We start from the raw sequence: 54,026 nt of genomic DNA on the forward strand, positions 1-54,026 counted from the left end.
GGCCGGTCTCGGGCCGTCCCCCTCGACCGGCCGGTCGGGGATACCGCAGGAGTCAGGCTCCGGCGGCGATCTGCGCGAGGCGGCGGGCCTCGTCGCGGGTGACGCGGGCGATGGCGTCCTCGTCCACCGTGGTGAGGTGGCTGCCCTCGACGACCGGCTTGCCGTCGACGAGGGAGAGGGTCACCGGGGCGGCCGCGCCGAAGACCAGCGCGGTCACCGGGTCGGCGATCGAGGAGTGGGCCAGGGTGTCCAGCTTCCACAGGACGAGGTCGGCGAGCTTGCCGGCCTCCAGGGAGCCGATCTGGTCGGCGCGGCCCAGTACCTGGGCTCCGCCGAAGGTCCCGAGGCGCAGGGCCTGACGGGCGTTGAGGGCGGCCTCGCGGTGGGCGCCGAGGCGGTTGATGAGCAGAGCGTTGCGCAGCTCGGTGTGGAGCTCGCCGGACTCGTTGGAGGCGGTGCCGTCCACGCCGAGGCCGACCGGGACACCGGCGGCGAGCATGTCGGGGACCCGGGCGATCCCCGCGGCGAGGCGGGCGTTGGAGGACGGGCAGTGGGCGACGCCGGTTCCCGTACGGGCGAAGGCGGCGATGTCGGAGTCGTTCATGTGGACGCAGTGCGCCATCCACACGTCGTCGCCGAGCCAGCCGGTCGACTCGAAGTAGTCGGTCGGGCCCATCCCGAACAGTTCCTTGCAGAACTGCTCCTCCTCGACGGTCTCGGACCCGTGGGTGTGCAGCCGTACGCCTCTGCGACGAGCCAACCCGGCTCCCTGGCGCATCAGTTCGGTGGAGACGGAGAACGGCGAGCAGGGGGCGACGGCGACCTGGGTCATGGAGTCGAAGGAGGCGTCGTGGTGGGCGTCGATGGTGGCCTCGGTGGCGGCGAGCGCGCCTTCGAGAGTCTCGACGGCGAAGTCCGGGGGCAGGCCGCCGTCCTTCTCGCTGCGGTCCATGGACCCGCGGGCGAGGGTGAAGCGTACGCCCATCTCGCGGGCGGCCCCGATGATGGCACCGGACAGGTCGCCGGAGCCCTTCGGGAAGACGTAGTGGTGGTCCATGGCGGTGGTGACGCCGCCGCGGGCCATCATGGCGAGGGAGCCCTGCGCGGCGGCGCGGGCCATCGGCTCGTCGATGCGCGCCCAGGTCGGGTAGAGGGCGACCAGCCAGTTGAAGAGGTTGTGGTCGGTGGCCAGGCCCCGGGTGATCCACTGGTAGAAGTGGTGGTGGGTGTTGACCAGGCCGGGTGTCGCGAGGTGTCCGGTGGCGTCGATGCGCCGGACGACGCCGGTGAGGCCCTCCGGTGCCTGGCCGGCGCCGACGGACTCGATGCGGTTGTCCGCCACGACGATGTACCCGGAGGCGTACTCCGTGTCGTGGGCGTCGACGGTGGCGATCGAACAGTTCTCGATGATGATGCGCTGAGGGTCTGCCGAAGCTGCCATGGTGCTTCCTTCTTCTCTCTGTGGCGATGCGGGCACGGCAGGACCCTAGGAGGATTTGAGTGCCACAGCGGGGCGGCTGTGGGTGCCGAGATGGTGGAAGAACAGGTTGAGCACGACCGCGACCAGTGCTCCCGCACTGATCCCGGAGCCGAGGACGGTCTGCGCCCAGGCCGGGAATCCGGCGTAGAAGGTGGGCGCGGCGAGCGGGATGATGCCCGCGCCGAGCGCCACCGCGACCAGGATGATGTTGGAGCTGTCGTCCAGTCCGGCCTCGGAGAGCGTACGGATGCCGCTGACCGCGATGGAGCCGAAGAGGACGATGCCGGCACCGCCGAGGACGGGCATCGGGACGAGCGAGACGACCGCCCCCAGCACCGGGAAGGCGCCGAGGATCAGCAGGGCGCCGCCCGCCGCCGCGACGACGTACCGGCTGCGTACCCGGGTCAGGGAGACGACGCCGACGTTCTGCGCGAAGGCGCTGGTCGGGAAGGAGCCGAAGACCGGGCCGAGGAGGGTGGCGATGCCGTCCGTACGCAGGCCGCGGGTGATCGTACGGCCGTCGGTTCGGCGGTCGCAGATCTCGCCGAGGGCCAGCATGCCGGCCGAGGACTCCGTCATCAGGACGAGCATGACGATGCAGAGGGAGAGGATCGCGGCGGGGTGGAACTCCGGCGCACCGAAGGCGAAGGGGGTCGGCAGGGCGGCGAGCGGTGCGGCCTTCAGCGCGGAGAAGTCGGCGAGTCCGAACGGGATCGCCGCCAGCGTGCCGACGAACATGCCCATGAGCAGCGCGACTTGCTTGAGGAAGCCACGGCCGAAGCGCTGGATGAGCAGGATGACGACGAGGGTGAAGGCGGCCAGTGCCAGATATCTCATGGCGCCGAAGTCGGCGGCGGTGGTGTCGCCGCCCTGGGCCCAGGCGACCGGCACGGGCATGAGGGTGACGCCGATGAGGGTGATGACCACCCCGGTGACCAGCGGCGGGAAGAAGCGCAGGAGCCGGCCGAAGAACGGCCCGACCGTCAGACAGAAGACCCCGGCGACGAGCACCGCCCCGTAGATCGCGGGAAGTTGGTGTCCGGGCGCGCTGGTCTCGGCAATGGCGAGCATGGGCGCGATACCGGCGGAGGAGGCCGCGTTGACGAACGGCAGCCGGTTCCCGGCGAACGTGCCGATGCCCACGGTCTGGAGGATGGTGGCGAGCCCGGCGATCAGGAGGCCGGCGGCGATGAGCCGGGTCATGCCGGCGGTGTCCAGGCCGACGGCCTGGCCGATGATCAGCGGAGGGGTGACGACGCCCGCGTACATGGCGGCGATGTGCTGGAGCGCGGCGGGAACGAGCCGGGCGGGAGGAAGCTTCTCGTCGACCGGGTGAACTGCCGTGCCGGTAAGGGTTTTCGGGGCTTTGCACGGGCTTTCGGCCGGCCCCGTTGCAGGCTGTGCCATGGGTGTTTCCTCCGGGATGACCGGCCCCCGCCCGACTGCGGGCGGACGGGGGCGCGTTCAGTGCCGCGTCAGAGGTTGGTCATGTCGACCGGGATCTTCGGCTCGACGCCGTCCCGGAGCACGGTGGCCTCGATCAGGCCGTAGGGCCGGTCCGCCGCGAAGTAGACCTCGTTGTCGTTCTTGAGGCCGAACGGTTCGAGGTCCACCAGGAAGTGGTGGTTGTTCGGCAGCGAGAAGCGGATCTCGTCGATCTCGCTGCGGCTGTTGATGATGCGCGAACCCATCTGGTAAAGGGTCTGCTGGAGAGAGAGCGAGTACGTCTCGGCGAAGGCGTGGAGCATGTGCTTGCGCGCCTGCTCGTAGGACTTCTCCCAGTTCGGCATGCGCTGCTCGTCGCTGGTCCAGTTGTACCGCCAGCGGGCGGAGACGTCGGTCGCCAGGATGCGGTCGTACGCCTCCTTCAGCGTCGTGTACTTGTCCTTGACGTAACCCCAGAACTCGGAGTTGGTCGAGTTCATCACCGTCAGGTCCTTGAGGCCCGAGATGACCTCCCATCCCTCACCGTCGTAGGTGATCTGGGAGACGCGGGTCTCCTGGCCCTTGCGGACGAAGGAGTGCCTGACCTCGTCGGCGCCGATGAACCTGGAGTTGCCGTCGGAGGTCGCGATGCGCTCCCAGCTGTACTCCTCGATCCGGATCCGGGCGCGGTGGATCGGCTCCTGCGAGGAGACGAAGTGCCGGGCGAGGTGGATGCCGAACTGCTCGGCGGACTCGATCCCGTGCTCCTTGGCGAACGCGTACACCGTGTTCTTGGTGGTGTCGGTCGGCAGGACGTTGGCGTTGGAGCCGGAGTAGTGCACATCGTCCATGTCGCCGGAGAGGGCGACCGAGACGTTCAGGTCCTTGATGTGGTGGGTGTCGCCGTCCCGCGTGATCTTCACGACGCGGTTCTCTGCTTTGCCGTACTGGTTCTGGCCGAGAATCGTGGGCATGTCGGTGCTAGCTCCCTCGGTAAACGGAGTAGCCGAACGGGTTGAGCAGCAGCGGTACGTGATAGTGCTCGCCCGGGACGACCGCGAACGCGATGGTCACCTCCGGGAAGAACGCGCCGCTGTCCCTTACGCGGGGGGCGTCCTGCTGCGCCTCGGCTTGCTTCTTGGAAAAATACGTCTCGGTATCGAATGCGAGACGCACGTGGGTCGTGCCTTCCGGCAGCGCCGGCAGGTCCTTGCAGCGCCCGTCCGCATCGGTCGCGGAGGCTCCGAGCGTCACGTACGGCGAGTCGCCGCCGCTGCGGGCGGCGAGCGAGACGGCGACGGACGCTGCGGGGCGGCCTGTGCTGGTGTCCAGGATGTGCGTGGACACCGATGCGGTCGTGTCGGTACTCAAGACCGTCACCCTCCTAGATCTCAAGAGTCCTGCACGGGAGCTTCCTCTGCGAGGGTCTCCCGTACGAGACGGGTCAGCCGGATGCGGTTGATCTTGCCCAGTTCGGTGCGCACGATCTCCTGCTCCTGCTCGGGCGAGTTCCCGATCCGGGACTTCACCGCGTCGCGCATCTGCTCACCGGTGGCGCCGGTGGCACAGATCAGGAAGACATGTCCGAACCGCTCCTGGTAGGCCAGGTTCAGTTCGAGCATCTCGGTCTTGAGCTCCTCGGAGGCGCCGGCCATCCCCCGCTGCTCGCGGGAGGAGGTCGGGTCACCGGGGATCGGACGCCCGATCGGCGGGTGGCCCGCCATCGCCTCGGCCAGGTCCTCCGCGGTGAGCTCGGCCATGGCGGCGTCGCTCGCGGAGAGCAGGGCTTCCTCGGTGGCGTACGGACGGCCGGCGAGGACGGTCTCTCCCCAGGCCGCACTGGCACAGACCTCGTGCAGTGCGGGGGTGGCCTCGCCGTCCGCCAGGGTGTTGAACCGGGTGAGGCCCGGTGTGGAGCTCGAAGTCACGGGAGCCTCCGTGGCTGTTTTTCGCTGTGCGTTGTTCGGGCTGCGGATAGCTAACGCCCTCCGCAACACGACGTCAACACTTTGTTGAAATTTCGCGAACGGAGAAAGCCGCCGTCCCGGCATGCGGACAGCGGCTTCCCTGGGGGTTCGGCGGGTTCGGCGGGTTCGGTCAACTACTCACCTTTGGCCGCATGTTCCCTGTTCAGGTAGTTGTACACACACAACTACAGCAACTACCCTATAGCCATGACCGCAACGTTTGAAGACCTCTGGCCGGCGGACCTGCTAGACGAGATGGGTTGGTCCCCCGCGGAACGAAGGGAGTTGGCAGACCTACAGGAACGGATGGTTGCCCTGCCCCTGACTGCTACAAGGGTCCTGCTGTCCATCCGCCTGTCCATCCTGACCGAAGAGACCACCTCCCCCATCAGGCAGGAGCTGGACCTTGTACGGATGGCTGTAGAGAGGGAGTCACGGGTCGTGGGCATCGCACGAGACCTTGGAGTCTCGGCTACCAAGGTCCCGCCCTGGAAGAGGCCACAGCTTGGGGAGTGGATCACCAACAGAGCCCCAGAGTTCGACGAGATCCTGTTCTGGAAGCTTGACCGCTTCGTCCGAAGGATCTCAGATCTCCACTTGATGATCGAGTGGTGCAAGGAGTACTCGAAGACCCTTGCTGCGAAGAATGACCCGATTGACCTGAGTACAGAGTTCGGTCAGTTCATGGTCACGATCATTGCGGGTATGGCCCGCATCGAGGCCGCCAACACAGGCGTCCGGATTGAGTCCCTGTGGAAGTTCGCTCGTACCGCGGAAAAGCGATGGGTCATCGGGAAGCCTGTCTACGGCTACAAGTCGGTAGACAAGGGGGATGGGACCAAGGAACTGGTCATTGACCAGGAGAAGGCTCGTGCCCTTCGATGGGTCTACTCCATGGTAATCCGTGGGGTCTCTCTCTATCGTGCCTGCCGACTATTGACCCGAGCGGGCATTCTCCCTCCCAACAAGGGTAAGTGGGGTTCGGGCAACCTCAAAGTCATCCTCATCAACCCTGCCCTCATGGGCTACAGGGTTTACCGCCCCAAAGGGCTGAAGCAGGGCCTGCCCTCCCTCATCGCGTACAACACAAATGGGGAACCCCTCAAGATCTCGGAAGGCATCTTCACCAAGGAGGAGTTCGACAACCTACAGAGGATCCTTGCTGCCAGGGCCAACAAGGAGGTTCGACAGCTCAACAACAGGACACCCTTCCTGGGAATCATGAAGTGTGGCGTCTGTGGAAGTAACTGGTACGACACACAGAAGGTGTGGACAAGAGCTAGTGGTGAAATTATGAGGGCTACCCGGTTGCGGTGCTCCTCCTACGTCTCAGGGGGATCCTGTGGGATCAAAGCGTTTGACAACCCCCAGGAGGTCTATGACCTCCTCAAGAATACTGTCCTGGAGGAGATCGGGGAGTACGAGGTCGTACACAGGAGGTACACCCGCGGAGACGAAAGCTTGGCTCACAAGATCAGGCTGGAGGAGCAGATCAGTCACTACATGTCCGAGCTGGAGCCGGGAGGCTCCTACCGGGATGGGGGGTTCATCGAGACCAAGGCCAAGGAGACATTGGCATCTCTTGGCCGGCAACTAGCTGCCATCGCTCCTGAGGCTGTAGAAGACCGGTGGACCTATGAATCTCAGGGAGTCACCTACCGGGAGCATTGGGAGAAGCATGGTCTAGCCAAGATGGAGGAGGACTTGACCCGAAGCGGGATCACCTTCGTCATCTTCGATGACCATGCAGACCTCAACGTTCCTGAGGACGTCAAACAACGCCTGGTTGTCCGGAAGGACTTCTTCGGGGGTAAGAGGGTCTGAGAGCGCAATGAACCCCCTCTCCCTTTCGGGAGAGGGGGCTTTCTCTTGCCTACTTCACACGCAACAGAGTCTTAGTTCCATCAGCATCAACGCGGTATACGAAGACCTTCACTCATCCACCTCACTCAGTGGTCCCCATACCAGTTCCAGTGTCTCCCTATCAGGAGAACGTCCGCAGTCGATAAGGCTGTCAGAGTTGTGCTCCCAGCCTCCCTCTCCGTCTTCCTCCCAGATATCCCCGTCACAGTCTCGAAGCCTCATCGGTCACCCTCAATCAGCCATAGGGACGTGAAGATGATGGCAAAGATGAGTACAACAATGCCTGAGATGGCGAGAGTCCCCAGGACTCCTACTGAGTCGATGGCCAGGGCAATCCAGCCGATAGGAAGCAGAGACAGCAGAGCAACACCAGCAACCTTACGAAGCTTCATCAGTAGCGCTCCTCTTCTGTTCGCTCGGTCCACACGGTCCAGTTCATGTACTCGCTGTCCACGTCGAAAAGGTTGACCTCAACAGCTTCAAGCACCTTTCCATCCTGAACAAGGAAGTCTCCTGACTCAGACACAAGTACCATCAGACCTCCTCCGTCCCGTCCTCGTAGGCCGGCCGAACCGCGGAACACGGCTCACCGAACTCACCCTCATCGACGAGACCAGAGCCCTTAAAGGACTCCAGAGTCTCCACACGCTTCTCAGCGTCTTCCTTCTTGGTGTAGGGGCCCCAGACGGTCCCCTTGGGATACTTGAAAGCCTCTACGGTCTGAACAACTCGGTAGTTCATCAGTCGATCAACTCCATCAGAACAATTTCCTGGGCAGGAACAGCGAAATCAGAAGGCTTGAATCCCTCAAAGAAGACCATTCCGTCAGACCTGCGGACATCTGAAACGGTCTGACTCCAGGAGTTGAGCCTTTCTGTGGAGAAAGGATTTCCAGAAGAGGTAGCCTTCCTAATCCTGTCCCCATACCTGTAGTGCACTCGAAGCTTCATCGGACCTCTTCCCAGCCAGTAGCAGTGACCTCAGTCAGAGGTCCGTACGCGTCGTTTACCTCGGTAAAACCCAGGGCGAGACCTACGGAATAGTCCTCGCCATCTTCATATCCAGGCTCAATGAGGCAGTAAAGAACGTGATCAGAGGTCCCCGTGACCCAAATAGAGTTGTCCTGGTCTCGATATGCAGCCATCAGCCCTCTCCTGCCGTTTCCCAGCACCGGAGGAAGTAGTCAACTTCCTCCGGGTAGTGGTCCAGTCCGTCTTCCTCACCGTTCTCAATACCCTTGTGGATGTCGTAGTCCAGCTCGGCCACGTACATCCGGAGAGCCGACTCCAGCCGGCTCGGGTCAAGCTCAATAGCCTTGCTCAAGGCTTCCTGAAGAGGCGTGATGAGAGTCAGACCCATCTTGACTGCCTTCTTTAGCTTTTCAATCTCCTTCAGACGGGCATCGTCCAACTCAATGAAGGTCTTGATGCCGTCTTCGAGGTCTACGATCTGCTCAGCAAGCTCCCGGGCACTTTGGTGGTAGTACTCCTCAACTCGCTCTTCTCGATCACTCACACTCATAACCCAGGCTCCTCAGTACTCGGATGACTCTGTTGCCGAATTCCACGTAGTCTTCAGATTCCTGTTCAGCCTCGGAGATCTCTTCAATAGCCTTCTCGAAGGGCTTGAGCTTCAGCATCATCCGAATAGCTGTCAGCTCACGTTCCTTGGACTTCTTGGCCTCAGCGATAGCGGAGTCAGCTTTCCTGGCGGCATCACTGTATTGCTTGTGCCAGTAGCTAGCCCGGTCCTCGTAGTACTCAAAGCTTCCGTATCTCACAGTTCCTCCAGGGTTGCTCCGAGGATGTACGTGTTGATGAAATCCCGGCACTCTTCTTCAGTCTGAAAGTAAGTATCGAATTGCCCTAGGCTCACACCCCCGGAGTCAAAAAGGTAGGGATACCAGGGGTACTTGGGGTCTGCATCGTCGTCCTTCTCCGCAATGCTGTTGCAGACAACCCATTTGCTTGCCATCACTCAATCACCTTCACAGGGATACCAGCCTTCTTGCACTCGTTGACACAGTTCCAGGTGCCCCGGGACTCCCCGAGAGGGAAGGCCAAGCAGAGGTCTGCGCCGGCCTGAGCCATCTCTCGGTTCCGGATAGGTCCAGCAGCCTTACCGTGTAGATCCCAGTTAGCCCTATGAGCTTTCCTGTCTACGGCGGACCAGCCGTATTGGTAGAGGTACCATTCTTCCGCGTGGCGGTCTGCTCCTGTGGGACAACCCCCATGCCGGATAAGAAGAGAACCGTGCTCGAAGAGAAGGCTCTCTAACTCCTTCCAAACCTTTTCCCAGTCCTGGTAATCCCGACTTCCAGTCACGATGACTGTGAACATCAACCATCCCTCCAACGCTTCAGGCTGCTCATCCGGTCAAGCTTGAGAGAGTGGTTCATCACAAATACGCAGTAATCAAACGAACCGAAGGCCAGTGGCTTGGTGTCGAGAGGAGCGTAAAGCAGCCACTCTTCCGCCCCCTTTTTGATTCGGTACTTTACGTACATCAGAACAGTCCTTCCGGAGTTATAACGCAGCGGATTCCAGCAGCCTTGATGAGCTTGGCACAGTCCTTGCAGGGCTCTCGTGTCACAAAGAGTGTTGCACCCTGGCAGTCCTCCCAGGACGCGTATAGGAGAGCGTTCGCCTCGGCGTGGACTTCAATACAGTCCTCATAGCCCGTCCCTGACGGGACTTCCGACGCACACCGCCGGCATTCACCAGCGAGGCAAGACGGGCCTCCCGGATAAGAACCGTTGTAGCCCGTGGACCGAATACGCCTGTCCTGGCCAACGAGTACGGCTCCAACCCGGCAACGGAGACAATCACCTCGCGCTGCCACTGCGTCAGCGATGCCCAGGAAATAGAGGTTCCAGTCAGGCCTTCCATCAGACACTGATCTCCTCCGAGTCGTAGACAGTCTCTTCCTTGACAACTCGGATTCGGTATCGCCCTCCGTGCTTGAGGACATCCCGCTCCCCAACCTTGTGAGCGTTTCTCGCCATGGTCTCCTGATCAGAAACTCTTCGGAGAAGACGGGCCTTCTCATGCCAGAAGGTCTCATTGCCAAGGTCTACGTACTGCTCAACAATCCACCACTCGAAGTCGTCGTTCATCAGAGCCCTTCATCGTCAATTACGAGAACAGTGATCAGTGCCATTTCGGAAGTCCAGAAGGTCTGGGCAATCTGAAGGGAAAACTTCCGAGGAAGGCCGGCCTTGCGGGACTGCCGATAGATGCCTGCTGCGTGGAGGGTAATCATCCGGGTAGTCTCAGCTCGGTCTGCGATCTGACCAAGTGTGCGTTCCGCGGACAGATCCGCGGTCAGTTCATCGAACTGTTCGTTGTACTTCTCGTCATCCATCAGTGCTTTGACCCTTCTTGATCAATGACACTCCCCCAGCTCTGCTCACCGATTTCTCCGTCAGCAGGGATGAGGAGTCCCTTGTACTTGAACTGCATAATCTGAGCTGCCTGCTTGGTCAGCTCCTCCGCTCGCTGCTTCGGAAAGCTGAACACGATTTCATCGTGGACTGGAAGCCTCATGTACGGAGTGAATCCAGCCTTGTCCAGCTCAATCAGGGCCCGAGCCGTGATGTCTCGGCAGGTGCCTTGGATACGGTAGTTCATGCCTGCGTAAGGGCGCTTCTCGTCCGTGAGGATGCGCCGGCCAGTGGCCGTGTAGATGAAGCCGTTCTTACGAGCCTCATCACTAAACTTGTTAGACAGCACCTTTGTAGCCGGATAGGTCTCCCAGAACGCCTTTACAGCAGCCTTGGCATCGTCTTCAGCGATGTCCCACTGAGTAGAGACAGCGTTCCACCCCCCGCCAAAGCAGACCGTGTAATTGGTGCCCTTACCTGCCTTCCTCTTGGGGTGGTGTCCTCCGTCCTCGGGGCTCCAACCCATCGGGCCGAACGCACCAAGGGCCGTGATGTCATGAAGATCCTCGGCCTCGTTGTACGCCTTCAACATTCGTCGGTCTCCCGACTCTGCTGCAAGGAACATCAGCTCCATGGACTTGTAGTCCACTGTGGCGGTGACGTGACCTTCCTCCGCCAAGAAGCAGTGCCGGACGTACCCAGTACCAGCCGGCAGAGTTTGAGCCGGGATAGCCCCGGTAATGGACATCCGGGATGTCCTGGCATGGAGAGAATTGATGCTTACATGCACACGACCATTCTTGTCCCGGTAGTTCAAAGCCTTCTCGAACCAGTTGGACCGCTTCTTGGAAGCGGACTTGTAGTCCAGGACTGCTTGGGCCAGAGGGTGTTCAATGGATGAGAGAATCGCTTCATCCATCCGGTACTGACCTTCTGGGTGTCTCTCTGTGGGAGCCGTCTTCTCCTTCAGCTTGACTCCGAAGCCCTGAAGGGCTTCCACCAACTGCTCATTGGACCCTGGAGACTCGACGCCATACCCCTGGATAATCTCCAGGAGACGGACCTCTTCAGCCTCCAACTCCTTGATACGGCCCCTGGTGTACTTCTCATCCACCAGGTACCCAGTCCGCTCCATCTGGTAGGTAACCCAGTTGAGCCGGTGTTCCCAGCCGATGAGGCCGTAGTGCAGTGACCTCCGCGGAATGAGAGGGAAGAGAATCTTCGTCAGTCGGAAGGCGAAGATCGGATCCATACCCGCATAGAGGAGGTAGCCCTCATGATCTAGAGGGACCTTCTTCCACACGTTGTCCTTGTTGACCTTGCCGTGAATAGGCTCCTTGAACTCCCGGACATAAGAAAACCCCCGAGCCTTCAAGTCCTCGGGGGTGATACTGGGTTCGTCCTCAAGAAGAACTCTGTGTAGCTGCTTGTCCTTGTCTTTGTACGAGTAGCCGGCCACCTTCTTCTGCCGGTTCATGTCCTGGGCTATCTCGGTCATGGACTTCTTGACCTTGGCACCTGTGTCAGCGTCGATGTAGTGAGGAACCAGCTCTTCGAGCTTGAGCCCAACTCCTCCCTCCTTGACTGCCCTCCCATCCACAAGATGGGCAAGGATCTTGGTGTCCCAGGTCTTCTGGACCAGAGGGAAGGGATCGACTCCAAGGTCTTCCTCAACCGTGTGGATGTCGAACCCGCGGTTCTGTGCTGACAGCCTCTTAGCTGTCTCCAGTGCCCACTTGGTGGCCTTCTTGAAGACCTCTCCCCGCTCTACGGGGAGAACCCAAGCTGTGTCCCAGTTACCGAACTGAGCTAGCCGGCAGTGAAAGCCGTTTCCAGGGTTCCACCAGTCCAACCCAGTCGTCTCGGTATCGAACCCCATGTGAGGGTTAGCAAGGACGAAGTCCCGGAAGCCAAGGAGGTCTTCTTCGGACTCCACCACGTGGATAGTGATTGGGCCCTTCACATCTGCTCTCAGGATCTTCATCCGGAAGACCTCCTCTGTTGAATTTGGCTACGCCTTGATGACACTCGCCACGGTTACTTCCATGACCCGGACCACACGCCAGACGCCAGAGCCCTTACGGGATTCCAGCTCCAGGCGCTCCAGCGCCCACTTCTCCTCGTAGAACTCCACTAGGACTGTCACGAGCCCTGACTTTCCGATCTTACGAAGCTCGTACTTCTCGGTGTAGTTCACTAGAATCCAATCTCGGTCAGAAGACCCTCAACGAGATTGTTTACCAGCCTGTCTCCCTCAGGCTCTTCGAGCGTCCGAAGGAACTCTCCGATCGGAGAATCCCAGATGCGCTCTTCAAAGCGCTTCCTGACGTAATCCGAAACTCCGACCATTACAGCGCCTCCAGGAAGTTTTCAAGCTCCTGTGCAACAAACTCTTCAGAGTCCTGGTCATCGATCTGATTCAGGAACTCCTGGATCTCCTTCGAAGGGAACTTCATCGTTGCAGACCCCCATTCGCCCTTCAGGTAAAGAAGGGCAGAATCACCATCAAGTTCAACCCCAAAGTCCCCTGAGCCAAACCTTGTTCCAGGCGGAGACGCAAACGCGTCCAGCAAGAGATCCAGGGAGAGATTCCAAGTGACTTCGTGCTCAGTGAACCGGACTACTACAGCCCAAGGATCCTTAGGGTCATGGCTCCAGAGGGAAGTTGAGGGCTCGATGACAGCACCGTCTGTTGCTGTACCTCGGATAATCACTTCGTCTCCTCCCACTTCTCCCAGCCGGTTCCCTCTTCAAGAAGGTGGAATTCCCACGGGAACTCATCATCTGCTTCATGCTCCTGGAGTGCTCCGAAACATCCATCCTCTCCAGCGATGGCAGAAACACGAAGAATCTCTCCGGAGTCAACATCAGCGTCGTTGTGATCCTGCTCAAGAATCCGGATCTTGTCTCCGACCTTCAGCACTTCTACTCCTTGATCGTTGGGCAGTTGATGCACTTCAGAACGAACTTGCCTGCTATCCAGGTTGAGATCCAGCAGTGGCCGGGGCAGTTCATGCGATGCAAAGGCCTATTGCGAGACCAAGACAGAGGAAAGCTAGATTGATTCCGACATGAATCAACTGGTGGTCTGAAATCACTTCTTGCTCCCATAGGGCTCTTCGTATTCCGTGCACGTGGTAATCACTGTCGTCCCAGGAACTGCCTTGCCATTGACGTAAGTCATGGTGCTGACAACTTGGGTGTCGTGGTCCAGGCACTTCCTGTCATCCCCACATCCGACAGCGAGGCTTCCGAGGAGAATGACTCCAACTGCAAGTGCTGGGACTCGTCTCACTTGGGCTCACTCCCATAGGGCTCATCCGGAATATCCTGAACGGAATTCGGTGCGATGTCTCGAAGGTGACTGAGGACCAGGCCGGCGAGACGACAGATCTCTACGTCAGCAGCTACATGCCAACGCTTCCCGAGCACATCTCGCCAGGCCCTCAGGTTTCCGGTAACCACCATGTCCACAGGGGCAGCATTCGGGAGAACAGCCCTGGCAGCCTCACGAGCCTGCTTTCGAGTAAGCCCCTCCTCCAGGAGGACGTTTACGAGGGCTTCATATGCCTCAATGGCTTGGGTATACGTCATTCCAATTGTGAGTTCATAGCCCTCAAGCGCAGGAGGAATGACCGGCTCAGTCTTCGAGTAGTCCACGTACCGCTGAGAGACCACCGAGAAGGAGAGGTGGCGGTGTCGAGTCAGCTCAGCCAGAAGAGAGCGAGAGACACCGCGGACAAGGAACGTCACCGAGGAATGCTCTAGGACACTGAAGTGCCCCTGATCGATGATGTTCTTCAGATAGTCCTCGTTCCGAGCCGTATCGGGGTTAGGCCGGTTGAAGGACTTGTAGCAGAGTCGGCCGGCTGCCTCTGCAAGAGCATCTGCATCACCAGGCCAGTTCTCCCAGTGCACTTCCCCTTCGTTATAGGGGCTGTAGTCATAGGCAGACTCCAGCGTTCCCGGGTAGAGATAAGTTGCAGCCAGAACGTCAACGTTCACAGATTTACCGCCTTCTCAATCAGCTCTTCAGCGATCCACTCATAGTCAGCGGTTGTAAGGAAGTTGGCCTTGTTGTTCCACATCTCAGCTACGATCCAGCTTTTGAGATGATCGATGTCCATCTCCCTGAAAAGATCCTTCTGTTGCTCAGTCAGCAGCAGCATCAGAAATACAGCTCCGCAAGCTTGTCGGTGTAGGTCTGAAGCAGGTACTCCGAGACCTCCGGAGAGAAGACGGGCTTGTTCTTCATCTCCACCAGAATGGAAGTGCGCAAATCCTTCAGATCCATCTTGTCAATCCCTGGCTTCAGAACGTCGAGCTGTGTGATCCCCATTGAGACTCCAGTCAGTCAGGGGGCCGGCCGTGTTACCGGCCCCCATATCTCATATCAACCATTCAGGCAAAAAAAGAGATCAGGCGAAAGAGCCGTCCTTCTGACGCCATAGCGGCGGGCACTGCGCCTGCTTGTTTCGCTCGTTGCAGAACTTCGCAGCCCAGGGACCCTTGGCGTTAGTGCCGTCTCGATGGGTTCGGCCGTGAGTACAAGAGTCCCCGCCCCCACCAAACGGTGCCTGAGGAGCCTGCTGGTTCCACTGGACCTGACCATCCTGGAAGGAAGGCTGGGCAGCAGCCGGCGGAGCCTGCGTTGGAGTACCGGTAGGACGCTGATCCCGGAAGTACTTGGCAGCCTGAGAGGTAAACTCAATGAGCCCCTGAGCCTTCATTGCAAGGAGGAGATCCTTGCCTCGCTGAGCAGTCTCCTCTGCCGTAGAACCATAGACAGCGGGAGTCAGCCACTCGGAATCATGGCCAGTCGCAGACTTAAGGGTGAAGCCAATCTTGAAGGGGTTGGGAGAAGTAGCAACAGCGTTAGGCTGGTTGGTCACAGGCACCTCCGGTGCGGTCGGCTCAGGTTGGGCAATATCCCAGGGAGATCGCTCTCCCCACGGGGAGTTAGGGTCAAAGTCATTCATAAAGTCCTCCTAGAAGGAGGAGGGCCGTGAAGCCCTCCCCCTGCTTCCTAGTATCAGTGTGTCAGCTTCCGTATCTCATGTCAACCATGAAGGCAGCAAGAGAGTCACACGGGGCAGGCGCCTGAGGCGCAGACCTCATCGAACCCTGTGTCGGTCACCTCGATGCCCACCTCCGCGGCCCGAGCCGCGTACTCCTCCTTGGAGATGCGCTCGTAGGGACTCTGAGCCATGGACATCTCGGGGAAACAAGTCACTCCCTTGAGGTCAGGCAGGTCCTCGGCCAGGAGGCTGGCAAGCTCCTCCGCGGTGTACTTCCCTGCTTCCACGTTGGCCGTGTAGCTCACGGCCTGGTCAGCCCAGTACTCCTGGTACATCTTCTGGACGTTGAGCATGTCTCGGATCGTCAGATCCCCTGCATGCTGGAAGTACTCGGGATACTCCAGCTCATCAAGAAGGCTGTCCTTCGTAGGGATCTCCACCACAGAGGTGTTCGCTGCGGACTGGCAGGGCTCCACTCGATAGCCCTGCCGGCGGTACTCCTCCACCTGAGCAATCTCAGACGGCTCCAGATCAGAGAAGCGGATGCGACGGATGAAGTAGTCAGCGAAGGGGGCATGAACTGCCTCTCCACTGACCCCAGCCAACTTGGACGTCGTCCCAGTAGGGGCAATCACCCTCTTCTTGATCGGGACAGGGATGCGAAGCTGATTGGCATACTCGGCCGCTGCCTCGTCTACGGCGTCAGCCCAGTCAATGAGCATGGACCCTACGTAGCCGTTTGTAGAAGCATCCGTGTACTTGATTGCCTGCTTGTAGAGCCAGTCAGCAAACCCGAGGTGCCCAACACCGATACGACGGTAACGGTAGATGGCATCAGCCGACTTACCGTCAGCCACCTCAGCAAAGGTGGCTCGAATCAGGTATCGGGTGATCAGGCGATGGGCCTCCTCCAAACCTTCATAGTCTGCTGTTCCCTCTGAGTCAACGAAGGCACCAAGGTTGACCGAGCCAAGGTTGCAGGGCTCCCAGGGAGTCAGTGTTGCCTCACCACAGGGGTTCGTGGTGAAGGTCCCATCCACCTCCCCCTCCGCGGTCAGCGCGGAGTTCCAGACTCCAGGCTCTCCGTTCCGGAGCATCCCTTCAGCGATTGCCTGGAGGACTTCAGCAGCACGAGTGCTGTACTCGTATGCCTCATCTCCCATGTCCTTCGCATCCTGGAGAAAGTCAAAGAACTCCTGGTTCACCTCAACAGAGATGTTGGTGGTCCAATGACCACCATTCTTCTTGATATTGATGAACTCGAAGATCAGAGGATCATCCCAACGCATGATGGACATGCGAGCGGAACGACGAACACCGCCGGCCACGATCGCCTTAGCGATGGCGTGGTCAATATCCATAGCCGCAAGGCCACTAATGGAGGCCATGACATCATGCTCATTACCCCCATAGAAGACAAGGGTGAGAACAGCTCCAACCTCCTGCATCATCTCTGCGAAGGGCTCAGGCCCCGAAGCAGTTCCCCCAAAGGTCTTCAGAGGAGAGCCCTTACAGCGAACCCGGCTCACGTCGTAGACCCTCTGGGTATGACGAGTCTTCGGGTCATGAGCCGTACGAATCAGGTCACCAAGAGCCGCGGCCCAACCCTCTCGGCTGTCCTCTACCGGGTAGGCCCCGGCCCAAGTGTGGCTGTACTCCGTGGAGATGAGGCAGTTATCCACCATCTCTTCGTAGTCCGGATGAGCAGGATCACAGACGATGTGGACGTTCACAGGTACCTGGACAGGAGGGAAGTCCTCCAGGTACCGAGAGCTGTAGTTGGTACCCACCCCACCCCCCTCCGCAAGGCGGAGGAGAGTGAAGGTGAAGTGCTCTTCTGGCTTCGAGCTGTCCCAGCCGGCAGCCCAACAGTTGTTCAGGGCAAAGTCGTTGACCCCAGAGGACTTCAGATGCCGACCAGCAGGCAGGATCTTGAAGGACTCAATCATCTCGATCAGGGCCTCTCGCTCGCCCTCCTCGATGTACCGCGGGTCAACCAGACCCAGGTTCCCCTTCACCACACGCTCCACAGTCTCAGCCCAAACTTCAGATGTGCCATCTGCTTTAGTCCTAGAATACGTCCTTTCAAAGACAACCTTCGAAGTCTCGTTCTTAAAGTCTGTCATGCATTCTCCTCAATGTCTTCAACCTTCACAGTGCCGGGCACATACTGTGAGTCAAATGACCCCCCAGCGTCTCCGTGCTCCAGGGCCCAATACAGAACCTGCCCGGGATCTGACTCGTACTCGGACGAGAAATCGATCTCGTCAATCTCGATAACCAGTGTGGTTGTGATCCTCTTAAAAGCCACAGCTCTACCGTCCAGTCCGGATGTTGCGGTTCATGATCTGGGTAAGGGAATCAACGGCCCTGTAAGCCGCCCTGTGCTCGGTGTCGTCCTTCGGGGGAAGCCCGTAGATGAAAACCCTCTGTACGGCCTCCTGATAGCCCTGGGAGAGCTTAGGAATAGCCTTGGAGGCATCAGTCCTAGCAGTCACGATGTTGTCTGAGATCCGAGCACGGGTCAGGTCATCCTTCTTCCCGATGACCTGGCCAATCTCCTCGTCCGAGTAGATGAAGGACCGGAGAGCAGTCCGGACCTCCTCCGGAGTGTAGAAGTACTGGTCGTCCAACAGGTCGTAGTGGTTCCGCTCCTTCGAGGCATACCGCTTGCCGGCCACCATGCAGACCCGGTACATGAAGTTCTCATCGTGAACATGAGGAGCAATACTCTTCCGCTCCCGAAGCAGGTGTTCAAGGATCTCCTGCTTCACATCATCAACCTCTACGACGGACCAGTGCTCAGCGAGACGCACAGCCACATTGCCCGCAATCTCGATCAACGGTTCCCAGTCGAATTGCTCTTCAGTCACTGAACATCACTCCACTCCGTGTAGGCAACCTGAATCTGAACTTCCTTGTTCCAGGACTCCTTGGCGTACTTGGTTCGCTGACCTCGGGCAGCCCCAATGTCGTTGAAGGGCCCGTAGAAGAATGTGTCCTCTTCCTCGTTTGTCACCTTGAGCCTGTACACGTCCTGATGATCACCGACCATTCTTCGAGCCACTAGCCCTCCACTCGCTCATAGGTCAGTTCAAAGATTTCAGGCTTACAGGGATAAATTTCTCCCTGGACTCCCCGAATGATCCAGTCGTCGGGGGATGCATAGATGGGACCTTCAAGGGTCTCAATTCGCAGACGCCAGTAGTCCTCGCCTAGGAATTCCGGGGTAACGGTGCCGGCGATAAAGGCGTCCTTGAGCCACTGGGGGACTTCTTGCCGAAAGGGGATTACGGTATCGGCGTACTCGGCAAGTCCGAGCTGAACCGCTTCAATCTCAACGGGCTTCTTTCGGAAGACAGCCATCAGCTCTTCTCCTTCACGGGCTTCCAAGCAGTGGTGGTCACCTGAACCTCTTCAACCTCAACGCCCTCGATCCGGTCCTCCCAGTTCCAGAGATCCTGGTCCTGGTGCTCCGTGGCACCAGTCCGGTAGTGGACTCGATAGGCCTTACCGTCATCAGGAGCACGGAAGACGAACTCATGGACGTGAGCCCATCGAGTGAAGTCATATAGCTCGTTGGAAAGCTCTTCGGCGGTGCCTTCACTGTTGTCACATTCGAAGGGGACTCCGAAGCCCTCAAGCTCTTCTGCGGTAAAAATGCGATTAGGCATCAGAGACTTCCCTCCTCTTCGATGACGACGTGCTCAAGTCGCTCAATCAGTTCACGAGTAAAGGACATGTCTGCCACGTAGGCGTCCAGGGAAAGTACGAACTCAATGGCGTTGTCACAACCGGCAAGGTGCTGTGCCAGGGCCTCAAGGTTGATCTGTGTTTCCATCCAAATGTCCTGCATCTACTTCACTCCCTGAATCTCGACACTGGAGAGCCGCTTGTTTCCGCGGACCCACTTACCACAGTCGTTACACCGGTACTGCTGGAACTTGCTGACCGATGTAGCAGCGAAACCACGCTTCTGGAGATTGGAGCCCCCACAGTTGGTGCAGGCGTCTTCCTCAGTTCCGTCGTAAAGGCCGACCGAAGGGTGACCAGTGATCCAAGGAAGCAGCTTGCCGTAAAGCTGCTCAGTGATCACAACGTCCTGCATGTTGTACGCCTTCATCTCCTCCCATGCCTGGAAGTCGCCGGCCATGCACTTAACCCAGAGCGTATGACCAGAGTTGTGAATCTTGTGATCCAGGCCAAGAGCCTTGGTCACGTAATCCAGCTTGTTGGAGGGGAACCGGAAGTTCTTCTTGACGACCTTGAGAAGGTCGATCTGAGCATAGGGAGAGGGAGGTGTAAGCCCTGCCTCAATGAACTCTCGGTTCAGGTGGGGGATGTCGAACCGAGCCCCGTTGAAGTGGATAACAGCGTCTGCCTTGTCAAGGAGGTCGTGAGCAACCTCCACCATCAGTTCCTTGGGGTTGTGAAAGGAGCTGTAGAAGGAGACAAGGTCATCCCCGTACCATTTGGCTGCGAAGGAGATGACCTCTCCGCTTTCAAGAAGCTGGGAGAGCCCTACGTTCTGCTGCCATAGGCCCCATACGTGGGCCAGGTTCGGTGAAGTCTCGATGTCCAGAGTAAGTAGCTTCATGCAGTAATCTCCTCAACGGACTTCGTCAGAGCCTCAATAAGTCCCCTGGCATCATCGACAGTCAGATTCTGATAGAGGCTCTTTCCGGAAACCATCCGGTTCGGCGCGGTCGATACGTGGGAGTCAAAGACGATCTCCCCATCCACGGTCGGGTGAATAAACGTCGCAACGCCATTGCTCTGCTCAACAGTCATGCTTCGTTCTCCTTCAGATGGGCCAACTCTGAGAATAGGTAGCGGCCAGCCGCTACTGCCTGCTGAGTCACAACCCCATTACCAATCTTGTGAAGCTGTTCGGAACGACTAAGGCCCTCAACGTCTGTAACCCAGCCGTCCTCGTAGCCCATAAGCCACTCATCAAATCGAGCGGTAAGCCGGCGGCCTCCCTTAGGCCCGACCTCAGTAGGAATCGGTGCCTCACGGCCCATAAGGGCCTCCTGCCTCCGAATGGCTGGCTCGTATTCCACCCAGTCCTGAACCAACCCTTCTGGTTCCGGAAGGAGGTAGCAGACTTCATCATCCAATGTCGGCCCGTGCCCCCCAGCCTTTCGCTTTGCCGGATGCTGAGCTGCGCCATTCCTCCCAAGTTGCGCCGTGGGGGTCTTGAACAAGACCTTGGGAACCGGAAGCAGATGCACAACCGCACTGGGAAGTGCGTCGTACTGCCCCTTGGAGTTCCGCATATTTGGTCCCCCATGGGGACCATCAGAAGCCTTAGGAGTCGGAAGGTACCGCGAGACCGAACCAGCGCTTTCGGATGTGGGCGAACTCCACATCGGAAGCTCCCAGAGTTGTCCAGAGCAAGTCATACCCGATTTCGGCCAAGTCTTCGGAGACAGCGGAGAGTCCCCTTCCGCGGATTGCTGCCACGTTTTCCAAGAAGAGGTAGTCGGGTCGAAGTACCCCAGTTGCTTCACAGACGTTCGTCCAAATCCCTGAGCGCTCACCCTTGATCCCCTCCCGAGGTCCAGCGTTACTGATGTCCTGGCAAGGAAAGCCAGCACAGATCTTGTTCACCTTGCCAACTAGCTGAGTCCAGTCGTAGCTAGTGATGTCCCCAATATTCGGGACTCCCGGAAAGCGCTTGGCCAGAACCTTTGAGGCAGCCTCATCGACTTCAGCGACGTAAGCCACCTTGTCTCCGGTCAGTTCCTCAAATGCGAGTCCTAGCCGGCCGACGCCGGAGCACAGATCCAGAATGGGCATCAGGGGGTTCCCCCAAGACGCTGAACTTCTCTGGTGACGTACCAGAGAGCCTTTTGAAGGTCTTCAAGCTCCTTCTCAGGCCCACCCTTCTTGCCGGCCCGAGACAGGTACTTGACCGCGTTACCGCGGTTGAAGTTCAGGTTCTCTACGATGTCAATGACCTCTGCACCGTTGGACCAGCCATCGGCATAGTGAGAGGGGTGATTGATCACGTCCTCCTCAATAAGGACTGGAGCACAACCAGGGCAGATGCCCTCCCTCGGGCACTCGGGGAAGCCAGGGCAGTCCCCGAATTCATCAGTCATATCAACCTTCGAGTCAAAAAAAGAGGACTCCTCAGAGGACTTCTCTTCGACCAGAGGAGCTGAGAGAGCGTCGTAGACGCACTCAAGCTCCAGCTCGGAGGAATCAAAGCATCGAAAGGTGCCCACGCACTTGTCATCCAACTCGACAGTCACCTCGTATTCGTGAGCCTTAGCCACATGGGTGACCTTCCCGCGATTGAAAAGGTAGCTGTTGAATGTCTGACCGGGATGGTTGTTCTTCACCACAACCACACGGTCCCCGACCTCAAAGTTGCTCATGCTGACTCCACCTTCCGAAGCTCTGTGAAAAGGAAAAACATCGAGTAGTCGTATTCGATATTCTTGTCAACGTCCTCTTCCATCGTGACGTAGGCAGCGGGCTGATTCTGGGACAGCCCAGTAATGAAACCAGTCATCCCAGTCAGCTCATCATTGGTCTCAGTGATGACCTTGTCCCCGATATTGAGCATCAGCCCTCCAGGCCAAGCAGTTGTCGAATAGAACCGTCGCCGTACTGACGACGAAACGAGTCCGGATCTTCCTTATCGGGAAGCTGGACTGGAACCCCATTGGGAAGTCGTCCAGCCAGCTTTGCGTTCAGCTTGTTGCCTGCCTCATCACCGTCTCCGAGGATGAACACCTTCTCGTAGCCGGCAAAGGCCCTGTCGAAATGGTCCTTCCAGGCTGAGACTCCCTGGAGAGCTACAGAAGGAATGCCGTCCAGCTCTACAGCCCAGGCAGAGAACTCGCCCTCTGAGATGGCTATGTAGGGGCTGGAAACGGTAAGGGCTGAAGTGTTGTAGAGCCTCGGTGTGTCCGCGGGAAGACTCTGGTACTTCCCGTGCTTGCCGTGCTCCTCCTTCTGGCCTTTCAGGAAGTGATACTGACCATCAGAGTCCTTGACACACTCATCTCGAATGCACCTGAACCGAACGGTGGCAATGAACTTGGTTCCTGCCGGTCGAAGGTACGGGATGACTAGGTGATCTCGATATTGCTCATGCCCCACTGTCACCGAATCGCCTACGTACCCTGGGAGCCACTTCTCGGCCCCCTCCCCAAAACCGCGGGCGACTAGATACGCTTCGGCTGGGCTCGCTTGGTACTGGCTCTGGTAGAGCTTCGCTGCCTCCACCGAACCGGGCATCTGCCCACTCTTGCGCTTCACGGAAGCCAATTCCCTCCACTCGTTGGATCACATCAATGGAGTCTTCAGAGATGTCACACGCGTGACACTTCCATCGGTTCTCTTCGAGGTTGATCGAGGCACTAGCCCTCTCCTCCACATGGAGAGGGCAGAGAATCTTCTTCCAGACTCCGTAATCTGGAATCTCTACCTCGGGGTAGAACTCCTCGAAGACCAGGTCAATCGGAGGCTTAGGAGTAGGGGTTCTCGACTCGGAGAAGCGTCCGACTGCCATGCTCGTTCTCCTTGTAGACCTCAATCGGGAACTGATATTCGCGCTGGAGCTGCTTCATGAAGTGCACGTTTCCGGCGTACTCACGGAAGTTGAAAGCAGGGGAGAAGGTGTCCATCAGTCTGTGTCCTAACGGAAGTCTTGGTGAAGGCGGATACCGAGAACTCGGACCGCAATTGGGTTTTCCAGGTAGTCAGCCAGGGCCCTTAGCGTGGCGGGGCTGTCCTTGGCGTAGGGCAAGATCTTTCGGTTACAACCCCGGCACAGCCCGCCCCGAAGCCAACCGTTCTTATGATCGTGGTCGCAATCAAGTCGGTAGTTTCTGCGCTGACCGCAGCCGGCACACTTTCCGTCTTGAGCTTCCATCAGCTTGTCGAACTCACCGGCTTTCAATCCGTACGTATCCTGGACCCGAGACTCATGGGTCGCCTTAGAGCGACCCGTCTTCTGACACCCAGAGCAGACCTTGCCCCGCGGGGAGAAAAACCGGAGAGCTCTGTTCTTCTTGCACCGAGTGCAGTTCCTTGTCTTTGTTACCATCACACCTCATATCTCATATCAACCCTCAGGCTAAAAAAAGAGACCTGGGGCAGCGGTCCGACGTCTGATTGAGGTCTCCAGGTGAAGGAATTTGGACTCATCAGCCGTAGCCTGAAGCTGGCTCAGGAAGTTTCGGAGATCTAGTTCCTTCTGAACTCCCCGGCTCATCGAGAGAACCAGGGTCTTGTAGCCACCGCGGAGGTACTTGATAAGCACCTGGGTCAGAACCTTGGCGTCCAGCCGGCGGGGGTTCGGGACTCGGACGAGGAGCACACCCTCTCCACCTTGAATGTCGAGCTGGAGACCGAAACCAACACCCTGCTTCTTGCTGTTCTTCTTCGTCTTCATATCTCCACCCTACTCTTCTTCACATCTCATATCAACCATGAAGGGTTTGTGAAGGTGTGACGTGGGTCACACGATGTAGCACATCTGCTTTTCGTTGACGGGGGCATGCCCCGTCTTGCTCTCAAGAACCCACCAATCCGAGCCGTCGATGTCATTGAAGGGACCAGCAACCACCTTGCGTGGCTCATCGCCCAACCCCAACATGACCCTTTGACCAACCTTGAACCGCGGTGCCGGCTCCAGGTCCTCCACACCGACAACGCTGCACTTCCCCTGATCCACTCCCTCCAGCCACTCAACGAGGTACGAACCCATTCCAAGGGCTGTGGATGTGTAGGGGCCATACCTGATCTTCACAAGCCCATCAGTCTGTGCGCAAATGGCTTCGTCGCCCTGCTTGAACTGCATGTCTTCTCCTAGAAGGTAGGGCCCATAGGTGTCTCTACGTCCTTCAGACGCAGGGTGTTGCTGTCAAGCTCCATGCTCACAAAGGTCTGCCCACTGGGGTCCACGAAGTCCCCGTCTCGTACCTTCACAGGAGAGATGTTCAAAACCTTGTTCATCCCCTGCTCATCCGGCTCTCTATGAATTGTCAGAATAAGAGCCGGCACGCGATGAATCTTCCCTTTGACTCCGGACAGCGGGATGGGCTTGAGCCCATCCGAATGCTCCCCAATCACGTGATGGAGCGCCATTACATGTGACTCAGTCTGACGGGCCATATCGTTTAGGTATTCACACATACCTTCCAGCCCAAAAGTGAAGGATTCAGCATCACTGGCGCCTCCTGTGTCAACGTTTGTGATGTTATCCACAAGACACAAATGAGGGTAACAACCAAAAATCTCGTAGTAAATCTCTAGATCAGCTTCCATATCCTCTTGCTTGGGCATGGCTTCGTAGTTCAGCCTGATCCACCACCTGTCCCCAAGAACACGTTCGTATTCACTGAAGTTCCCTTCTTGGAGAGCCTTCTTAACATCCTTGATGCTGTCTCCGGTGAGGATGGCCGTTGCCCTGGAAAGCTGGGTAGCTGCATTTGAGTCCGCAGACCAGTACATGACTGGAAGCGAGCCAGCCAGGGCCAAATTCAACGCGAACAGGGACTTCCCTGTGCCGGGGCCTGCAACCACCAAGGAGAAATCACCCCGGTTGAAGTCCACGCCCTTCTTCTGAAGGACCTTACTGAGGTTGGGGATTGGCTCCCCTGAACTGCCCTTGATCCGGGCAGACTGAACAAGCGAGTACATCTAACTCCTCTCGGGAACGACAAAGGCCCCGAGGTGTTGTCCTCGGGGCCCTGCTGGTGTTGCTCTAGTTCGCGTACGGGTCAATCAGGTCTGCTGCATGAACTTCTCCGGCCTGGAACTTTCCACCCTGCTGAACTAGAGAGGACTTGGAGTCCTCCCGGATCTTCTCAGCCTCCTCATGAAGGAGGTCATCGATCAGATGGCTAGCCTTCTCAGACCGATCCGGGGAGTGGGGACCGCCCTTCATCAAGGCTGCGTACAGCTCTTCTCGTGCACCCACTTCTACTCCTCAATGTCCTCTGCGGCCGGAAGGCCGAGATGAGCCCTCACAAGTCCAGCAGTTTCAGTGTCTTCGGTGAGCGGGTACTTCGGGTCGAACAGGTCATCATGTACACGAGCCTTGGCAATCTCCTGCCAGGCAAGCTGGTCTGCTCGAACCTCGTCAGCAAGCTGACTCACCGAGGACTGAGCCTCAGTCGGCCACTTGCCCTTCACCAGGCCCTCAGAGAACTTCCTGTTCTCACCAGGGATGTCCGCACAAGCGGACCTGACCTTCGGGAAATCAGAAGGGGAGGTAGCTCCTGCCTCCATCAGAGGGTTGTAGACCTTGAGGCACTTCTCGAATGCCTCGTTGAAGGGGCTCACCAACTTCAGATACATGGCAGCCCCTTCCTTCCGAGTGACCTCTCCGTTCACCGCTTCCGCGGTAGGGCTGGAGGAGGTTGGAGGAGCCGGCACAGACGGGGCAGGTCCCGAGGAACAAGCTGCCGTGCCGGCCACCACCAGGGCGACGATGCAGATGGATCGAACGGTCTTGGAGTACAAGGCGAGTCCCCCTCACACCTCGCTCCCTGCGAGGTGAGGCAACTCTACCGAGTGGACCAGGACTTGATGCCGTGTTCGCCTTACAAGGAGGACACTACATGACCTGATCTCTCATATCAACCCTCAGGTTAAAAAAAAAGAGAGTCAGTCGTGAGAGTAGTGCTCCACCTCAATGCCAGTCTTTCGGACAGTCACCATGGCGTGATCACCGAAGGTGTCCAGGAGAACAGTCTCGAAGGCCCCAGACTGAAGGGCTCGGTCAAGAGCCTGGCACCGGTCGTAGCGGCCCTCATCCGGGCCCTCGTAGCGATGATTTACGTACTTGCGGGACTCACTGTCCCACTCCTTCTCAATCTTGCCCAGGCTCCGGTGCTCATAATCGAGCTCAAGGTAGTAGCGGTCAAAGTCACCACTTTCGAACCACTCAACATCCTCGGTGGTCATGGCCCAAAGAGCGTTTACCGAAAAGTCACAGGTGTCTCCGTCATTGAAGTACGGAGTGTACTGAGTCCATCCGAACTCAACAATGGTCGGGTCATCAACAAGGGCCTGGAAGAGAGGAGCCAGCTCCTCAATGGGCTTCTGGTCAACTCGGGTTGAGCCCTCGGTGATATCGCCAGAGACAGGCATTCCAAGGAAATTCTTGTCAGTCTTCATGCTGCAACCTCCGAGGGCTGATTGAGGAGAAGGGTAGAGAGAGGAACTTCCTTGCGCTGAGAGCCAGACATCCACCTCTCAACAGGAGTGTTCTTGAGGTAGTCAGCCGGCGAAGGAAGCCAACCGAGGTCTTCGATGATGTGCCGTTCGGCAATAAGCCGAGTCGGGACCTGGACGACCTTGCCAGAGGACTTGGTTACGGAGATGGTGGGACCAAACTTCTCCTGAACCAGCCATACCCCAAGGGTGTGGTGGTAGATGGCTCGGTGTCGAACATCCCCGATGATCTGCTTGGAGGAGTCGATGTACTCCTCGATCGGAAGGTAGTCCTCAGGGCTTCCACCCCACTTCCGTGCTGCGGACTGGGCATGATTCCAACTGTTGATGACTACTCCTCAGATGGTCGGCCGAAGGCTGTGAACCATGTCGATCACTGCCTGAATGTTCTGCTTCGTAGGTTCGTCCCCAGCAAGTTCCTTGACCGTATAGAGAGCTTCAACCAAGGAGAGCGAAGTGATCGCGATGTCCCGAAACAGTCGGGGGGTCTTAGGCCACTCACGAAACTCGGGGGTGAACTGTGTCACTTCAGGCTCCATATCTCATATCAACCATGAGGCTCAAAGAGTGGGGTCCCGGTGAGGACCCCTTCTTCCTTCTGTCTCCAGTATGGCACAGTCCGTATCTCATATCAACCTACCTGGCCCGAGAAAATGAGCATGCGTGGCTGACAGAGCAGAACCCACAGTCGAACCCGGGGTTGGCCGGAAACTTGCCGGCCTTCACACCCTGGTCCATCTTCACGTACCGCTCCGCCACCTGCTCCTCCGTCACCTGAGAGAGATCCACACCCTTCTTGGGTGACAGCGTTCCCTTCGAACCAAGCCACCAGTCCCCCTTGTTGACCTTCACACCAAGGGCCTTCTCAACAGCCACCTTGTAAGTCTCCAACTGGAAGGGCGACTTGGTGGAGCCCGTCTTCAGGTCCCTCACTCGGTACTGCCCCGGCTTGTCTTCATCCCGAACGAGCTGGTCAATGTATCCGCGAACCTGGACTCCTCCCAGCTCCACCTTGAAGTACAGCTCCAGACCCATCTTCAGGTCGTACCGCGGAGCGTCCTCGATGTCATAGCCGTTCCAGCCATCGTCCTCAACCCAGATCTCGGGCTGATTCACCTCCGACCAACGGACGTACTCCCGGACCTGACTCTGTCCCAGCTTGTACCGGTCTTCGATGTCCTGTCCCGCCGGCTTCTTGTTGGCAGTCATCCACCAGTCAAGGTTGGGCTCCTTCTGCATGGCGCCGTTCACCATCTTGCTGTACTGATCAGAGAAGAGCTGCACCATCTCCTCCTCCGAGGGCTCCCGGTACTCCTTCTCGAACTTCTCAGCCGCAGAGTGGAAGGCTGTTCCCTGGAAGGACCAGGCAGCCGGCCGCTCCTGCACTCGCTCAACTCGTTGCAGATAGAAGCGGTATGCACACTTCTCGTACTGCTCGGTCTGGCTCACAGACCGAGGCTGAGTTTCGATGTTTCCCATGTGTCCTCCTAAGCGTCAACATCGTTGATGCTGACTGATTTTGGGCAAACTAAAAGGGCCATGCCGTTTCCTGACATGGCCCCAGTTGTTGGGGGTCTCATCCTCCGTACACCGTCACAAGATCGAAGTACTCACTGCCGGGGAAGAACGGGTGTTCCTGATGCATCCGCTCCTTCTCCACCACACACTCACTGAGGCTGCGCCCCAGCTCAGTCGACAACCGATGCAACTCCTCCACATCGCTGGCGTCTACCTCGTTCGTGATCACGAGCATGTAGTACCTGCCAAACGGGCGGCCTATGCACTCAGTGATCAGTAGGGCGGACGTCTCCACCCATGTACGGGTCTCCTCGATCGTGCCTCCGTAGATCATCCCCAGTACGTCATCCCCAGCCGGCGCCTGAACAGCGGCTATAGACGTGATCAGTTGGAGCATGGGACCCCCTTGTGACTGGGTGAGCCTTCAATCGACTCATCCCCCACACGAAACTTACACATCTTGAGAACCGAACCATATCCCATATCAACGTGACGTACATCACATGCCATGGAGCACAACCATTAGGTAGTCCTTACCAAAAACGAAAGACCCCCTGGTCACAGGGGGTCTGCGGTCGTAATGAGGGGCGCAACGTCACCAGTCGGGGAGATCCAATGCCCTCTTGAATCCCTCGGATGGATACGGTAGATCCGCGGGCCAGTCGATGACCCTCTTCCCGTCCTGAGGACGCCTGGGCCTGTAGTACCAGCCCTCATCTCGGTCGGGGTCGTAGCACAGGACTTGGTGGCGGTCGATCAGCTCTTGCACCCAGGCCTTCGCCATGGTCTTCTGCTGCTCACTGAGGGCGGTGTCCCCCATACGCATACGTAGGTAGATCTTCAAGGCCCTGGCAGAGTGCTCGCTGTAGTGAGCCTTGCCCCGCGCCGGCGTAAGGATGTCCCATCGAACTGCCAGAGAATCGCTCACCTCTTTGGCGATCCGCTTGCGGACTAGACCCATCTTCATCCGACGTTTAGACACAGCTTGAACAGAAATGCCATACTCTTCAGCAATTTGCCTGTCTGACCAACCGCTATGGAAAAGGTTGACCAGCCTGGCGTCTGGCAAGGCGGAAATAGTGGGCATGTCATGTCCTTAGCTGCTTCAGGTTCATGGTCAAGACCCTCCCATCACAGCCTCATTGCTGTGATGGTGTCTCCAGCCTAACGGCGTGGAGCCGTTTTCGTCTCTCACATCAACCTGTGATGTACGTCACACTGCGTTGTGGAGTCTTGCATTCCGGGGGCAAAGGTACTCATGACCTCAGGCCTTCCTCTGGTGCGCTCAGAGGACTCGGCCCTCACTCAGCCCCAGCCGGCGCCTGGTAGGCAACCAGGAGGCTCGTGGTGATCTCCCTGGCCACTCTAGGCCCCTTGCTAACCTCTGGCCAACGGAGATGACCGAGACCACATCCCTCCTTGGTGTGATCTGGACCACACTTTAGAAAAAGCTGTCACAAAACCCTCGTTTTGACACCTACATATATAGTAGAAGAAGAAACACTCTAGGAAACCCTCTAGAAGAAGAGGGTTGACAGGAGATACAAGAGCTGTTAGACTGAAGTTAGAAGAGAAAGTACTTAAGTAAGTGATCCTCCTTAAAGAGGATCACCTCTAGTAGTAACTAAGTTTCCTTCTTGTTCGATCTCCCTGTTGAGAGATGGCCAAGGCCTTGAAGCCTTGGCCTTTTATTTCCAGGTAGGGTTGGTATGAGAGATCCAAGAAGGTGAAGGGCCCTGGCTGTCAGACCAGTATCCAGCCAGGGCCGATACTTCCGGCTGGTGCCTGGAGGAACGAACCCCGGCTCCAGCCGGCAACAACTTGATGAGGTGACCAAGCATGCCACGTGCATCCTCAATCTGCTTGGCCAAGGGTTGCCTCTCCAAGACCATCCGGGATGGTCGGTGCCGAGAGCACCAGACCCGGAAGCCCTGGCAGAACACCTCTGCCAGGAACCAGAGTCGCCCTAGTAACTGGCCCTCGATCAGGGCCCAAGTGCTAGCAAGGGATCGGTTTACCTGCCAGATGTGCGGAGGAAGATCCGAGCTGGAGGTAGACCACATCATCCCTGTTGCCAGGGGCGGAAGTTGGAAGATGGACAACCTCTGGGTTTTGGACGCTGGTTGTCACAGTGCCAAGACGAGGAAGTTCGACTCTCGCTAAGCACTCCGGGTTGAAGTCCCGGAGCAAGCCTCTGGCGAGATTTTTTTCCCAGTAGCTCAGTTGGCTAGAGCGCCGCCCTCATAAGGCGGAGGCCGCTGGTTCAATGCCAGCCTGGGGAACTGCTGTTGGACACTGGGAAAGTCCTTCAGAGGCCACGGCATAACAGCCCTAAAACCGCATGCGCGGTGGTCACATTTCCTTGGTAGCTCAACGGTGGAGCACTCGGGTACCCGTCCGCGGAAGCGGACAACAGAAGAGAGCGGTTGCGGGTTCGAATCCCGTCCAAGGAACAAAGAGGCGTCCCATGTGTGTCCGGCCGGCGCACGCCTGATTGAAGCTCCCCCGAGGTCCGCGGATGAAGAGGTCCGGGGACTGGAGCAACGCTGTACGACGATGGGACCCGTACAGCACCACTGAGCACTCCTGGCAGCAGGCGTTGAAGACTACGGGTCGAACCGCGCGGTGCTCAGTCAAGGCCTCACCAAGGTTTGGAAGGGCCCGGGTTGATCTCCGGGACAACCCTTGCCGGTTCGATTCCGGATGAGGCTCCAAGTCAAGGAACAGAGAAGAGCCCGGCTGCCACACAGCCGGGCTCTCAGCATGCTCAGACCTCCCCACGAGTTCTGGGCACACCAAAGACAGTACAACAAAGTAGACCCCACCAAGTTTCGAATGGTGGGGTCTACCTAGTAACTCTTGTGCGCGAGGGGGGATTTGAACCCCCACGTCCCTAAGGACACTGGCACCTGAAGCCAGCGCGTCTGCCGTTCCGCCACTCGCGCAGTGGTGTCCAGCCCCTCTCACCTGTGTGGTGCGAGCGCCTGGCGACAACAGAAACCTACCACGTGGAGGACCCCCCTTGGCAACCGAGGAAGAGATGAGAGACCCGGCCTTCTGCTGGACCTGCGGACGGAAGTGCGGCTCTCAGCCGCACAGCTAGGAGCACTGATGGCCTCCAGGGTCTCTCGGTATGACATCACAGCCAAGCTGCTTCTTCAGCTCGATGAAGGTCCTCTGATTCACCTGGGCCGCGGGCTCATCAAGTACCCCTACGACGTACGCAAGACCATCCCCCAGTTCCTTCGAGACCTGGCCAACGAGCTTGAGGAGTCCACCGATGAGTCCTGAGGACATTGAGCACCGCTTCGCATTTCACGCCGCTAGCCGGCAGGAGAAGCGGGATGAGCACACCTCAGCTCGGCAGAGCTGCCGTCAGCTTGCTGACCATCTCAACGAGCTGCTTCCCGAGGGCCGAGAGAAGGCCCTTGCTGTGACAAAGCTTGAAGAGGTCATGTTCTGGTCCAACGCTGCGATTGCAAGGAGCGTTGATGACTGAGCCTCAGCCCGGGGATTTTGGCCTCACCAAGATTGGTGGCCTCGCCGGCGCCTTCGTGAACTTTGGTCAGTGGTTCGTCGGGGACTTTGCTCCTGTCCAACACGCCCTGGTCTACATCGGAAACGGGATGGTTGTCCAGGCCATGCCCTCAGGGGCAGAGGTCATCCGCCTTGAAGACGCCTCTCCGGTCGTGGAGTGGTCAACAGGACTGATTCCTCTCACTGAGCAAGAGCGTTTCGACATCTGTGTTGAGGCGCTTCTTCTGGAGCACACTCCTTACTCCTTCCTGGACTACCTCTCGATCGCTCTTGAGCGTCTTGGCATGCGTTCAAGGTTGATAAGAGATTATGTTGAATCTTCAAACCATTTGATTTGCAGCCAGCTAGTTGTGCTCGCCTACGAGCGAGCTGGCATTCACCTCTTCCCTGGGACCTTCCATGGTGATCACACCCCAGGAGACCTCTACCACCTTCTTAAGGACCTTGAATCTAGTGGAAATTGAAGAACGCTTCTGGTCGAAAGTTGACCGTGACCTTGGTGACACTTCCCGTTGCTGGGAGTGGCGAGCGTGTGTTGACAAGGGGTACGGGCAATTTTGGTTGAAGGGATCTCGTGTTCTAGCCCATCGATTCTCCTACGAGTTGTCAGGTCTTGTTATCCCAAAGGGGCTTCAGCTTGACCACTTGTGCAGGAACAGGCGGTGCGTAAACCCCCATCACCTTGAGCCAGTTTCCCAAAAGGAGAATATCTACAGAGGCGAAGGGCCTACGGCCACGAACAGTAGGAAGACTCGATGCCCTAAGGGACATGAGTACGACGTCCAAGAGGTGGAAGTCAGTGGAACTGTAAGACGGCGTTGCAGTGTGTGCCTCAAAGAAAACAGCCGCAATCGATCGCGACGATACCTTGCTCGCAAGAAGGCTTCCCATACACAAGAGGTTGGTAATGCTTAGCACTCAGTTTGACATAGACGATGAACTTCCTTTCAAGGTCGAGAGTCGGCCGTCAAAGTCCGTTGAACGACGCCGGGCAATCCAGGATGACTTGGATGACCTGATGGACCTTTACCCGGAGTACGAAGACGTGCTCAACGAGCTGAGGTTCTGATGTGCTCTCACGCTGAACACCGAGTTGAGGTTCTTCCTGACGGACAGATTGCAGAAGAGCACCTTCTCGCTGACAAACAGATGATGGCTTTGCAAGACTCAATCAACCGGCTTCTTTGGACACTGGAAGCCGATGGAACTGTTGTTTTTGGGGAGGTGTTCCCTGATGGGAAGTCGTGGATCAGTCCCTAAGGAAAACGCGGTTCGAAGGAACAAGCACGAGCACGCTGTAGAGCTGAGCCCTGAGGCTCGGCCTGGTCGTCCTCTGCCCTCTTACCTTCCTGTCTCCTCCAATGCTGCCAAGCACTTCTGGAAGACCTGGAGTGAGTCTCCTCAGTCCGCTACGTGGATGGAAACCGACTGGGAGGAACTGGCTGTCACTGTTCTCTTGGTAGACGAACTCTATAAGGGTGACACCAAGTTGGCCGGCGAGATCCGGCAGAGGGTTGCCAAGTGGGGTGCCACCAACGAGGACAGAGCACGTCTCCGGATGAAGTTCGAGAAGCCCGAGGATGGGGCTTCTGAGCCCTCCGAGAAGGAACTTACGGACTTTGACATGGACCAAGAACTGTTCAACAAACTGCGAGTCGTATAGGAGGTGAGGGGATGCCTCAAACGGGAAATCTGCCGGAAGGCGTCCCCTCCCCCAAAGAGACACTTGGTTACCACGTAATCCGCTGGTGCAAGAAGTTCGTCAGAACCCCGGATGGTGAAAACGCTGGAGAACCTTGGGAGTTCACTCCCGAGCAACTGAGGTTTGTGTTGTGGTTTTACGCAATCAAACCTGATGGGAGGTGGGCCTACTCAGCCGGAACGCTCAGACGAGCGAAAGGCTGGGGCCCATCGCAAGACACCCCTCCTCGCAGCCTTGGCCATTGTGGAGTTCATCGGTCCCGTCCGCTTTGACGGATGGGACGTCTTCGGACTCCCGAAGGCGAAGGCCGTGCCTCTTCCCATCGTTCAGATCGGTGCTACTGCACTGGACCAGACAGAGCAGACCTTGGACATGGTTCGAGGAATGCTTTCTGAGTCCCCCGCGGAAGCGCACTACGGCCTTGAGATCTCCAAGAGCATCGTCCAGTTCAAGTCTGGCAAGCCTGGCTCCATCAAGCCGAGGTCTACAGCCGGCAGGACGAACGAAGGCAACAGGCCGACGTTCGTAGTGATGGATGAGCAACACCACTGGATCTCTACCAACGGTGGACCCGACTTCTACCAGGTACTCAAGCGAAACGTTGAGAAGACCACCAAGGCCGGCTCCAGGTGGGTTGGGACGACCAACGCGTATAACCCCAACGAAGATTCCGTGGCTCAAATGATTCATGAGTCCGAGATGGTCACCAAGGGGTTCTGGCTGTACGACTGCCTAGAGGCCTCAATCTCTATCGATGACATCAGGGTTGAGGAAGAGGTCCGCAAGGCCCTCATAGAGGCATACGGGGACGCTGACTGGGCTGACATCGATGGTCTCACCAGGACCATCCTTTTCGACCGGACGACTCCTGACAGCACCTACTGCCGGTTCTACTTCAACCAGATTGCAGAGTCTTCGGACGGATGGATGTCCAAGGAAGAGTGGGACCTGATTCTCTCCCAAGAGGATCCCATCAAGCCTGGTGACCAGATAGCAATTGGCTTCGATGGGTCGATCAGGAATGACGCAACTGGCCTGGTTGGCTGCCGGCTTCGAGACGGCAAGCTCTTCGTACTGGAAGTCTGGGAACGCCCTGAGAACGCCAAGTCTGATTGGGAAGTAGACACTCTGGCCGTTGAAGCGGCCGTCTACAAGGCGTTCAAGGAGTACAAGGTCGAGTGGTTCTACGGGGACCCTCCCTACTTCCAAGAGGCCATGGGCCGTTGGGCGATCCAGTTCGAGACCCGGGATACACAGTACGTCCATGAGTTCTGGACGAACAAGCCTACTCGGATGGTTCAGGCAACAGAGCGTTTCCGCTCCGCGGTCATGACTAAGGACATCTGCCATGACGGGGACGAACGTCTCACAAAGCACGTACTCAACGCCGTAACCCGAGAGGTAATGGTCGGTGGAGAAGTCGGAATTCTCATCCAAAAAGACAGCCCCCGATCCAAACGGAAGGTGGACCTGGCCGTCTGCGCCATTCTGGCGCTAGAGGCTCGTGCTGACGCCATTGAAGATGGGCGCATGAAGCAACGGAGGTCACGCGTCGTGGGGTTCTAGATCAGGAGGCCCCATGATTATCCCCCCGAGTGGCTATACATCTGTAGGCCCTCCTTCAACTGAGATCGATTGGCTTGCCTTTCTACAAGGCAAGCTGACCAACGGTCGTGAAGACCTCCTCAAGTACCGGAGTTACTACGAGGGCGAACAGCAGAAGCTGAAGTTTGCCCAGGCCCGGTACCAGAGTGCTTTCCGAGACCTCTTCAACGACTGGCGAGACAACTTCTGTGGACTCATCGTCGACTCTGCTACAGAGCGGATGAGGGTCGATGGCTTCCGAATTCCTTCTGAAGGAGGGATGAGCAAGGAAGCTAGGGAATTCTGGCAGAGGAACAGTCTGGACTCACTGTCCAACGCAGTCCACCTGGACGCCATGGTCTGTGGTCGTGCTTACGTCATTGTCTGGGGAGACGAGAAGAATGAGCCCATAGTCACTCCAGTCTCTGCGGATGAGATGGCTGTGCAGTACAAGGCCGGCTCCCTGACGGAGCTGGAGGCAGCAGCACGCTTCTTCATGGACTCCTGGGGGCGTACTTGGGTCACTCTCTGGACCGAGGCTTACGTCTACGAAGTCCCTCTCGGGAATACCCAGTGGGAACAGGGCACCAAGAAGCCCAACCCTCTTGGTCGGGTTCCTGTCGTCCCCTTTCACAATCGTTCCCGTATCAACGGTGACCCTTACTCGGATCTTGTCAACGTCATCCCGATTCAGGATGCCATCAACAAGATTACGAGTGACGCTCTCCTTGCCTCTGAGACCGCAGCCTACCCCCAGAGGTGGGTTACTGGGTTGCAGATTGAAGAGGATGAGAACGGCAACCCCAAGGAGCCCTTCCATTCAGGTCTAGACAAGGTTCTCCAGGGCGAAGACCCTGAAACCAAGTTCGGTCAGTTCGAGGCAGCAGACCTCAAGAACTACGTGAACTTCATTAACCTCCTGGTACAGCATCTTTCATCTGTGTCCAGGACACCGAGCCATTACTTTCTGGTCAACCAGGGGACGGCTCCTTCCGGTGAGGCGATTATCAGCGCCGAGGCCGGCCTAGTCTCCAAGGTCAAAGAGCGGATGCTCTACTTCGGAGAAGCCTGGGAACAGGTCATTCGACTCTGCTTCCAGATCAAGAAGGACAAGAGGGCTGAGGAAGTCTCCCTCGAAACTGTGTGGGCTGACCCGGAATACCGGACTGAAGCCCAGCACATTGACGCTCTGCTCAAGCTGAAGCAGCTCAACGTTCCCGAGGAAATCTTGTGGATGCGAGCTGGCTTCACTTCTACGGAGATCGAGATGTTCCGCGAAATGCGGAAGACCGATGCCAAGGAAGCCAAGGAAGTAGCAGAGCTTGGACCGCAAGATCCCAAGGCCCAGGAAGGCAAGGTAGCCGCAATGGCAGCCAAGCAGCCTCAGGGCAACTCCGGGAATGTTGCCCGGAAGCTTAACGAAGAGAAGTAGCTCACCCGTCCAACCGAAATGGGAGGACGGACGAAACCGAAATGGGAGAGCACATGACTACACCTAACGAGCCTGTTGCCACACCGCCTGCTACCGAGCCGGTTATTCCGCCTGTTGTGGAACCACCTGCCCCTGTAGCCCCGTCCACCCTCGAAGAGGCTCTGGCTCTGCTGGAAGCAGAGAAGCAGAACTCCTCCAAGTGGCAGGCTTTGAGCAAGAAGAATGAGGACAACTTCAAGTCCGCTTCCAAGGAGCGAGACACCCTTAAGTCCTCTGTGATGACCGATGCCGAGAAGGCGATTGAGGCTGCACGCACTGAGGGCCGGACGTCCGCACTCAGTGAGGTGGGTATGGACCTGGTGAACGCCGAAATGGTTATCCAGGCTGCTACTGCCGGCGTAAATCTGCCCGACACTCAGTATCTCAACATGGCCACCTTCCTCGGGGAGGACGGGCGTCCTAACAAGGACGCTGTGAAGACCTTCGTGGAATCCCTTCCGAAGGCTCAGGCATTCGCCCCTCTCCAGGGTGCAGGTGCCCAGACGGGTGGGGCCCCAAAGATGGACTCCATGGACCCCTCTGAGCTTGCGGATTTCATCGCGGACGGTTCCTACCTCTGATCCACCCGTAATCTGTAAGCCCTCCCCTCCGGAGGGCTTTTTTCATGCCCTTTTGGAGGACATACATGCCGACTACGCATCACTTTAATCTTGACCCTAAGCAGGTCACCATCGCGGCTCTCGGTCTTCTGGACCGACAGCTCACTCTCGGTGGTATTCCGGCTCGCTATTCTGAGCTGAACTTCACTGGTGGCCTCGGTGACGTGATTAACGTCAACCGTCCGAGCCGTTCTATCAAGGTCCAGGAGACTGGTGTCTCCACCATCATCAAGAACACCATCACGGGTGACAACAACGTGTTTGCGGCGGCTGCTGAGCGGCCCGACCCGTCCGCACGACGGGCACCGAATGGGTTCGTCAAGGAAACCCGTTTCCCGGTTCAGCTCACGACTCTCGTTCAGAACGCAACTCCTCTGAGCATGGAGCAGGTAGCTTTCGACCTCAAGAAGTTCGGGGGTCAGGTTCTCGCCCCGCTGACTCGCGGTATGGCTGAGTACTTCGATGACACCATTGCTGCCTGGATCAAGGCCAACATCACTCGCTCCGCCCTGACCACGCCTCAGAAGAACGCCATCGGTGGCGACATTGCCGTCTCCATTCCCACGTATGACGGTACGCGGGAGAACATGATGGAGCGAGCCCTTCGCATCCGTACGGCCTTCGTTGATGCCCGTGAGTACCTGGGCAAGGCGTATGTGCCTGGTACTGAGCGACTGGTAATTGCCGGCCCCGAGGTCGAGTCCATTCTCCTGAAGGATCCTGAGTTCGTGAGCGTCGATTACAGCGGTGACACGAATGCCCTTCGTCGGGCGATCATCGGCAGCTACTACGGCTTTGATGTCGTAGTCCACCCGAGCTTCGGCCTCGAAATGTACTTCCTCCACAAGAGCGCCTTCCTTCTGGCTTCTGTCTGCCCCGCTATCCCGATGGGTGCTGTCACTGGGTCGGTCCAGAACATCAACGGCATTTCCACTCGGATGCTCGTGGACTACGACTACGACAAGAAGGCCGACACCATCGGCCTGGACACCATGTACGGCTTCACCACCATCAAGGAGGACCCGGAATTCTCGAAGGGTTCCACTCTGATCGGTGAGAAGTTCGTCAGGGGTCTCAAGGTTGTCATCACCGAGGTTGCGCCTACTCCGTAACCAACTCCTTCCCTTTGAAGGGAGGGATGACTAGTGGCCTTTGTCACTACTGAAGAGGTGGCCACCCGTCTTGGGTGGCCTCTCACCCCCGAAGAGGAAGCACGAGTGCAGTCCTTCATTGAGGACTGCACAGTCCTGATTGAGGATTACTGCGGCAAGGACTTTGAACGCCGTGAGGACGAATCCTTCCAACTCCCTGCTTCAGGCTCCTGCTTCCTGACAATCCCTCGCAGATACAACCCCTTTCTCCATGTGACCTCGGTTGCTTACGGAGATGGGGTCCCTCTGACGGGCTGGGAGTGGAGGCCTGCTTCCTTCACCCTCTACAACCCTGAGGGTTGGACTGAGCCAGTCACTATCACAGGGTCCTGGGGCTACGCAACTCTCCCTGGAGTCCTCAAGGTTGCTACCGCGGCTGAGGTCATCAGGTGGATGGCTCAGACTCCTGGACTGGCTATGGAGAGGACAGGAGAGAGGGAAGTCGAGTTTGCTACGGCCTCTTCTCCTCAGTCTCTCTCCCAGGCAGCCAAGGACGCTCTCAAGCGGTACCGAGCTTCCGCAGGCACCATCCCCCTTCGAATGGGGTCCTGATGAGTCAGTGGGATGAGCGAGTTGAGGTCTACCGAGCCAACGAGATCACAGGAGCCTACACAGCCAAGAAGGACTGGGCTAATCCAATTCTGGTCCTTCTTTCTCGTGCCAGTGTCCAGCCGGCCAGGAACTTCGAGATCAGGTCCCCTGAACGGGACTTGGCCCAAGAGCGGTTGGACGTCTACCTCCCCTATACGGAAGTGCTGGACGACCAGCACCGAGTGAAGTGGCGAGGGCTTTGGTACGAGATCGAGGGACCCCCTGACCTATGGCCCTACGGCTCAACCCGTCACACCCGGCTTGTCATTTGGAGGGCGAAGAACGGATGAGCAAAGAAGGCCAGTTCCACATGACATTCGATATGGGCTGGGAACACAAGATGTTCAACACCCTCGAAGCAGGGGCTCTTGTGGCTGAGACCACGGAGAAGATCCGAGTCAACGCGGTTAGAGAAGCCCCTCGTTCTCGGTCTACCAAGACCAACTGGAACCAGATCAAGAAGAACATGTCTTCTTTCGTTGAGAGAGACGCCATGGGCTACTTCGGCAACGTGATTATCGAACTCAATGAACGAGTCCGCCACACGTTGCTTCAGGACCGTGGCTGGACCGACAAACGAGGCCGAAGGCATCCCGGTAAGCAATTCCTCAAGGAAGCCCTACTGAAGGCGAGGATCGAATGAGTTCTGATCCCATGCCCTCCATCGTCCAGGCCCTCAGAGGCCTGGTGGATATCCCTTCAAGCTCCGTGACAGGCGACATGACCACTCGGGAAGTCGGAACCACCACGCTCTATGTGGAGCACAACGGCGGGTTCCGGATGGTTCGAGATCGCATGGACCGTGTGGACGTCGTCTACGAGGCCTATGCCACGGACAGGGAAGAGGCAGCACGCCTTGCTTATTCCGCACGAGATCACTTCCTCAGGAACTTCCCTGATTTGGTGTCAGGGGAACTTCACTTCCTGGACACCCTAGAAATCAGCAGCCCCGACTACGAGCCGGATGCTGCATCCCGAGAACACGTATACAGCGGGGAAGTCTCCCTGTTCTATCTAGAAAACTGAGGTGGCTTATGCCTTCTGGAAACGCGAGTAAGATCCGGTTTGCCCCGGATGGAATGCTTTATATCGCCCCTGTGGGGGGTGGCCTGGTTCTGCCTACCGATGTCGGTGATGGTGAGACTCCCCCGGCTGGTTACAAGGCCCTGGGTTACGTCTCCGAGAACGGTGTCACTCTGACCCCGAGTATTACGACCACGCCTCTACCGGCCTGGCAGTCTGCGGCTCCTGTCCTTTACAACGTGGATGCCGCTAGCTTCCAGATCCAGGCAACCCTTCTGGAGGCCACCAAGCTTGTCACTGAGACCTTCTTCGGTGCCGAGTGGGATGAGGTCTCTGAAGACGTGGGCGGTACCCCTACTCCGACTGGTGAGTACCGGCTTGACCTCAGCTCCCTTCCGGAGCTGAAGGAGTTCTCCCTCGTCTGTGACTGGCGTCAGGGTGAGCATCTGTGGCGTGCAGTGATCGAGCGATCCATGGTCGCTGAGCGAGGGGCTATCACCCTTCAGCGCACCCAGTCTCAGCAGTTCGAGCTGACGATTGACGCTATGGACTCGTCCGGGAAGCTCGGTTACATCCTCACCACCGAGGATATGGCAACCTGATCTCTTTTTTTGTCCGTTGGGTTGATATGAGATATAGACCCTGCCGGGAGGTCTAAAACCCCGGCTCCTCTCACACTTTGATTTCCAGGAGACCCCTATGACTGCTGCACGAAAGACCGCTGCCACCAAGCCTGTTGAGAAGACCGAGGACGAGACCCCGAAGGTCTCGACTTTTGAGTACAAGGGCCAGACCTACTCTGTGCCGGCTGACCCGCTGGACCTCCCCCTTGAGGTCGGTCTCGCTGAGTCCGAGTTTGAGATCGTCCAGGAGATTCTTGGGGACGAACAGTGGATCGAGTTCCGGAAGACCAAGCCGTCTATCCGGAACTTCGGGGACTTCTCCGAGAAGCTTTTCGAGGCTTGTGGGTATGGCGACGCGGGAAACTGATTCTCACCGTCCGCGTACTTCAGGATCATAAAGACGAACTGGAGGCAGATCTCCAGGAGTTCTTTCAGCTTGACCTGGAGGAGTACAAGCGCGGGCGGTTGTCATTCCACAAGATCTATGTGTGCGTGAAGTCCCTCATGAAGAAGCCTGGTAGATCCACGCTTCTCATGGCTCTGGACAAGACCACTGAGTGGGATGTCCACGGCTACCTCCTGGCTCGTCTCTGCGATTCCATGGAGTTGTCCAACTACCTCTTCATTCAGGCCAATTCATCTGGTGAGAACCAAGATGCTATGGAAGCGCCTACGCCTATTCAGCGTCCGGGGCAACCCGATGAACCTGAGCCGACACCACCGAAACCCGAAGACTTTGCTTCGGGCAAGGAAGTAGCTGCCTTCTTCGGCAGAATGAATTCCCTTTAGGAGGGCCCATGGCAGTTGCAGGATCAGGCCGTGGGCCGATAAAGGTCGGATCGGGTTATATCGACGTCTTCCCGAGGCTGAATCAGAAGCAACTCAGAGAGACACGTGCTCAGATCGAGCGGCAGATGGGTGCCTCGGGCAAGGCATCGGGCAAGGCCTTTACTCAGGGCCTTATCAGCCACGTGGCCACGATCCCTAAAAAGGCCAAGGCTGCTGCTGACAAGGCTCAGAAGGAGATCCAGAGGAGTGCTCTGGACTCCAAGAAGGTGCTCAAGCGTATTGAGCAGGAGATCACCAAGGAGTACGGCAAGGAAGCAGGCAAGCGTTTCAAGGAAGCTGCCAAACTGGAGAAGGAGAAGCGAAAGCTCCTTGACCAGACTTCTGTAGCCACCCGAAGGGCTATTCAGTCCACGGTACAGGCAGAGCAGAAGGCAGCTCAGGCCCAGGCTAAGACCTGGCAGACCGCGGAGAAGGAACGACTCCGTCTCCTTCGGGAGCGAGAGAGGTCCGAGGTCCAGGCCCGGAAGCAGGAGGCTCGCCGCTGGGAAACTGCCCAGCGGTCTTACCTGAAATACCTTCGGGACAGGCAGATTGCTGCGGAAAGGGCCTCCCGTCAGGAGGCTGCTGCCCATCGTCGTGCGCATCAGCAGATGCGAGAGGACATTCGGAGAACTCTCACTGAGTCTCGTACAGCCCGACTGACTGACCTCCGTGGTCAGATGGACGGGCATAGAGACCAGCTGGCAGCTCTTCGGGGCACCCTCCGTGACTACCGCCGGCAGATGGATGACCACACCCGCTCTGTCGGTCGTAGCCTGACCAACCTTCAGACGTCCTGGCGACGGAATGGCGAGGCGATTGAACGCCTCGGCACCAATGTGACTGAGACCGGACGCCTGATCTCCATGAACCTTTTGGCCCCCCTCGCTGGGGTGGCCGGCGCTCTCACCACTATCGGTGTGAAGTCCGCAGACATGAGGATTCTGGGTCAGCTTGGTCTTGGTGCTGCTGGGGTTTCTCAGAAGCAGTCTGCCAAGCAGATGAACGAGATCCAGCGATACGCAATCGATACTCCTTTCAGCATCGACACGATGCACGAGTATCAGATGAAGCTCATTCGGTCCATTGCTGGTAACGATAATGAGTGGTACAAGCCGAAGACAAAGGGTGCGGCTGCTGATAGGGCAGCCGATAAGACCACTGACATCATCAAGGCCATCGGTGACACGATGGCTCGGGCCGGAAACCTGGACCCGAACATGTTCCAGCGAGCCATGTATGCGGTGGACCGCATCATGGACATGGACAAGGCTCCTACCAGGAACATCAATCAGCTTGTTCAGGCAACCGGTATTCCTGCTGGTGAGCTTGCCCGGATGTTCGGCTACAAGAACGCCGGCGCCTTCTGGAAGCAGGTAGGTACTCCTGTTGCCAAGGGTGGAGGCATCTCCGGTCAGGACATGATTGACAACCTGCTTGAGGCCTGGGACCCGGGATACTTCGTGAAGGGCGAGGACGGCAAGCGGAAGATTGACCCCGACCGCAAGCAGCCCATTGTCAATCCCGAGGAGCACAGCACTAAGGGTGGTTCCGCCGGCTACGGCGAGAAGATGACTTCCGCCACCATCAGTGGCCGTGTTTCCCAGATCAAGGAGAGGGCTCAATTCGAGCTGGGCTCCTTGTTTGCCCAGGAGAACCCCAAGACCGGCGAGTACGAATACACAGGTCTGGGCCAGTCCATCATGGGCCAGGCCCAAGGCAAGGACAAAAACGGCAACGTCATCTATGAGGGTGGCCTTCTCCAGCAAGTGAAGCAGCTCGGTGGAGATCAGCAGGAGAACATTGTCAAGCTGCTTGAGACGTTCTTCTCCACCCTCAGCACTTTCGTGGAACAGATTCAGTGGTTCTCTGACTGGCTGAATGCCCATCCCCAGGTCAAGGAAGTCTTTGCCAACCTCCTGAAAATGGCCGCGGTAGCTCTCCCCTTCATCATTGCCATCGGTCTTCTGACGAAGGTCTTCGGCAAGGTAGCCAAGATCATGGGTGCAGGCCTTCGTCCCATCGGGGCTGCTGCACGGGGTGCACGTGGCGCTGGAAGGACTGGCCTTCAGGTCAGGGACGGGCTTCGTTCTCGTAGAGATGGCAACGGATTCCGCCAGGGTTACCAGGACAGCCGCACACAGCGGCGAGACGGAGACGTACGAGGCCCGGTTGCCCGTATGCGGGACCGTGTCACGGGCCGGGACTCAGGCTCTAATCAACTCCGCAACTCCATGCGGGATACCGAGAATGCCATTTCTCAGACTGAGGAAGCCATCAGGCGACTTCAGAGAGAGATCCGGGATGTCAATTCCACCTCGGTAAGGCAGCTCGTTGACCAGTTCGCCGGCACAGGCAACGGCAGCCTCCAAGGGGCTGCCAACAACACTGGATCTCGGGTTAACAACGTCACCAGTCAGGTAAACCAGCTCAACCGCGCCGGGCTTGGCACGGTAGGCGGAGAGGTCAACTCCCTTCAGGACAAGGTCAAGGGGCTAAACAAGCACCTCAAGAAGTCCAACGAGTTGATGAAGGAGCTGAACGGGCAGAGCCTGAACGGGCTGAAACTGACAGTGGATTCCGCTCACGGAACTGTGACGGACCTGAAGAACAAGGTTGATTCTACAGCCAGTTCGGTATCTGCTTTGAATCGTAAGGACCTTGACAAACTCTCTGGGGAATTCAAGCAGACGACGTCTGCCGGAAACACTCTCCAGGAGAAGATCAAGGCCACCATCCGTTCGGTAGCCAGCCTGAACGCTGCAAAACTCGGCACCATCAAGAAGGAGTTCAACAACCTTCGGGCCGCAGTAAACAGCGTTCATACCCTGGTAGGTACGTCCAACTCCGGTCTCCATGGCCGGGTAACCAACCTGGACAAGAAGACCCTCTCCACGGTCATCAAGGCCGTGAAGAACCTCAAGGATGCCCTGGACGATGCAGCCAAGAAGGCTGGGACTCTTGACGACCGACTGAACGACATCGGTAAGAAGGCTCCTGGCAACGGCGGTTCCTCTGGAGGCTCTTCCAAGAAGAAGAGGAAGAGTGCTACAGGGGGTGTGCTTCCGGGCTACACACCCGGACAGGACGTTCACGTCTTCTCCTCCCCCACGGCCGGCGAACTCCACCTCTCTGGTGGGGAGGCCATCATGCGTCCCGAGGTCACTCGGGCCATGGGTCATGAGCGAATCAACCAACTGAACCTGGCAGCCCGCACCAAGGGTGTTGAAGGTGTTCGTCAGGCAATGCAGTTCGCTGACGGAGGCATTCTCAAGAAGCTCGGTCTTGGCGGCATTGACGACGCCATGAGGAACTTCAACCTGGGCCCCAACATCTTGGGGGCAACGGGTGCTGCAAGCCTCTACAACTCCTCCGATGCTCTCGGGGGAGACACCCGGAAGGGTGTCCAGGGTGGGGCAAAGCCAGGCAGCCTCTACAACGGCACCAGTATTGGGGGGAAGTTCAAGGGCCAGTACGACTTCCTGACTCGCGACATGTTCGAGGTACTGCGGAAGGCCAAAGTGCCTTCCGGGTGGGGTCAGGCGGTAGGTGTTGTAGGTGGGGCTCTCGCCCCGGTCAGCGCAGAATATTTCTGGGATGACGTCTGGAAAGGCAAGGGGAACGTCCTCGAAAGAGGAAAGGATTACCTGGGCCACATGTTCTCTCCGAAGACCTTGCAGAAGATCGTATCCAACCTCTTCGGAGGTGGATGGGATTCTCTCAAGGGTCTCTGGGAGGGCGGAAAGGCTCTCGTCTCAGACCCGATTGGGATGGTCAAGGACAGCATCGCTGGTGTCTGGGAAGTCTCTCGCAACTCCTACAACGGATTTGTCGAGAACGTCTCAGGTCTCCGAGAGATCTGGCAGAACCCCATGGGCTACGGCCAACAGGTGGCCGGAGAGATCTACGAGACCGCCAAGGAGAATCTACCTAACCTGGATCAGCTCTTTGATTTCAGTGGAAAGGGGCTCAGCTCCTCTCCCCCGAAACTCGATGGGATCCTAGAAGAAGGTGGTCCTGGCACTGCAAAGGGCCTTTCGTGGGCCCTTACACAGAACGGCAAACCATATCAGTGGGGAGGCAACGGAGATCCTTCGTGGGACTGCTCTGGATTCCTCTCCGCGATTGAGTCTGTCATCCGAGGCCAGAAGCCCCATCGACGTTGGGCGACTGGTTCATTCAGCGGCGCTAGCGCTCCCGAGGGGTGGATTCGAGACCTCAAATCCCCCTTCATGATAGGTATTACAAACGCTGGGGTCGGTCATACAGCCGGCACTATCAACGGTGTCAATGTGGAGTCTCGCGGTGGTGACGGAGTTGTTGTAGGCCCTCGCGCAAGAGGCGCTAACTCCATGCTGTTCACGGACGTCTACGGCTTCAGCTCTGGCATCCCTAAGGGCTACGCGTCTGGCACCGATGGCGCTGACAAGGGCTGGGCTTGGGTCGGTGAAGAAGGCCCCGAGCTAGTCAACTTCAAGGGCGGGGAAACCGTCCTCAACGCTCGTGACTCCATTATCGCGGGCAAGGAAGTTGAGAAGGGCTACGCCTCAGGGACCAAGAACAGTGGTCTCTACAAGGCCATGATGGGAAGTACGAGCCAGCTCAATACTGCTCTTGGAAAGATGAGGGACCTTCTCTCGAAGGCGTTCTCTGCTGAGCTGATCTCCAAGAGCAAGCACGGCTCGCTGTCCAAGTGGCTGGCAAAGGAGAACACAGCTCTCACCAAGGCTGCATCCAAGAGGGCATCCATTGCTCAGAAGATCAAGAATGCCAACGCCAAACTGACCGATCTGAGGGAACAGAAGAGTCAGATGGCTAAGGAGATCTCGTCTCAGGCCAGTGGAGGAACCCCTCTTGCAGCTGCCTTCAATTCTGGTGGTGGTGTATCCGCGGGTGGAGCTCTCTCGGGGCTGAAGGATCGTCTCAAGGCGATCATCACCTTCAAGAAGAACGTAACTGCTCTCCGTAAGAAGGGTTACAGCAACGCTGTCATTGGTGAGGTGTCCGAAGCTGGAATTGATCAGGGCAACGAGATGGCCAAGTCCCTTCTCTCCGCGTCATCCACACAGGTCAAGGACATCACGAAGACGTATGGCGACATCTTCAAGCAGTCCGATGCTCTTGGCAAGTCGGTGGCTGGTGAGTTCTTCAAGGCCGGCGAGAAGTCCGCTCTTGAGCTGATCAGGGGCCTAGAAAAGCAGGAGTCGGCTCTTACCAAGAGCATCGCAGCTTTGGTGAGTAAGGCCCTTTCCAAGCTCCGCAAGGGGCTTGGGGTGGGCAAGGGCGAGGCGGTAAGGGCAGACATCGCTTCACTCCTCTCCTGGCTCACCGGAGTCAGCCAGCCGACCAAGCAGGCTCCTAAGAAGAAGCCTCCTGCCAAGAAGAAGAAGCCAGCACCCAAAAAGAAGCCTGCCCCTAAGAAGAAGGGCTACTGGACGGGAACACTGTCTGCTGCTCCTGGTCCTGCCCTAGTTGGGGAGCTTGGTCCGGAGATCGTCAATTTCCAGGGAGGTGAGCGTGTCTTCAACAACAGGGACACTCAGTCCCTCCTGTCCTCTCCGGAACGGCCAATCTACATCACGGTGAATGAAGCCAAGTCTGAGAACACGACTGACGCTGTGATCAAGGCCTTTGGCTATCTCGACACCATGTACGGCAATCGACTCTAGGAGGTGACGTATGCCAATTCCGGTACTCAGGAGGACAACTCCACCCGTCCCAGGCGGACCTATTCCGCCTACGCGGGTGTACTGGGGGAGGACGTACGTATCTGTCACAGGGAAGAATGGTGAGGGGGAGGAAATCCCCCTCACCGATTTTACCAACTCGTTGTGGCCGGGCATTGTGATGATGCCCGGCGCCACGGGTCTAGATGCGCCCCCTTTCGAGCTTCACGCGGACGACAGTCCGAACCTAGATGGAGGACTTTTCCGAGACGCCAGGGCAGTGGCCCGGGAAGTCATGATTCCCGTCCACCTTCACGGGATCGACAGGCAGACCATCAAGCGCCTCAAGTCCCGTCTTGCATCTTCCCTCAACCCCAAGAAGGGGTTCTGCGTACTCAAGTTTGCGGAAGGGAATGGGATACCTCGGTACCTTCGCTGCTACTACAAGGGAGGTATGGAGGGTAGTGAGTCCGAGGACCAAGCGGGATTCACCTGGACCAAATACGGCCTCCAGTTCACGGCGTACGAGCCCTATTTCTACTCTGACGATGTCCAGGTGGCATCGTGGGAGTTCGGGAATGTAGAAGCCTTCCTGGACACCTCCCAGGCCCTCTTCCCTCTCAGGCTGAATGCGGGTCGACTTGCAGACGACCAAGTAGTGATCGAGAACCCCGGAGATGCTGAGTCCTGGCCCCGGTGGGAGCTTGAAGGCCCCATCAAGGCTTTTGAGTTCGTTGGTCCAGGCGGACAAAGTTTCGGCATTGATGCCCCCCTTGATTCCTCCGATGTCATCGACCTTGGACGAACGCTCACAGTCGATACCCGACCTGGATTCAAGACTATCCGGGATGACCAGGGCACGAACTACTGGCCTCTCCTCAAAGCAAATCCCGAACTCTGGTCCATACCCGATGGGACATCCCAGTGCACAGTCAGTATCACACCTGGTGCCCCCAGTGCCCGTGTCCGACTGACTTTCCAGCCGAGATACGAGGGGTACTGATATGGGCTATCGAGTGGAGGTGCGGGATAAGGACCTGAACCGTGTTGGTGTTATCGACACTTGGCTACAGCTAGACATCATCGTCCGTTTCTGTGCCCAGGGCTCCTGGAAGCTCTTGGTCAGGGCCGGCACAGAACAGGCAGAACTTCTTCAGCGTGGTGGAGGAGTCGCCATCTATCAGGATGGTGTCGAGAATCCCATTGTGACGGGGCAGATCGAGGACTTCCAAAAGTACTTCACCACCCAGCAACACTCGTCCATGGGGAGCCTCTTTGTAGGAGGCTCCTGTGACAACAAGCTGGCCTACTCCAGGCTGGCTTTCCCTGATCCCTCTAAGTCTGTGGCTCAGCAGTACTCCTCTCCCATACACGTTCGCACAGTCAACACCCCTAGCTCCAGTGCGGTTTGGGATGAGCTGGAGAAGTCCATGGGATCAACCGCGGTACTGAACCGCAGGATTCCGGGAGTGAACATCGGTACCAAGCCGACCTTCGGGGGGACTGTCAACGACACGCTGCGGTACGACGTCATCGGGGAGAAGTTGGCCGGCTGGTGTGAGGCCAAGAAGCTGGGCTATCGCTTCCTGTATGACCCCAACACCCGTTCCATCGATCTGGACATCTTTGCTCCCCGGGACCTCTCTAAGGAGGTCCGTTTCTCTACGGACCTCGGGAATCTCAGGGAGTTCATCTGGACCCTCTCAGCTCCAAAGATCACAAGAGTCATTGTGGCTTGCCAGGGCGAGGGTAAGGCCCGGTACCTGTATCAGAAGATCGATACAGAGGCCGAAACCGAATGGGGCATGCAGATAGAGCATTTCATCGACCGGAGAGACCTCCCCATCGTCACCGACATGGCTACAGGAAACCCGGTCAAGGCATCCCTGGACGTTACAACCGCTGAGTTCGAAAGTGCTCTTGAGGCGGTAAAGCTTTCTGCGGATGAAGCCCTCAAAGAGGGCGAGCGTAACGGCAACTTCCAGATCTACCCGATCGACACAGAGCAAGTGAAGTTCGGCCGGGATTACTTCGTGGGAGACATCGTCACGGTAGCCGTGGACGGAGTGGAGTACTCCGACATGGTCAGAGAAGTGGACATCACTGTGGATGACGGAGGAAATGCCGTCACTGTCTCTCCCAAGATCGGTGAGCAAGGAAGTGGAGACCCCCTGAACCTGTACAAGACCGTATTTGAGATGCGGGAAAAGCTGCGCAAACTGGAAGCGAGGATGTGACATGGCAGAAATTAGCTATCCGTTTAGCGCGGACAACGTAACCACAGGAGCTACCAAGGCTGTCTCAGAGCTTGACTGGCAGGCTATGGCCTCCATGTGGGGAGGGGACAGGGTCAGTCACCTACTGCCCCACGGTAATGCCCCTGTTAGCTCGGTACCTTTCCGGCCCACTGTCCTCAGCGTCACCCAGGTACGGATCGCCCCAGGCAAGGCCTGGCTCGGTGGATTCAACTATGAACTAACTGCTGACCAGACAGTGACTCTTGATCCCAACTCTTTGAACACGGGTCGAATCGACCTCATTGTCATCCGTCTGGACATGTCCAAGCCAGGTGCAAACCTGGCAGTGCGTAAGGGTACCAACTCAGCAACTCCTGTTGTCCCTCAGCCTGTTAGGCAGCCTGGAGCTATCTGGGAACTGCCTCTGGCGGTAGTAAACGTCCCTGCCAACGGCGGGACTATTACTACCAGTACGAGGGCTCCTCTGATGATGCCTCCTTCTGTTGGGTTCCCCTGGAATGCCAAAGACAGCCTAGCTCTTACGCCGGCTGGCACGTTCGGTTATGACCTGGACAGCAATACTGACTGGTCTCAGAACGAGATTTTCCATGGACGAGATGGCTTGGTGACCGCCCGGACCCTTGGCGCCTCTATGGAGTACACCCCTCAACTGGTAAACGGCGGAGGTGTGGCAGAGAAGCTGGGTCGGTGGCGATGGATCGCTCCAGGAATGATCTGGTTCTCTATTCGTCTCCACAACACTTCTACGACTGTGGACGCCAAGATTTCAGGCACCAACCCCTCTTATGGGGTCTCTCTCCCCATTGCAGCGCGAGGTGATACAGGACAGACGCTGCATGGCATCTTCGAGCAGCCGACCTCTCAGGGAGGTCTGCCTAATTACATGGATTTGCACGGGCGCATCGCTAAGGGAGGTTCCACCTCCACCATGCTGATTTTGTATCCGAACCCTGCCAATTCGGCTGCGGGTCTCGACGGGCTGAAGATTGTCCCCCGCCGAGCCGCCATCACATTCTCAGGAGTCTACGAAGCAGCACAGACATCTTGGACACCTATATCCGGAGGTTAGCAAATGGCTCGTAATCTATTTGGAGGGACCTCCGCTGACGTAGCAGAAGACATGGTAGGCGCCCGGGTTCCGGGCGCCTCTGGAACGGTATGGGACGGCCTCTCCGAGGGGGCCGGCCAGGTCACCGACCTACTGACTATTGAAAACGTCCCTGTTTCTACGCTCATCGCAGACGCTCAGGGAATGGTGCCTCCCTTCTGGGGACCTGACGGGGCAGAACGGCTGTATGTGGACTTCGGGGCCGGCCGTATAGCCCTAGTGGCTTCCGATGTCGGACAGCGTTTCAAGGACCACCTGACAGCTTCTGATCCCCACGGGGACAGAGCTGCTGCTGAGGACAACCTGAACAGCAAGATTGGCACCCCCAACGGGATCGCCCCTCTTGATGCCTCAGGGCTTATCCCTCTCCAGCACATGCCCTCAGGCAGCTCCTCCAGCATGGCTTCTATTGATGCTCTGATGGATGAGACCCCGTTCTACATCGCTCACCGCGGTTCCGGGATGGAATATCCGGAGCACACCATGGCTGCCTATGACGCAGCCCTTACCAGTGGTGTGAAGGCGATTGAGGTCTCCGTCTGCGTTACCGCAGATGGTGTCCCTGTCTGTATGCACGATCCGACTCTGGATCGCACCACCACGGGCACAGGCCTTATGGCCGACATGCCTTATGCCTCTCTTATCAACACCGTAAAGGTGGACCTGGGAAGCATTCTTGGGCAGGGATGGGCCGACCAGCCCATGACCAACCTCCGTGATGTGCTTGACCGTTTCATGGGTCGAGTCGTCATCTTCCTGGAACCCAAGACGAATGTGGCTATCCCGATCGTGCAGAAGATGCTTGAGGACTACTACCCCAACGCCAATCAGTCGGTGGTGTGGAAGAACTACTACACAAACCCCTCGTTCACCCTTATGAAGTCCAGAGGATTCAAGGTCTGGGGGTATATGGACGCAGGCACAACTGACCTTCAGTTGGCTGCTGTTGATCCCCTTATTGACTACTGGGGCATCCCTTCGGCAATGACCAATGCCCGTAAGCAGGAAATCGTAGCCCGCGGTAAGAAGGTCATTTGCTGGGAGGTCCACCGACGTTCCCAGAGGGACACACTTGTGGGCCTTGGTGTCCAGGGAATGATGGCAGCTCAGTACAAGTGGCTGAGTACGAACTACCAGATCCTCAAGAAGGACAACTGGGCTACCGCGGTCAAGGCTCCAGGGGACATGGGCCGTCTCTTCTATGACGGTACCCGGGACCTCAAGTACTCCGGAAACGGTGAAGTCTTCTTCAACGTGGTCGGGGAGTCGGCCCTTATTGGGTCCTGCTCATTCCCGTCGTTCCCGACCAACGGCTACCGAATGACCTTCGATATGAAGTACGACGGCACTGTGCCCACCAATGAACATGCCGGCGTAGCTTTCGGCAAGGCCGATGACAGTAACTACCGGTTCAACATGGTCAACGAATCCGGTGGCTATCACATGGTCTTCCGTGGTTCTGGCTCCCTGGAACTCTACTCCCACACTGCTGGAGTCACTTCCGGGACCCCTCTTGCTACGGCCCTTTCCGCAGCTCCTGTAGCCAATCAGTGGATGTCTTTCCGGGTGGATGTTACTCCCGCGCTTGTGAGCATCACCAGAACCGATGTAACCCCGAATGTCACTGTGTCTTCCACCAACGCCACCTATCGAGGTGGCTACGTGCACGTATCAGAGGGAAATATCGGCCTCATCGGCAACCGTCCTAGGTGGCGGAACTTTACTGTCAACGCCCTCTGAGGGAGGTTCACTTGGATATTTCTCTGCTGTTAAGCATTGGTGGACTCATTTCGCTTGTAGCTGGTGGTGTCGCTGTAGTCGTTGCCACCTTCCGAACGAACACCTCTCGCGTTTGGCGAGAGGAAGCGGAAGCCCAGAAGACTCGGGCGGACAGGCTCCTTAACGACATTGAGAAGATGACGAAGGAGATTGAGGAGCTGAAGAAGTACACGCACGCTTTGGTGCAAATACTCTCCACCATTGATCCAACCCGGCTTGAAGACCTAAGACTCCGAAGGGGGCTCTAATGGCTACACCTATGACTCCTACTCAGCTCCTTTCCCAGCTCAAGAAGTGGGATGTGCCTTACGAGGAGTACAAGAACTGGAAGACCCACAACCGGAACCATAAGGGGCTTTGGGGCCCCGTTCATGGCTTTATGGTTCACCACACCGGATCGGATAACAAGGATCAGCGCGCACTACTTTACAACGGTATCGCTGGGCTCCCTGGTCCTCTTTCCCAGTTTGGGCTTGCCCAGGATGGAACTGTCCACCTGATTGGCTGGGGCCGGGCAAATCACGCGGGCATGGGAGATGACGATGTCCTGGCCGCGGTTATAGCTGAGAAGCCGGCACCTGTTGATGACGAGTCCAACACTGACTTCAACCGGCACTTCTACGGGGTAGAGATCTGGTACTCCGGCTCTCACAAGATGACTGATGCCCAGTACAAGACCCTCCTCAAGCTCTCTGCTGCTGTCTGTGACTTCCATGGATGGGGTAAGTACTCGCTAATCGGTCATGGTGAGTCCGGTTCTCCTGGCAAGTGGGACCCGGGTTACGCGCCCGGGAAGATGATGGAGATGGACTCGATGCGGGATGACATGGAGGCAGTCCTTGAGGGGAAGCCCAAGCCTCCTACTCCTCAGAAGCCGTCCACTCCTAAGCCGGCAGGATCTTCCTACACGGTTCTGGCAGGGGACACGCTTTCCGGCATCGGCCGGAAGCTCCAGGTGGACTGGCAGGAGATGGCCAAGCTCAACTCCCTGAAGTCTCCGTACCGCATCGATCCCGGGCAGAAGCTGAAGGTGCCCGGGAAGGCCCCAACTCCCAAGCCAGCTACGCCTGTTAAGCCGAAGCCTGTTTCGTACGAGCCGTACCCTGGTGCTGCCTACTTCAAGAAGGCTCCGAGGTCCAGCCTCGTTGAGAGGATGGGTAAGCGTCTGAAGGCGGAAGGCTGCTCCGCCTACGCGGTTGGTCCTGGTCCTCAGTGGTCCGAGGCAGACCGGAAGAGCTACCGGAAGTGGCAGCTCAAGTTGGGGTACCGCGGTGTTGCTGCTGATGGTTGGCCGGGCAAAGTGAGTTGGGACAAGCTCAAGGTCCCGAAGGCTTAGGCACCCTCGCGCGCATGGGCACGTACATGCACCTGCCTCTGCACGCCCGCGCGAGTCACTTACCGAGTTTCAAATATGGGTGGATTTCGTTCGTCAGATGAATTGAAACCTGACTCAGATATTTTGAGATGGCTCCCCAGTGCTGCCACCCGGCTTCGCCGGGCCCGGACTCCTGCCTCTGTCCCCCCTGATTCATTCCATTCCCCGCCCCTTTCGAGAGGCGGGGTCTCTCCCCCGTCACATGTGAGAGTGAATGAAAGAATGGGGTGGGCCATGCCTGCCGAACCTCTCTCCCCTCATGGGAGGTGAATGAATGAAGGAATCCCTACTCCGCCACATCCCTCGGGTGGTGGCTGTCGTCGCTGCGCTCACGCCGGCTGTCGTGGCTGTGCTGGATAGTCTCCCGTGGCAATGGGCCGTAAGCCTGTCCGCGGTTGCCCTGTCCCTCGGTGAGGCAGCCGAGAAGGTGCGCCGTATGACTGCTCTCCGAAAGGCTCTCACCGAGTCCTAGCCGGCCCCGTGTTGGCTTCCCCATGCCGGGGGACCTTTCTCCTGTCCCCCCGTGTCTGTGAGAGGACACAACGCAAAAAGGCCCCCACCCTCGAAAGAGGGTGGGGGCTATTCGTGTTTCCGCTGTCCTACAGCCAACTTCCGGAGAGACTAAGTTCCGGGGCTTCCTTGGAAGACTGCTCAGGGATGGCAACAGATACAGGCTCAGGTGTCTGCTCTGACTCTTCCTGGACAGGCTCTGTCTCCGGGGAGACGAGACGATAGACGATCGGGGGCCGACCACGGCCGGACTCTGTCTCGCCTCGAACCAGGGTGACATCTGCCATTGTCTCAGCAACACCCTTGAGGGTGTGGGCAGTTGCCCGCGGCCCCAGGGAACGAAGC

68 protein-coding genes, 3 tRNA genes and 1 pseudogene (1 of these 72 running past the window's edge) are annotated in these 54,026 nt (G+C 57.7%); 23 read left to right on the forward strand and 49 right to left on the reverse strand.

Annotation, left to right across the window (positions count from 1 at the left end):
- Positions 1–52: 52 nt before the first annotated feature.
- From ABZ154_RS09010 to uraD, 5 genes are all read right to left on the reverse strand, one after another.
- Positions 53–1,441, reverse strand: coding sequence for an 8-oxoguanine deaminase (locus tag ABZ154_RS09010; protein WP_356830481.1), 1,389 nt, complete (start codon positions 1,439–1,441; stop codon positions 53–55).
- A 45-nt stretch (positions 1,442–1,486) separates the two neighbouring features.
- Entirely contained in the window at positions 1,487–2,887 is a 1,401-nt protein-coding gene (locus ABZ154_RS09015; RefSeq protein WP_356830482.1) for a nucleobase:cation symporter-2 family protein, read from the reverse strand.
- A 68-nt stretch (positions 2,888–2,955) separates the two neighbouring features.
- Positions 2,956–3,879, reverse strand: a complete 924-nt coding sequence (pucL, locus tag ABZ154_RS09020) for a factor-independent urate hydroxylase (RefSeq protein WP_356830484.1) — start codon at positions 3,877–3,879, stop codon at positions 2,956–2,958.
- 7 nt (positions 3,880–3,886) lie between these two features.
- The gene (gene uraH / locus ABZ154_RS09025; RefSeq protein WP_356830486.1) at positions 3,887–4,276 is read right to left on the reverse strand and encodes a hydroxyisourate hydrolase; all 390 of its coding nucleotides are present in this window, start codon (positions 4,274–4,276) and stop codon (positions 3,887–3,889) included.
- Between the two features lie 20 nt (positions 4,277–4,296).
- Positions 4,297–4,833, reverse strand: a complete 537-nt coding sequence (uraD, locus tag ABZ154_RS09030; RefSeq protein ID WP_356830488.1) for a 2-oxo-4-hydroxy-4-carboxy-5-ureidoimidazoline decarboxylase — start codon at positions 4,831–4,833, stop codon at positions 4,297–4,299.
- A gap of 246 nt (positions 4,834–5,079) precedes the next feature.
- Between uraD and ABZ154_RS09035 the strand changes: the two genes are divergently transcribed.
- Entirely contained in the window at positions 5,080–6,696 is a 1,617-nt protein-coding gene (locus ABZ154_RS09035) for a recombinase family protein (protein WP_356830490.1), read from the forward strand.
- A 257-nt stretch (positions 6,697–6,953) separates the two neighbouring features.
- Here the strand turns inward: ABZ154_RS09035 and ABZ154_RS09040 are convergent, their stop codons facing one another.
- The 42 genes and pseudogenes from ABZ154_RS09040 to ABZ154_RS09245 form a co-directional block, all read right to left on the reverse strand.
- Positions 6,954–7,127, reverse strand: a complete 174-nt coding sequence (locus tag ABZ154_RS09040; protein WP_356830492.1) for a hypothetical protein — start codon at positions 7,125–7,127, stop codon at positions 6,954–6,956.
- A gap of 142 nt (positions 7,128–7,269) precedes the next feature.
- Positions 7,270–7,476 (reverse strand): hypothetical protein, encoded by a 207-nt coding sequence (locus tag ABZ154_RS09045; protein ID WP_356830494.1) that lies wholly within the window; start codon positions 7,474–7,476, stop codon positions 7,270–7,272.
- Positions 7,476–7,685: a hypothetical protein gene (locus tag ABZ154_RS09050; RefSeq protein WP_356830496.1), complete on the reverse strand. Its 210-nt coding sequence runs from the start codon at positions 7,683–7,685 to the stop codon at positions 7,476–7,478. The genes ABZ154_RS09045 and ABZ154_RS09050 overlap by 1 nt, the downstream gene beginning before the upstream one ends.
- A gap of 193 nt (positions 7,686–7,878) precedes the next feature.
- Entirely contained in the window at positions 7,879–8,256 is a 378-nt protein-coding gene (locus ABZ154_RS09055) for a hypothetical protein (protein ID WP_356830498.1), read from the reverse strand.
- Positions 8,243–8,515, reverse strand: coding sequence for a hypothetical protein (locus ABZ154_RS09060; RefSeq protein ID WP_356830500.1), 273 nt, complete (start codon positions 8,513–8,515; stop codon positions 8,243–8,245). Before ABZ154_RS09060 ends, ABZ154_RS09055 begins: the two co-directional genes overlap by 14 nt.
- Entirely contained in the window at positions 8,512–8,709 is a 198-nt protein-coding gene (locus tag ABZ154_RS09065; RefSeq protein ID WP_356830502.1) for a hypothetical protein, read from the reverse strand. The genes ABZ154_RS09060 and ABZ154_RS09065 overlap by 4 nt, the downstream gene beginning before the upstream one ends.
- The gene (locus ABZ154_RS09070) at positions 8,709–9,074 is read right to left on the reverse strand and encodes a DUF2493 domain-containing protein (protein WP_356830504.1); all 366 of its coding nucleotides are present in this window, start codon (positions 9,072–9,074) and stop codon (positions 8,709–8,711) included. The genes ABZ154_RS09065 and ABZ154_RS09070 overlap by 1 nt, the downstream gene beginning before the upstream one ends.
- Positions 9,074–9,241 (reverse strand): hypothetical protein, encoded by a 168-nt coding sequence (locus ABZ154_RS09075; protein ID WP_356830506.1) that lies wholly within the window; start codon positions 9,239–9,241, stop codon positions 9,074–9,076. The genes ABZ154_RS09070 and ABZ154_RS09075 overlap by 1 nt, the downstream gene beginning before the upstream one ends.
- Positions 9,241–9,705, reverse strand: a complete 465-nt coding sequence (locus ABZ154_RS09080) for a deaminase (protein WP_356830757.1) — start codon at positions 9,703–9,705, stop codon at positions 9,241–9,243. The genes ABZ154_RS09075 and ABZ154_RS09080 overlap by 1 nt, the downstream gene beginning before the upstream one ends.
- Positions 9,623–9,850: a hypothetical protein gene (locus ABZ154_RS09085; protein WP_356830771.1), complete on the reverse strand. Its 228-nt coding sequence runs from the start codon at positions 9,848–9,850 to the stop codon at positions 9,623–9,625. The genes ABZ154_RS09080 and ABZ154_RS09085 overlap by 83 nt, the downstream gene beginning before the upstream one ends.
- Complete coding sequence (locus ABZ154_RS09090; RefSeq protein WP_356830508.1) at positions 9,850–10,098, reverse strand: hypothetical protein; 249 nt, start codon at positions 10,096–10,098, stop codon at positions 9,850–9,852. The genes ABZ154_RS09085 and ABZ154_RS09090 overlap by 1 nt, the downstream gene beginning before the upstream one ends.
- Positions 10,098–12,101: a DNA polymerase gene (locus ABZ154_RS09095; RefSeq protein WP_356830510.1), complete on the reverse strand. Its 2,004-nt coding sequence runs from the start codon at positions 12,099–12,101 to the stop codon at positions 10,098–10,100. Before ABZ154_RS09095 ends, ABZ154_RS09090 begins: the two co-directional genes overlap by 1 nt.
- A 27-nt stretch (positions 12,102–12,128) precedes the next feature.
- Entirely contained in the window at positions 12,129–12,263 is a 135-nt protein-coding gene (locus ABZ154_RS09100; RefSeq protein WP_356830511.1) for a hypothetical protein, read from the reverse strand.
- A gap of 202 nt (positions 12,264–12,465) precedes the next feature.
- Positions 12,466–12,831, reverse strand: coding sequence for an SsgA family sporulation/cell division regulator (locus ABZ154_RS09105; RefSeq protein ID WP_356830513.1), 366 nt, complete (start codon positions 12,829–12,831; stop codon positions 12,466–12,468).
- Entirely contained in the window at positions 12,828–13,040 is a 213-nt protein-coding gene (locus tag ABZ154_RS09110; RefSeq protein ID WP_356830515.1) for a hypothetical protein, read from the reverse strand. The genes ABZ154_RS09105 and ABZ154_RS09110 overlap by 4 nt, the downstream gene beginning before the upstream one ends.
- Positions 13,041–13,408: 368 nt before the next feature.
- Positions 13,409–14,122, reverse strand: a complete 714-nt coding sequence (gene thyX, locus ABZ154_RS09115; RefSeq protein ID WP_356830516.1) for an FAD-dependent thymidylate synthase — start codon at positions 14,120–14,122, stop codon at positions 13,409–13,411.
- Positions 14,119–14,286 carry a hypothetical protein gene (locus ABZ154_RS09120; protein WP_356830518.1) on the reverse strand — a complete coding sequence of 56 codons (168 nt, stop codon included), beginning with the start codon at positions 14,284–14,286 and terminating at the stop codon, positions 14,119–14,121. The genes thyX and ABZ154_RS09120 overlap by 4 nt, the downstream gene beginning before the upstream one ends.
- The gene (locus ABZ154_RS09125; RefSeq protein WP_356830520.1) at positions 14,286–14,456 is read right to left on the reverse strand and encodes a hypothetical protein; all 171 of its coding nucleotides are present in this window, start codon (positions 14,454–14,456) and stop codon (positions 14,286–14,288) included. Before ABZ154_RS09125 ends, ABZ154_RS09120 begins: the two co-directional genes overlap by 1 nt.
- Before the next feature lie 744 nt (positions 14,457–15,200).
- Complete coding sequence (gene nrdJ / locus ABZ154_RS09130; protein ID WP_356830521.1) at positions 15,201–17,261, reverse strand: ribonucleoside-triphosphate reductase, adenosylcobalamin-dependent; 2,061 nt, start codon at positions 17,259–17,261, stop codon at positions 15,201–15,203.
- 189 nt (positions 17,262–17,450) lie between these two features.
- Complete coding sequence (locus tag ABZ154_RS09135; protein WP_356830523.1) at positions 17,451–18,008, reverse strand: hypothetical protein; 558 nt, start codon at positions 18,006–18,008, stop codon at positions 17,451–17,453.
- A complete protein-coding gene (locus tag ABZ154_RS09140) occupies positions 18,005–18,169 on the reverse strand; it encodes a hypothetical protein (RefSeq protein WP_356830525.1) in 165 nt (54 codons plus the stop codon). Before ABZ154_RS09140 ends, ABZ154_RS09135 begins: the two co-directional genes overlap by 4 nt.
- Positions 18,170–18,201: 32 nt before the next feature.
- Positions 18,202–18,501: a hypothetical protein gene (locus tag ABZ154_RS09145; protein ID WP_356830527.1), complete on the reverse strand. Its 300-nt coding sequence runs from the start codon at positions 18,499–18,501 to the stop codon at positions 18,202–18,204.
- The gene (locus ABZ154_RS09150) at positions 18,501–18,809 is read right to left on the reverse strand and encodes a hypothetical protein (RefSeq protein ID WP_356830529.1); all 309 of its coding nucleotides are present in this window, start codon (positions 18,807–18,809) and stop codon (positions 18,501–18,503) included. Before ABZ154_RS09150 ends, ABZ154_RS09145 begins: the two co-directional genes overlap by 1 nt.
- Positions 18,809–18,976 (reverse strand): hypothetical protein, encoded by a 168-nt coding sequence (locus tag ABZ154_RS09155; RefSeq protein ID WP_356830531.1) that lies wholly within the window; start codon positions 18,974–18,976, stop codon positions 18,809–18,811. The genes ABZ154_RS09150 and ABZ154_RS09155 overlap by 1 nt, the downstream gene beginning before the upstream one ends.
- A gap of 15 nt (positions 18,977–18,991) precedes the next feature.
- Positions 18,992–19,732: a ribonuclease H-like domain-containing protein gene (locus ABZ154_RS09160; protein ID WP_356830533.1), complete on the reverse strand. Its 741-nt coding sequence runs from the start codon at positions 19,730–19,732 to the stop codon at positions 18,992–18,994.
- A complete protein-coding gene (locus tag ABZ154_RS09165) occupies positions 19,729–19,926 on the reverse strand; it encodes a hypothetical protein (RefSeq protein WP_356830535.1) in 198 nt (65 codons plus the stop codon). Before ABZ154_RS09165 ends, ABZ154_RS09160 begins: the two co-directional genes overlap by 4 nt.
- A gap of 519 nt (positions 19,927–20,445) precedes the next feature.
- Positions 20,446–20,937, reverse strand: a complete 492-nt coding sequence (locus ABZ154_RS09170) for a DNA cytosine methyltransferase (RefSeq protein ID WP_356830537.1) — start codon at positions 20,935–20,937, stop codon at positions 20,446–20,448.
- Positions 20,937–21,521, reverse strand: coding sequence for a DUF3310 domain-containing protein (locus ABZ154_RS09175; protein WP_356830539.1), 585 nt, complete (start codon positions 21,519–21,521; stop codon positions 20,937–20,939). The genes ABZ154_RS09170 and ABZ154_RS09175 overlap by 1 nt, the downstream gene beginning before the upstream one ends.
- A complete protein-coding gene (locus ABZ154_RS09180) occupies positions 21,518–21,712 on the reverse strand; it encodes a hypothetical protein (RefSeq protein ID WP_356830541.1) in 195 nt (64 codons plus the stop codon). Before ABZ154_RS09180 ends, ABZ154_RS09175 begins: the two co-directional genes overlap by 4 nt.
- Positions 21,712–22,410, reverse strand: a complete 699-nt coding sequence (locus ABZ154_RS09185) for a toprim domain-containing protein (protein WP_356830543.1) — start codon at positions 22,408–22,410, stop codon at positions 21,712–21,714. Before ABZ154_RS09185 ends, ABZ154_RS09180 begins: the two co-directional genes overlap by 1 nt.
- A gap of 46 nt (positions 22,411–22,456) precedes the next feature.
- Positions 22,457–22,663: pseudogene (locus ABZ154_RS09190) on the reverse strand (hypothetical protein); the annotation flags it as partial.
- Positions 22,664–22,789: 126 nt separating this feature from the next.
- Positions 22,790–23,200, reverse strand: a complete 411-nt coding sequence (locus ABZ154_RS09195) for an endonuclease domain-containing protein (RefSeq protein WP_356830759.1) — start codon at positions 23,198–23,200, stop codon at positions 22,790–22,792.
- Between the two features lie 30 nt (positions 23,201–23,230).
- A complete protein-coding gene (locus ABZ154_RS09200) occupies positions 23,231–23,548 on the reverse strand; it encodes a hypothetical protein (RefSeq protein WP_356830544.1) in 318 nt (105 codons plus the stop codon).
- 66 nt (positions 23,549–23,614) lie between these two features.
- On the reverse strand, positions 23,615–23,956 hold the full coding sequence (locus tag ABZ154_RS09205) for a hypothetical protein (protein WP_356830546.1): 342 nt from the start codon (positions 23,954–23,956) through the stop codon (positions 23,615–23,617).
- A gap of 8 nt (positions 23,957–23,964) precedes the next feature.
- Complete coding sequence (locus ABZ154_RS09210; RefSeq protein WP_356830548.1) at positions 23,965–24,798, reverse strand: AAA family ATPase; 834 nt, start codon at positions 24,796–24,798, stop codon at positions 23,965–23,967.
- 64 nt (positions 24,799–24,862) lie between these two features.
- Positions 24,863–25,078 (reverse strand): hypothetical protein, encoded by a 216-nt coding sequence (locus ABZ154_RS09215; RefSeq protein ID WP_356830550.1) that lies wholly within the window; start codon positions 25,076–25,078, stop codon positions 24,863–24,865.
- A gap of 2 nt (positions 25,079–25,080) precedes the next feature.
- The gene (locus ABZ154_RS09220; RefSeq protein WP_356830552.1) at positions 25,081–25,458 is read right to left on the reverse strand and encodes a hypothetical protein; all 378 of its coding nucleotides are present in this window, start codon (positions 25,456–25,458) and stop codon (positions 25,081–25,083) included.
- Between the two features lie 309 nt (positions 25,459–25,767).
- Positions 25,768–26,280 carry a hypothetical protein gene (locus ABZ154_RS09225; RefSeq protein WP_356830553.1) on the reverse strand — a complete coding sequence of 171 codons (513 nt, stop codon included), beginning with the start codon at positions 26,278–26,280 and terminating at the stop codon, positions 25,768–25,770.
- Between the two features lie 395 nt (positions 26,281–26,675).
- Positions 26,676–26,864, reverse strand: coding sequence for a hypothetical protein (locus tag ABZ154_RS09230; protein WP_356830555.1), 189 nt, complete (start codon positions 26,862–26,864; stop codon positions 26,676–26,678).
- 109 nt (positions 26,865–26,973) lie between these two features.
- On the reverse strand, positions 26,974–27,786 hold the full coding sequence (locus tag ABZ154_RS09235; RefSeq protein WP_356830557.1) for a PD-(D/E)XK nuclease family protein: 813 nt from the start codon (positions 27,784–27,786) through the stop codon (positions 26,974–26,976).
- Positions 27,787–27,913: 127 nt separating this feature from the next.
- Complete coding sequence (locus ABZ154_RS09240) at positions 27,914–28,252, reverse strand: hypothetical protein (RefSeq protein ID WP_356830559.1); 339 nt, start codon at positions 28,250–28,252, stop codon at positions 27,914–27,916.
- Positions 28,253–28,450: 198 nt separating this feature from the next.
- Entirely contained in the window at positions 28,451–28,942 is a 492-nt protein-coding gene (locus ABZ154_RS09245; protein WP_356830561.1) for a hypothetical protein, read from the reverse strand.
- A gap of 938 nt (positions 28,943–29,880) precedes the next feature.
- Between ABZ154_RS09245 and ABZ154_RS09250 the strand changes: the two genes are divergently transcribed.
- The 3 genes from ABZ154_RS09250 to ABZ154_RS09260 all read left to right on the forward strand — a co-directional run bounded on the left by ABZ154_RS09250 (position 29,881) and on the right by ABZ154_RS09260 (position 30,308).
- The gene (locus ABZ154_RS09250) at positions 29,881–30,018 is read left to right on the forward strand and encodes an HNH endonuclease (protein ID WP_356830761.1); all 138 of its coding nucleotides are present in this window, start codon (positions 29,881–29,883) and stop codon (positions 30,016–30,018) included.
- Between the two features lie 45 nt (positions 30,019–30,063).
- Positions 30,064–30,137, forward strand: a tRNA-Ile gene (locus tag ABZ154_RS09255).
- 77 nt (positions 30,138–30,214) lie between these two features.
- Positions 30,215–30,308: transfer RNA gene (locus tag ABZ154_RS09260), tRNA-OTHER, on the forward strand.
- Positions 30,309–30,717: 409 nt separating this feature from the next.
- Here the strand turns inward: ABZ154_RS09260 and ABZ154_RS09265 are convergent.
- A tRNA-Leu gene (locus tag ABZ154_RS09265) sits at positions 30,718–30,800 on the reverse strand.
- A 335-nt stretch (positions 30,801–31,135) separates the two neighbouring features.
- Between ABZ154_RS09265 and ABZ154_RS09270 the strand changes: the two genes are divergently transcribed.
- From ABZ154_RS09270 to ABZ154_RS09360, 19 genes are all read left to right on the forward strand, one after another.
- A complete protein-coding gene (locus tag ABZ154_RS09270) occupies positions 31,136–31,354 on the forward strand; it encodes a hypothetical protein (RefSeq protein WP_356830563.1) in 219 nt (72 codons plus the stop codon).
- Entirely contained in the window at positions 31,347–31,856 is a 510-nt protein-coding gene (locus tag ABZ154_RS09275) for a hypothetical protein (protein ID WP_356830565.1), read from the forward strand. The genes ABZ154_RS09270 and ABZ154_RS09275 overlap by 8 nt, the downstream gene beginning before the upstream one ends.
- Positions 31,792–32,307 (forward strand): HNH endonuclease signature motif containing protein, encoded by a 516-nt coding sequence (locus ABZ154_RS09280; RefSeq protein ID WP_356830567.1) that lies wholly within the window; start codon positions 31,792–31,794, stop codon positions 32,305–32,307. The genes ABZ154_RS09275 and ABZ154_RS09280 overlap by 65 nt, the downstream gene beginning before the upstream one ends.
- Before the next feature lie 502 nt (positions 32,308–32,809).
- Positions 32,810–33,055: a hypothetical protein gene (locus tag ABZ154_RS09285; RefSeq protein WP_356830569.1), complete on the forward strand. Its 246-nt coding sequence runs from the start codon at positions 32,810–32,812 to the stop codon at positions 33,053–33,055.
- Positions 33,056–33,328: 273 nt separating this feature from the next.
- Positions 33,329–34,660: a hypothetical protein gene (locus ABZ154_RS09290; RefSeq protein ID WP_356830571.1), complete on the forward strand. Its 1,332-nt coding sequence runs from the start codon at positions 33,329–33,331 to the stop codon at positions 34,658–34,660.
- A gap of 13 nt (positions 34,661–34,673) precedes the next feature.
- Positions 34,674–36,110 (forward strand): phage portal protein, encoded by a 1,437-nt coding sequence (locus ABZ154_RS09295; RefSeq protein ID WP_356830572.1) that lies wholly within the window; start codon positions 34,674–34,676, stop codon positions 36,108–36,110.
- A gap of 53 nt (positions 36,111–36,163) precedes the next feature.
- Positions 36,164–36,730 (forward strand): hypothetical protein, encoded by a 567-nt coding sequence (locus ABZ154_RS09300; protein WP_356830574.1) that lies wholly within the window; start codon positions 36,164–36,166, stop codon positions 36,728–36,730.
- A 65-nt stretch (positions 36,731–36,795) separates the two neighbouring features.
- Complete coding sequence (locus ABZ154_RS09305) at positions 36,796–37,881, forward strand: hypothetical protein (RefSeq protein WP_356830575.1); 1,086 nt, start codon at positions 36,796–36,798, stop codon at positions 37,879–37,881.
- A 916-nt stretch (positions 37,882–38,797) separates the two neighbouring features.
- Complete coding sequence (locus tag ABZ154_RS09310) at positions 38,798–39,154, forward strand: hypothetical protein (protein WP_356830577.1); 357 nt, start codon at positions 38,798–38,800, stop codon at positions 39,152–39,154.
- A gap of 11 nt (positions 39,155–39,165) precedes the next feature.
- On the forward strand, positions 39,166–39,537 hold the full coding sequence (locus ABZ154_RS09315; RefSeq protein WP_356830579.1) for a hypothetical protein: 372 nt from the start codon (positions 39,166–39,168) through the stop codon (positions 39,535–39,537).
- A gap of 8 nt (positions 39,538–39,545) precedes the next feature.
- Positions 39,546–40,136: a hypothetical protein gene (locus ABZ154_RS09320; RefSeq protein WP_356830580.1), complete on the forward strand. Its 591-nt coding sequence runs from the start codon at positions 39,546–39,548 to the stop codon at positions 40,134–40,136.
- Positions 40,137–40,233: 97 nt separating this feature from the next.
- Positions 40,234–40,524, forward strand: a complete 291-nt coding sequence (locus ABZ154_RS09325) for a hypothetical protein (RefSeq protein ID WP_356830582.1) — start codon at positions 40,234–40,236, stop codon at positions 40,522–40,524.
- 167 nt (positions 40,525–40,691) lie between these two features.
- Positions 40,692–40,946 (forward strand): hypothetical protein, encoded by a 255-nt coding sequence (locus tag ABZ154_RS09330; protein ID WP_356830584.1) that lies wholly within the window; start codon positions 40,692–40,694, stop codon positions 40,944–40,946.
- 8 nt (positions 40,947–40,954) lie between these two features.
- Positions 40,955–46,654, forward strand: a complete 5,700-nt coding sequence (locus ABZ154_RS09335; RefSeq protein ID WP_356830586.1) for a hypothetical protein — start codon at positions 40,955–40,957, stop codon at positions 46,652–46,654.
- A gap of 10 nt (positions 46,655–46,664) precedes the next feature.
- Entirely contained in the window at positions 46,665–47,654 is a 990-nt protein-coding gene (locus tag ABZ154_RS09340) for a phage tail family protein (RefSeq protein WP_356830588.1), read from the forward strand.
- A gap of 1 nt (position 47,655) precedes the next feature.
- Positions 47,656–48,888, forward strand: a complete 1,233-nt coding sequence (locus ABZ154_RS09345; RefSeq protein ID WP_356830590.1) for a siphovirus ReqiPepy6 Gp37-like family protein — start codon at positions 47,656–47,658, stop codon at positions 48,886–48,888.
- A 1,141-nt stretch (positions 48,889–50,029) separates the two neighbouring features.
- Positions 50,030–51,757, forward strand: a complete 1,728-nt coding sequence (locus ABZ154_RS09350; protein ID WP_356830591.1) for a glycerophosphodiester phosphodiesterase — start codon at positions 50,030–50,032, stop codon at positions 51,755–51,757.
- A gap of 11 nt (positions 51,758–51,768) precedes the next feature.
- Entirely contained in the window at positions 51,769–52,044 is a 276-nt protein-coding gene (locus tag ABZ154_RS09355) for a hypothetical protein (RefSeq protein ID WP_356830593.1), read from the forward strand.
- 11 nt (positions 52,045–52,055) lie between these two features.
- Positions 52,056–53,132, forward strand: coding sequence for a peptidoglycan-binding protein (locus ABZ154_RS09360; protein WP_356830595.1), 1,077 nt, complete (start codon positions 52,056–52,058; stop codon positions 53,130–53,132).
- 638 nt (positions 53,133–53,770) lie between these two features.
- Here ABZ154_RS09360 and ABZ154_RS09365 read toward each other — a convergent pair.
- A protein-coding gene (locus ABZ154_RS09365; protein WP_356830597.1) for a DUF3987 domain-containing protein crosses the window boundary here: on the reverse strand, positions 53,771–54,026 show its 3' end. Its footprint extends 1,061 nt past the window's final position; the window shows 256 of its 1,317 coding nt (coding positions 1,062–1,317); its start codon lies beyond the right edge, outside the window; the stop codon is at positions 53,771–53,773.

The organism is Streptomyces sp. NPDC006261 (assembly GCF_040613515.1).
Taxonomy (GTDB): Bacteria; Actinomycetota; Actinomycetes; order Streptomycetales; family Streptomycetaceae; genus Streptomyces.

Coding starts and splice junctions, on each gene's coding strand:
- ABZ154_RS09305 (WP_356830575.1), top strand. CDS start 36,796: ATGCCGACTACGCATCACTTTAATCTTGACCCTAAGCAGGTCACCATC.
- ABZ154_RS09175 (WP_356830539.1), bottom strand. CDS start 21,521: ATGAGCAACTTTGAGGTCGGGGACCGTGTGGTTGTGGTGAAGAACAAC.
- ABZ154_RS09200 (WP_356830544.1), bottom strand. CDS start 23,548: ATGAAGACGAAGAAGAACAGCAAGAAGCAGGGTGTTGGTTTCGGTCTC.
- ABZ154_RS09165 (WP_356830535.1), bottom strand. CDS start 19,926: ATGACTGTTGAGCAGAGCAATGGCGTTGCGACGTTTATTCACCCGACC.
- ABZ154_RS09195 (WP_356830759.1), bottom strand. CDS start 23,200: ATGGTAACAAAGACAAGGAACTGCACTCGGTGCAAGAAGAACAGAGCT.
- ABZ154_RS09010 (WP_356830481.1), bottom strand. CDS start 1,441: ATGGCAGCTTCGGCAGACCCTCAGCGCATCATCATCGAGAACTGTTCG.
- ABZ154_RS09015 (WP_356830482.1), bottom strand. CDS start 2,887: ATGGCACAGCCTGCAACGGGGCCGGCCGAAAGCCCGTGCAAAGCCCCG.
- ABZ154_RS09040 (WP_356830492.1), bottom strand. CDS start 7,127: ATGAAGCTTCGTAAGGTTGCTGGTGTTGCTCTGCTGTCTCTGCTTCCT.
- ABZ154_RS09095 (WP_356830510.1), bottom strand. CDS start 12,101: ATGAAGATCCTGAGAGCAGATGTGAAGGGCCCAATCACTATCCACGTG.
- ABZ154_RS09300 (WP_356830574.1), top strand. CDS start 36,164: ATGACTACACCTAACGAGCCTGTTGCCACACCGCCTGCTACCGAGCCG.
- ABZ154_RS09070 (WP_356830504.1), bottom strand. CDS start 9,074: ATGTTCACAGTCATCGTGACTGGAAGTCGGGATTACCAGGACTGGGAA.
- ABZ154_RS09240 (WP_356830559.1), bottom strand. CDS start 28,252: ATGCTCCAACTGATCACGTCTATAGCCGCTGTTCAGGCGCCGGCTGGG.
- ABZ154_RS09120 (WP_356830518.1), bottom strand. CDS start 14,286: ATGCTGCTGCTGACTGAGCAACAGAAGGATCTTTTCAGGGAGATGGAC.
- ABZ154_RS09340 (WP_356830588.1), top strand. CDS start 46,665: ATGCCAATTCCGGTACTCAGGAGGACAACTCCACCCGTCCCAGGCGGA.
- ABZ154_RS09160 (WP_356830533.1), bottom strand. CDS start 19,732: ATGAAGCTACTTACTCTGGACATCGAGACTTCACCGAACCTGGCCCAC.
- ABZ154_RS09360 (WP_356830595.1), top strand. CDS start 52,056: ATGACTCCTACTCAGCTCCTTTCCCAGCTCAAGAAGTGGGATGTGCCT.
- ABZ154_RS09075 (WP_356830506.1), bottom strand. CDS start 9,241: ATGTACGTAAAGTACCGAATCAAAAAGGGGGCGGAAGAGTGGCTGCTT.
- ABZ154_RS09220 (WP_356830552.1), bottom strand. CDS start 25,458: ATGTATCTGAAGTTGGTGAGCCCCTTCAACGAGGCATTCGAGAAGTGC.
- ABZ154_RS09155 (WP_356830531.1), bottom strand. CDS start 18,976: ATGGAAACACAGATCAACCTTGAGGCCCTGGCACAGCACCTTGCCGGT.
- ABZ154_RS09170 (WP_356830537.1), bottom strand. CDS start 20,937: ATGCCCATTCTGGATCTGTGCTCCGGCGTCGGCCGGCTAGGACTCGCA.
- ABZ154_RS09150 (WP_356830529.1), bottom strand. CDS start 18,809: ATGCCTAATCGCATTTTTACCGCAGAAGAGCTTGAGGGCTTCGGAGTC.
- ABZ154_RS09285 (WP_356830569.1), top strand. CDS start 32,810: ATGGAAACCGACTGGGAGGAACTGGCTGTCACTGTTCTCTTGGTAGAC.
- ABZ154_RS09210 (WP_356830548.1), bottom strand. CDS start 24,798: ATGTACTCGCTTGTTCAGTCTGCCCGGATCAAGGGCAGTTCAGGGGAG.
- ABZ154_RS09245 (WP_356830561.1), bottom strand. CDS start 28,942: ATGCCCACTATTTCCGCCTTGCCAGACGCCAGGCTGGTCAACCTTTTC.
- ABZ154_RS09345 (WP_356830590.1), top strand. CDS start 47,656: ATGGGCTATCGAGTGGAGGTGCGGGATAAGGACCTGAACCGTGTTGGT.
- ABZ154_RS09295 (WP_356830572.1), top strand. CDS start 34,674: ATGATTATCCCCCCGAGTGGCTATACATCTGTAGGCCCTCCTTCAACT.
- ABZ154_RS09330 (WP_356830584.1), top strand. CDS start 40,692: ATGGCTCTGGACAAGACCACTGAGTGGGATGTCCACGGCTACCTCCTG.
- ABZ154_RS09055 (WP_356830498.1), bottom strand. CDS start 8,256: ATGAGTGTGAGTGATCGAGAAGAGCGAGTTGAGGAGTACTACCACCAA.
- ABZ154_RS09035 (WP_356830490.1), top strand. CDS start 5,080: ATGACCGCAACGTTTGAAGACCTCTGGCCGGCGGACCTGCTAGACGAG.
- ABZ154_RS09090 (WP_356830508.1), bottom strand. CDS start 10,098: ATGGATGACGAGAAGTACAACGAACAGTTCGATGAACTGACCGCGGAT.
- ABZ154_RS09065 (WP_356830502.1), bottom strand. CDS start 8,709: ATGGCAAGCAAATGGGTTGTCTGCAACAGCATTGCGGAGAAGGACGAC.
- ABZ154_RS09080 (WP_356830757.1), bottom strand. CDS start 9,705: ATGTCCTCAAGCACGGAGGGCGATACCGAATCCGAGTTGTCAAGGAAG.
- ABZ154_RS09325 (WP_356830582.1), top strand. CDS start 40,234: ATGACTGCTGCACGAAAGACCGCTGCCACCAAGCCTGTTGAGAAGACC.
- ABZ154_RS09250 (WP_356830761.1), top strand. CDS start 29,881: ATGTGCGGAGGAAGATCCGAGCTGGAGGTAGACCACATCATCCCTGTT.
- ABZ154_RS09335 (WP_356830586.1), top strand. CDS start 40,955: ATGGCAGTTGCAGGATCAGGCCGTGGGCCGATAAAGGTCGGATCGGGT.
- ABZ154_RS09225 (WP_356830553.1), bottom strand. CDS start 26,280: ATGAAGACTGACAAGAATTTCCTTGGAATGCCTGTCTCTGGCGATATC.
- ABZ154_RS09270 (WP_356830563.1), top strand. CDS start 31,136: ATGAGTCCTGAGGACATTGAGCACCGCTTCGCATTTCACGCCGCTAGC.
- pucL (WP_356830484.1), bottom strand. CDS start 3,879: ATGCCCACGATTCTCGGCCAGAACCAGTACGGCAAAGCAGAGAACCGC.
- ABZ154_RS09310 (WP_356830577.1), top strand. CDS start 38,798: ATGAGCAAAGAAGGCCAGTTCCACATGACATTCGATATGGGCTGGGAA.
- ABZ154_RS09180 (WP_356830541.1), bottom strand. CDS start 21,712: ATGCTCAATATCGGGGACAAGGTCATCACTGAGACCAATGATGAGCTG.
- ABZ154_RS09085 (WP_356830771.1), bottom strand. CDS start 9,850: ATGAACGACGACTTCGAGTGGTGGATTGTTGAGCAGTACGTAGACCTT.
- ABZ154_RS09045 (WP_356830494.1), bottom strand. CDS start 7,476: ATGAACTACCGAGTTGTTCAGACCGTAGAGGCTTTCAAGTATCCCAAG.
- ABZ154_RS09350 (WP_356830591.1), top strand. CDS start 50,030: ATGGTAGGCGCCCGGGTTCCGGGCGCCTCTGGAACGGTATGGGACGGC.
- ABZ154_RS09320 (WP_356830580.1), top strand. CDS start 39,546: ATGCCTTCTGGAAACGCGAGTAAGATCCGGTTTGCCCCGGATGGAATG.
- ABZ154_RS09125 (WP_356830520.1), bottom strand. CDS start 14,456: ATGGGGATCACACAGCTCGACGTTCTGAAGCCAGGGATTGACAAGATG.
- ABZ154_RS09275 (WP_356830565.1), top strand. CDS start 31,347: ATGACTGAGCCTCAGCCCGGGGATTTTGGCCTCACCAAGATTGGTGGC.
- ABZ154_RS09315 (WP_356830579.1), top strand. CDS start 39,166: ATGCCCTCCATCGTCCAGGCCCTCAGAGGCCTGGTGGATATCCCTTCA.
- ABZ154_RS09280 (WP_356830567.1), top strand. CDS start 31,792: ATGGTGATCACACCCCAGGAGACCTCTACCACCTTCTTAAGGACCTTG.
- ABZ154_RS09050 (WP_356830496.1), bottom strand. CDS start 7,685: ATGAAGCTTCGAGTGCACTACAGGTATGGGGACAGGATTAGGAAGGCT.
- nrdJ (WP_356830521.1), bottom strand. CDS start 17,261: ATGACAGACTTTAAGAACGAGACTTCGAAGGTTGTCTTTGAAAGGACG.
- ABZ154_RS09205 (WP_356830546.1), bottom strand. CDS start 23,956: ATGCAGTTCAAGCAGGGCGACGAAGCCATTTGCGCACAGACTGATGGG.
- ABZ154_RS09145 (WP_356830527.1), bottom strand. CDS start 18,501: ATGGCTGTCTTCCGAAAGAAGCCCGTTGAGATTGAAGCGGTTCAGCTC.